We start from the raw sequence: 54549 nt of genomic DNA on the forward strand, positions 1-54549 counted from the left end.
AGCGCCTTCCCCCACTCCGTCGCTGCTGCGCAGCGCCACCTCTCCCCCCTCCGGAGGGAGAGGTGGGGCGCCTGGTTTGGCGAACCCAAGCTGAAAAACGTTCACCCCGACGCCACATCATGCTAACCACCCACCATGGCACAGAAGAAAGCATACGAGGTCGATTCCTGGCTCGCGAAGCCCGATCCGCGCATTTCTATCGTCCTGCTCTATGGCCCTGACCGCGGCCTCGTCGCCGAGCGCGCCAAGGCCTTTGCCGTCGCGACCGGCCTGCCGCTCGACGATCCCTTCTCGGTGGTCCGGCTGGACGGCTCGGAGGTCGACCGCGACGAGGGCCGGCTGCTCGACGAGGCCCGCACCGTGCCGATGTTTTCCGACCGGCGCCTTTTGTGGGTGCGCAATGCAAGTGGCCAGAAGGCGTTGGCCGACGACGTCAAGGCTCTGACAGCGGAACCCGCGCGGGATGCGATCATTCTCATCGAGGCCGGGGACCTGAAGAAGGGCGTCGGGCTGCGCGCCGTGGTCGAGGCGGCCGACACTGCCATGGCGCTGCCTTGCTACGCCGATGAAGCCCGCGACATCGACACCGTCATCGATGACGAGCTGCGCAAGGCCGGCATGTCGATGACGCTGGAGGCACGGCAGGCGCTGCGCCGCAATCTCGGCGGCGATCGGCTGGCCTCGCGCGGCGAGATCGAAAAGCTGGTTCTCTACGCGCACGGCCAGAAGGAGATCGGCCTGGAGGAGGTCAAGGCGATGTCGGGCGACGTGTCCGGCGCCTCTTTCGATGACGCCGTAGACGCGCTTCTCGAAGGCAAGATCGGCGATTTCGACGCCGCCTTTACCCGCCACTGCCAGTCCGGCGGTCCGCCTTTCCTGGTGCTGTCTTCGGCGATGCGCCAATTGCAGCAGATCCAGGTCATGCGCGGCCAGATGGAGTCGGGCGGCCGCAACGCCGCCTCCGCGGTTGCCGGCGCCCGTCCGCCGGTTTTTTTCTCGCGGCGTAAACTGGTGGAGAGGGCGCTGGAGCGCTGGAGCGTCGAGGCGCTGGGACGAGCGCTGACGCGCTTGCAGACTGCCGTGCTGCAGACGCGGCGGCGACCGGATCTTTCAGTCGCCCTGGCGCGACAAGCGCTGCTTGGGATCGCGGTCGAGAGCAGCCGGCTGGCGCAAAGGTGAAGCGCGTGATCTCCCCCCACGAGGGGGGAGATCGGCAGCTCCGACGCCGTCGCCAAACATCAGCGCCGCAGAAAGAAAGGGCCGGCAACCGCCAGCCCTTTTATCGTTCTCAATCTTAAACCGTAACTTAATTTGCCGGCTAAATACGAAGCGCCTCAACCGACTAGCGTTCCTGCCTCAGCCGCCGGCACAGTTCGTCGAGTTGCTCCAGCGACCGGTAGGCGACGCGCAGCGTGCCGCCCTTGCCCTTGTGGTCGACCGACACGAGCATGCCCAGCGTATCGGTCATCATCTTTTCCAGCGCCAGCGTGTCGGCGTCTTTTTCTTCCGGGCTTGCGGCTGGCCGGGTTTCCTTCGCACCGCCGTTGGCCGGCATTTGCGCCAGCGCTTCGGCCTGGCGCACGGAAAGCCCTTCTTCGACGATGCGTTTGGCAAGGCCGGCCGGGTCCTCCGCCGTCACCAGCGTGCGGGCATGGCCGGCCGACAGCGCCCCGTCGACCAGCATGTCGCGGATCACGTCGGGCAGCTTCAACAGCCTCAAAGTGTTGGCGACATGACTGCGGCTCTTGCCGATCACCTGGCCGAGATCGGCCTGCGTGTAGCCGTGCTCGTCGATGAGCTGCTGATATCCAAGCGCTTCCTCCACGGCGTTGAGGTCGGTGCGCTGGACGTTTTCGATGATCGCCAGCTCGAGCGCGGTGCGGTCGTTGACCTCGCGGACGATGACCGGAATCTCGGTCAACCCGGCGCGCTGTGCCGCACGCCAGCGCCGCTCGCCGGCAATGATGTCGTAGCGGCCGGCCTGTCCCGGCGAAGGCCGCGCGACCACCGGCTGGACCACGCCGTGCTCGCGGATCGACTGCGCCAGATCGGTCAGCTCGGCGTCGCCGAAATGCCGGCGCGGATTTTTCGGATTGGGGCTGAGGAACTCGATCGGCACCTTGCCGTCGGCGCTCATCCCAGGTTTTTCCGGTGCGGCCGGACGGTCGATCTCACCGATCAGCGCTGCCAATCCGCGGCCCAGTCTCTTTCTTGAAAGGTCTTCGCTCATAACGATTCCAGTTAGCTGACTTCAGGTCGTTTCGGTATCGAATCGGATTTCCGGTCTATGCAGCCCGGCCTGATCAAGCGGCGCGCAATTTTCGCTCGCGGCGGATCACTTCCGATGCCAGCTGCAAATAGGCCTGGCTGCCCGAACATTTGAGGTCGTAGAGGATCGCCGGCTTGCCGTAGGACGGCGCTTCGGACACCCGAACATTGCGCGGAATGATGGTCTCGTAGACCTTGTCGCCCATATGCTCGCGCACGTCCTGCACCACCTGGTTGGCGAGATTGTTGCGGCCGTCATACATGGTCAGCACGATGCCCTGGATGGTGAGATCCGGGTTGATCGAGCGGCGCACCTGCTCGACGGTTTCCAGCAACTGGCTAAGGCCTTCCAGTGCGAAGAACTCGCATTGCAGCGGTACCAGCACCGAATCGGCGGCCGCCATCGAATTCAGCGTCAGGAGGTTGAGCGACGGCGGGCAGTCGATCAGCACATAGCCGAAACCAGCCGAACGCGCCGACGCGGCGCGCAAGGCGTTGCGCAACCGCAGCACCCGGTCCGGTGCCGAGGCGATTTCCATCTCGATGCCAAGCAGGTCGAGGGTCGAGGGCACGATCGACAGACCGGGCACGGCCGTCGGAATGGCCGCGGCTTCGAGCTCGAGCTCGCCGGTCAACACGTCGTAGGAAGAGACAGTCCTGTCCTTGCGGTCGATGCCGAGACCAGTACTGGCATTGCCTTGCGGATCGAGATCGACGATCAGCACCTTCTCGCCGATGGCCGCCAGAGCGGTGGCCAGGTTGATGGCGGTGGTCGTCTTGCCGACGCCGCCCTTCTGGTTGGCTACGGTGATGATGCGGGGGCCATTCTTCATCATAGGTCTATGCCAGAAATTCATTTTGGGTCGCCAAACGCAAATCAGACGGGTCGCAGGTCAGACAGTTCGAGGATGACGCCGCTGGCGTCGGTCACACTTGGATGTTCTACCAGATCGAAAGACCATCGGTGAACGCTTTCTTGCACTTCGGCGCGGTAATCCCGGCCTTTATGGAACAGACCGCGCGCACCCGACATCAGCCAGGGCGCCGCCAGATCCAGCAAGGTCGAAAGCGGCGCCAGTGCCCGTGCCGTGACGATTTGCGGTGTCGAAACAAGCGCATGGCTGTCTTCGATGCGACGCGCCACGACCCGCGCCGGCAAGCCGAATTGACCAATGACGGCCTGCAGAAACGACGCTTTCTTGCGGTTGCTTTCAACCAGATCGATGGCGGCGCCGGCGCGTTCGGCAAGCAGGAAGGCCATGACCAGGCCCGGAAATCCGCCACCCGAGCCGATATCGACCCAAATCGTAGCGGTCGGCTCGATGCGCGCGAGCTGCGCGCTGTCCAAGATATGCCGCTGCCAGACATCCCCCGCTGTCGATTGCGCAACGAGATTGATGCTGCGATTCCATTTCTGGAACATCTCTTCGAACGCCACCAAGCGATCGAATGTTTCACGTGAAACCGGGCCGGCCGCGTTCTGCAGGTTCCTCCAAGAGACAGAGCTCACGCAACGTCCCTCTGCTCACCGGCACTACGCGCACTTTCGGCATGGCGGACATGCGCGACGATGATCGCCAGCGCTGCCGGTGTCATGCCCTCCATGCGCTGCGCATCGGCGATGGAGCGCGGCCGCCGCGCCTGCATCTTCTGCTTCAATTCGTTGGACAGGCCGGGCACGCCTGAGAAATCGACCGTCTCCGGAATTAGGCGGCTCTCTTCATGCCGGATCTGCGCCACATCAGTCTTCTGGCGATCGAGATAGACCGAATATTTCGCTTCCGTTTCGAGGCGCTCTGCCGTCTTGGAGTCGATCCCGGCGAATTTCGGCTCGATGCCCGCCAGCCAGACCACGTCGACGTTTGGGTAGGCCAGCAGCTCATAGCCGGTCCGGCGCACGCCGTCCTTATTGATCTCCAGTCCGTGCCGCGCTGCTTCATTGGGGGTCATGGCGAGTGATTTCACCAACTCGCGTGCTTCGTCGAGGCGCTGCATCGCGCCATCGTAGCGCTGCATGCGCTGCACCGACGCAATCCCCAGCCTGGCCGCCACTGGCGTCAGCCGCTCATCCGCATTGTCGGCTCGCAGCGACAGCCGGAACTCGGCCCGCGAGGTGAACATCCGGTAAGGTTCGCTGATGCCGCGGCTGGTCAAATCGTCGACCATCACGCCGATATAGGCTTCGGTGCGGCTGAGCACGATCTGTTCGCTTCCCGCCGCCCGCCGCGCCGCATTGAGACCGGCAAGCAGGCCCTGCCCGGCCGCTTCTTCGTAGCCGGTCGTGCCGTTGATCTGTCCCGCAAGGAACAGCCCGCCGAGACGCTTCGCCTCCAGCGTCGGGTGCAGCTCGCGCGGATCGACATGATCATATTCGATGGCGTAGCCGGGCTGCAGCATGACAGCGCGCCCAAGCCCGGGAATGGTTTTCAGAATGTCGAGCTGAACCTCCTCAGGCAAGGAGGTCGAAATGCCGTTAGGATAGACGGTATCGTCGTCGAGCCCTTCCGGCTCGAGAAAGATCTGGTGCCCGTCCCTGTCGCCGAACTTGACGATCTTGTCCTCGATCGACGGACAATAGCGCGGTCCCACCCCTTCAATCGAACCCGAATACATTGCCGACCGGCCGAGATTGAGACGAATCAACTCATGCGTGGCCGCGGTCGTGCGCGTAATGCCGCAATCGATCTGTGGCGTCTCGATGCGGTCGGTCATCAGCGAGAACGGCACGGGATCCTTATCCGCCGCCTGTTTCTCCAGCGATGCCCAATCGATGGTTCGGCCATCGAGCCGCGGCGGCGTACCGGTTTTCAGTCGGCCGAGCTTGAAGCCGACGCGGCCCATCGTCGCCGATAGCCCATTGCTTGCCTGCTCGTTCATACGGCCGGCGACGATCTTCTTCTCGCCGATATGGATGAGCCCGCGCAAGAAAGTTCCGGTCGTCAGAACCACGGCACCGCAGGCGAGCCGGCGACCATCGGCCAGGAGAACAGCCGCGATCTGCCCGTCGTCGATCTCGAAGTCCAGGACCTCGCCCTCGATGACGTCGAGATCGTTCTGCTGCCGAATCGCTTGCTGCATGGCGAGGCGATAGAGCTTTCTGTCGGCCTGCGTGCGCGGGCCGCGCACCGCCGGGCCTTTGCGTCGGTTGAGCAGGCGGAACTGAATGCCGGCCGCGTCGGCCACACTGCCCATCAAGCCATCCATGGCGTCGATCTCGCGAACCAGATGGCCTTTGCCGAGCCCGCCGATCGCCGGGTTGCACGACATCACGCCGATTGTGTCGAAGCGCAGCGTCACCAACGCGGTCCGGGCACCGGCGCGCGCGGCAGCGCTGGCCGCCTCACACCCGGCATGGCCGCCGCCCACCACAACCACATCATAGTGATCGGTCATTTCGAAATTTCCCGGACTCAAAAGGATGAGCGACACATGTGCCCGCAAGGCGGCGCTGTCAAGAAAACTCCGCCGCTCGTTTCACGTGAAACAACGCCGGCACGCCCTGCCGCCATGTTTCACGTGAGTCAATGCGCCGAACCGCACGGAGGCAACCATCCTGGCTAGCGCCGCCCCTCACCTGCCTGCCGGCATCCTCTCCCCGTATAGTGACGGGGAGAGGGCGCTTTCATTGCCGGCTTCGCCAATGACCAGCATCGTAAAAGGTGCGTAGAGCCTGCGACCGGCTTCTTTCTCCCCGTCGCTATACGGGGAGAAATGCCCGGCAGGGCAATGAGGGGCGGCGCCAACGTCCGCGACTGTTTCACGTGAGTCACAGGAGCCCTTCCCGGTGCACCGCGGCTGTTTCACGTGAGTCATTTCCCAATACAGAACTGCGCGAAAATCACGTCCAGCAGATCCTCGACGTCGACGGCGCCAACGATCCGGCCGAGCCTGTCGGCGGCCAGCCGCAACTCCTCGGCGCGCAATTCCTGTCCAACAGCCTGATCGCCTGCAGCACGATGGAGATGGCGGTTCGTCTCGCCAAGCAGTTCGACATGCCGAAGTCGCGACGGCAGGACATCGCCGACGCTCCCTGCGGCACGCGCCGCCCGCTGCCCAATATCCGCCAGCAGCTGCTCCACACCGCTGCCGTCCCTGACGGAAATCACGAGGTCGTAGCGTTCTGCCGCGGCCTGCGCCGCTCGCCCGTCCAACAAATCGAGCTTGGTGCCGACACGCAAAGCCGGGGCTGCGACCGGCAGTGAACCAATGTCCCTGGGGTCCGCAGCGTCCTGGAGCAGCAGCAAGAGATCGGCGCCATGCGCCTTGGCCTTCGCCTTTTCGATGCCGATCGCCTCGACCTTGCCGGGCTCGTCACGCAGCCCGGCGGTATCCGTCAGCCGAACGCGCACGCCCTCGAGTTCAAGTACCACTTCAAGCAGATCACGGGTCGTTCCCGGTTCATCCGTTACTATAGCGGCATCGCGCCGAGCCAAGGCATTGAACAGACTCGACTTGCCTGCATTCGGAGCACCCAGAATGACGACCTCGAACCCGTCGCGGATGATTTCGGCTGCACGAAATCCAGCAATGTGCCGATCGATCTCGCCGATCATCGCCCTGACATCAAACCAGACCGCATCCGAAACGGAGCCGGGCACGTCGTCCTCGTCGGCAAAATCGATCTCGGCTTCGATCATGGCGCGGGCATGTATCAGCCGTCTTCGCCAGCCCAGGTAGAGTTCGCTCTGGGCGCCGTCGGCATTCTGAATGGCAAAGCGCCGCTGCGCTTCGGTCTCGGCATTGACGAGATCGGCCAGCGCCTCGGTTTCCACCAGGTCAAGCTTGCCGTTGAGAAAGGCGCGACGCGTGAATTCACCGGGTTCTGCATGCCTGACGCCGTCAAAACCCGCGACCGTCTCCAGCATCCTGGCCACCACGGCGCGCCCGCCATGGACGTGGAGTTCCCCCACATCCTCGCCGGTAAAACTGGCTGGGCCGGGGAAGAAAACAACCAAACCGTTGTCGAGCACGGTTCCATCCGGCGCGCGCAGCCTGCGCAGAACCGCGGTGCGGTCCTTAACCATCCCACCCGCAATCGTTTCGATGACGAATCGAGTCTGTGGGCCGGAGATGCGCAGGACGGCCACGCCCGCGGGAAGCCTGCCGCTCGAAAGAGCAACGATCGAATCGCCTGAAATCATTTGCCCGACCTACCGAACCGCCCTAGCCTTCCTCGTTCAACAGTGTGAAACCGAGTTTGCCTATTGTGACGCTGCCCGCGCAAAACCTGCTTGCCGAAGAAGCCAGCCCGTACCTGCAGCAGCACAGCGGCAATCCCGTCCACTGGCGGGCCTGGTCACCAGCCTCACTCGACGAGGCCAAGACCCTGGACCGGCCGATCCTGCTTTCCGTCGGATATGCCGCCTGCCACTGGTGCCATGTCATGGCGCACGAAAGCTTCGAGAACGACGACGTCGCCGCCGTCATGAACCGTCTGTTCGTCAATATCAAGGTCGACCGCGAGGAGCGTCCCGACATCGACCAGATCTATATGGCGGCACTGTCCTCCATGGGCGAGCAAGGGGGCTGGCCGTTGACCATGTTCCTGACGCCGGACGGCAAGCCATTCTGGGGCGGCACCTATTTCCCGCGCGAGCCACGCTACGGCCGCGCCGGCTTCATCCAGGTGATGGAAGCGGTGGACAAGGCCTGGCGGGAGAAGCGAGCGAGCCTCAACCAGAGCGCGGACGGCCTGGCCACCCATGTCGAGACCCGGCTTGCTGGTTCGCACGCAAGAGCGGTACTCGACCCCGGCACGCTGGCCGACCTTGCCAAGGGCATTGATGGCATGATCGATAGGGACCTCGGCGGCCTGCGCGGCGCGCCGAAATTCCCGAACGCGCCGTTCATGCAGACACTCTGGCTGTCCTGGCTGCGCGACGGCAACGCCACGCACCGCGATGCCGTGCTGCTTGGCCTCGAACGGATGCTGAGCGGCGGCATTTATGATCACGTTGGCGGTGGCCTCAGCCGCTACTCGACCGACGCCGAATGGCTGGTGCCGCATTTCGAGAAAATGCTCTACGACAACGCCCAGCTCATCCGCTTTTGCAACTGGGCCTATGCTGCAAGCGGCAATGATTTGTTCCGGAGGCGAATCGAAGACACTGTCGACTGGTTGCTACGCGAAATGCGTGTCGCCGGCGGCGTCTTTGCCGCCAGCCTCGATGCCGACAGCGACGGCGAGGAGGGGCTCTTCTACACCTGGAGCAGAGAAGAGGTCGACGCCGCTCTTGGCGACGAATCGTCTTTATTTTTCAAGTACTTCACGCTGTCCAGCCCGCATGGCTGGGAGGGCAAGCCGGTTCTCCATCAAACCCGCGCTCAGCAAGCCCAAAGTGTGGTCGATCACGAGCGGCTTGTCCCCCTGAAGGCAAGACTTCTGGCCGTCAGGGAGGAGCGGGCCAGGCCAGGCCTCGATGCAAAGGCCCTCACCGACTGGAACGGCCTGATGATCGCAGCCCTTGCCGAAGCTGGCCGGTCGCTTCGCCGGAAGGACTGGATCGACGCGGCTGCAAAGGCCTTTGCCCATATCAGCGCCGCCTGCCGCGATCACCGCTTGCCGCATTCGATGCTCGGCGCCAGGAAATTGTTTCCTGCCTTGTCGAGCGATTACGCCGCAATGACCAATGCGGCGATCTCGCTGTTCGAAGCGACCGGCGACTGGAATTATGTCGATCGGGCCGGCCAGTTCATCGGGCAACTCGACCGTTGGCACGCCGATCCCGAAAAGGCCGGCTATTATCTGACTGCCTCCGACGCCACCGACGTGCCTATCCGCATCAGGGGCGACGTCGACGAGGCCATTCCTTCGGCCAACGGCCAGATTGTCGAAGCACTCGTGCGGCTCGCGTCTGTCACCGGCGATCTTGAACTCCAGGAAAAGGCTTGGAAAGTCGCCGAACATGCCGCCGGTCGGGCGGCGCACCAGGCTTACGGCCAAGCCGGCATCGTCAATGCCTGCGCGATGGCGATCGAGCCGCTGAAGCTTGTGCTGGTGGACGATCCTGAAGATCCGCAGCTTGTTCCGATCGCGAATCGAAATCCGGATCCGCGAAGGGTGGATATTTCAGTGGCAATCGGTTCGGAAGCGAATCGATCCGTGTTGCCCGGCGGAATCCTGCCGCCGACCGACAGTCCGGGCGCCTGGCTCTGCACTGGGCAGGTGTGTTTGCCGGTGGTGACGGATTCTGAAGAGTTCGAGCAGCTCCTGCGCCGGTAATAGGCAAGCTCCAGATACTGGCAGACCGTCTCAGGTCTACGTCGCCAGACACTTCCAAGCGTTGGTGCTGCCCCTCACCTGCCTGCCGGCATCCTCTCCCCGTATAGTGACGGGGAGAGGAGGGCGGACGCAGCCTCCCCGCCTTTTTCTGCAACGTTGGAATTGGCGAAATCATCGGTGCGGGCTTCTTTCTCCCCGTCACTATACGGGGAGAAATGCCCGGCAGGGCAATGAGGGGCAGCGCCAACGTCCGCGATCAGCCGACAGTCTTAACGAAGCCCCTTACGTATTCATCGAATCGAAGAAGTCCGCGTTGGTCTTGGTCTGCTTCAGCTTGTCGATGAGGAACTCGATCGCGTCGGTGGTTCCCATCGGCGCCAGGATGCGGCGCAGCACGAAGATCTTCTGCAGGTCCGCGCGCGGCACCAGCAGGTCCTCCTTGCGGGTGCCCGACTTCAAAATGTCCATGGCCGGATAGATGCGCTTGTCGGCGACCTTGCGGTCGAGCTGGATTTCGCAGTTGCCGGTGCCCTTGAACTCTTCGAAGATGACTTCGTCCATGCGGCTGCCGGTATCGATCAGCGCGGTGGCGATGATGGTCAGCGAACCGCCTTCCTCGATGTTGCGGGCGGCACCGAAGAAGCGCTTCGGCCGCTGCAGCGCATTGGCGTCGACGCCGCCGGTCAACACCTTGCCGGAGGACGGCACCACGGTGTTGTAGGCGCGACCGAGGCGGGTGATCGAATCGAGCAGGATGACGACGTCGCGGCCATGCTCGACCAGCCGCTTGGCCTTCTCGATGACCATCTCGGCGACCTGGACGTGGCGAACCGCCGGCTCGTCGAAGGTGGAGGAGATCACCTCGCCCTTCACCGAGCGCTGCATGTCGGTCACCTCCTCCGGCCGCTCGTCGATCAGAAGCACGATCAGATAGCATTCCGGATGGTTGGCGGTGATCGAGTGGGCGATGTTCTGCATCAGAACCGTCTTGCCGGTACGCGGCTGCGCGTTGATCAACGCGCGCTGTCCCTTGCCGATCGGCGCCACCAGGTCGATCACGCGCGGCGAGATATCCTTGGAGGTCGGATTGTCGATTTCCATCTTCAGCCGCTTGGTCGGATAGAGCGGCGTCAAATTGTCGAAGTGGATCTTGTGACGGATCTTTTCGGGATCGTCGAAATTGATTGTGTTGACCTTGAGCAGCGCGAAATAGCGCTCGCCCTCTTTCGGGCTGCGGATCGGCCCTTCGACCGTATCGCCGGTCTTCAGTGAAAAGCGCCTGATCTGCGACGGCGAGATGTAGATGTCGTCGGGACCTGGCAGATAGTTGGCATTGGCCGAGCGCAGAAAGCCGAAACCGTCCTGCAAGACTTCGACCACGCCGTCGCCGATGATCTCGATGTCCTGGGCGGCCAGTTTCTTCAGGATTGCGAACATCAACTCCTGCTTGCGCATGACGCTGGCATTCTCCACCTCGAGCGATTCGGCATAGGCGATCAGCTCTGGCGGTTTCTTGTTCTTGAACTCGGCGAGTTTCATTTCTTGCATAGACGGACCTTGAACAGATGGAGTCTGGGTAAGCTTTGGGAAAAATATCGGCGAATGCGACAAATGCCGGGCGCGGCCGATAGCAATGACGGGCGGCGCATGACGGGAAGGAAGACCCGTCTTTTATCGTCGGTCGGGTGAAAGAGCAAGCTGCGTTTTGTGAGACCACAAAAGCCTTAGAACGGCTTGACGACAACCAGGATGACGATGGCGATCATCAGCAATGTGGGGATCTCGTTGACGATTCGCCAGTGCTTCGCTGGCTTTTCGTTGCGGTCCTCGGCGAATTTGCGCACCGCACCGGCGAGATAGCCATGAACGGCGGACAACAAGAGCACAGCGCCGATCTTGGCGTGCAGCCAGCCGCCCTGGAACGCAAAGCCTTTCCAGGCGAGCCAGAGCCCGAACACCCAGGTCAAGATCATCGCCGGATTGATGATGCCGCGCAGCAAGCGCCGCTCCATCACCTTGAAGGTCTCCGACTGGACAGAGCCCTTCTCGGCGTCCGCGTGGTAGACCAGCAGCCGCGGCAGATAGAGCATGCCGGCCATCCACGAGATGACGGCAAGGATATGGATCGCCTTAGCCCAAGGATAGAAACTGTCGGGTGCTGCGAAATACAAAAGCGCCGCTAGAACGAGCAGCATGGCAATGCCCGATATCATGCGCACCATCGCCTGGCCGGCGCTGTTCGTAACGCTAGCGCGGCTTTTGTTTGACTGGGCCATCAGCGGGTCGCGCTCCTCACCAGTTTCACCATCGCCTCGACATGCTCGATCGGCGTCTCAGGCGTTATGCCGTGGCCGAGATTGAAGATCAGCGGTCCGTCGCCCAACGCCTTCAGTATCGCCTCGACACCATCGGACAGGGCCTTGCCGCCAGCCACCAGCCTCAACGGATCGAGATTGCCCTGAACCGCACCCGAGCGCTGCAAATCCTTCGCCGCCTCCAGGGGCACCGTCCAGTCGATCCCCAGCCCCGTCACTCCGGTCTTCTCACGATAGGTCCGGTAGCGGGCGCCGGCTCCCTTGGGAAACCCGATGATTGGAATATCAGGATGAACGACCCGAACCTGCCGCACGATTTCAGCCACCGGCTGGACGCAGAATAGGTCGAAAGACGCATCGTCGAGCACGCCGGACCAGGAATCGAATATCTGCACCACATCCGCACCCGCCTCGATCTGGCGGATCAGATAGGCGGCGGAATGATCGGCAAGCACCTTCAGCAACTGCCTGAACGCCACCGGCTCCCGGTAGGCAAACAGCCGTGCCGGCGCCTGGTCGGGCGTTCCATGACCGGCGATCATGTAGGTCGCCACCGTCCATGGCGCGCCGCAAAAGCCGATCAGTGTGGTCTCGTCGGGCAGTTTCGCCCGCAGCCGGCGAACCGTCTCGTAGACCGGTTCGAGATTCACGTGAAACGTTTTGCTTTCAAGAGCCGTGATCTCGGTGGGTGTGATCGGCGTCAGCAGCGGTCCTCGCCCCTCTTCGAAGCGCACGTCGCGGCCAAGCGCATGCGGCACGACAAGGATATCGGAGAACAGGATCGACGCATCGAAACCGAAGCGCTCGATCGGCTGCAGCGTCACTTCGACGGCGAGGTCGGGATCGTAGCAGAGGTCTAGGAACGAACCGGCGCGCCTTCGCGTCTCTCGATATTCCGGAAGGTAGCGCCCGGCCTGACGCATCATCCAGAGCGGAGGCGGAAAGACGGCTTCGCCCTTCAGGACGTCCAGCATGATCCGGTTTTTGTGCATCGAGCGCTCGCTTCTCCAAGCCTCTTTCTAATCAAATATTCTTATATCTAAGATTCTTCTGATTCTAAGAGTCTGTTGGTTGTGGTGGTTGTCACCTGTCCCGCTTTGCCCCGAAAAAGACCAGCAAGCATATTGTCGCGCGCTTCTCAGGCCGGACTGTAGGGTTCTGGGGACAGTCTGGAATCCTCCACTGGAGTCAAAGCGTTAGGCTACGGCGGGAAAACCGGCCCTGTGGACAGCCGAAGGCCAAGAGAACCGGTCCCCAGACTTGTCCCCAGTCGCCCGCCGAAGCCTACAGAGCATCGAATTGTGGACAAACAGCCATCTGATACAGTCGCCTCCGACGGCTCGGTCTTTCCGTCCGACCTTATCCACATCCGCCCACAGCCCCAGGTGATCCCTGTGAACAAACCCCAAAGCTTCTTCCATTTGCACCTGATTTCCGACGCGACCGGTGAAACGCTGCTTGCCGCCGGCCGGGCGGCCTCCGCGCAATACAAGGATGCACGCGCCATCGAGCATATCTATCCGCTCATCCGCACCGAGAAGCAGGTGGCGAAAGTGTTCGACGACATAGAGGAGGAGCCGGGCATCATCCTCTATACGGTGGTCGACCAGAAGCTCGCACGCGGCATCGACGAGCGCTGCGCCGCGATGGGTCTGCCCTGTGTCTCCGTGCTGGAGCCGGTGCTTACCGTTTTCCAGTCCTATCTCGGCACGCCGGCCGGCCGGCGCGTCGGCGCCCAGCATGTTCTCGACGCCGAATATTTCCGCCGCATCGATGCGCTGAACTTCACCATGGACCATGATGACGGCCAGCTGCCGGCCAATATGGACGATGCCGACGTTGTCCTGGTCGGCATTTCGCGCACTTCGAAGACACCGACCAGCATCTATCTCGCCAACAGAGGCATCAAGACCGCCAACATTCCGATCGTGCTCGGCGTGCCGGTACCGGAAAGCCTGCTCAGCGCCAGGACGCCGCTGATCGTCGGGCTGATCGCCACCGCCGAACGCATCTCGCATGTCCGCCAGAACCGCATCTTGGGCAACAGCAGCTCCTACGTGCCCACCGATTATGTCGACCGGGCCGCCATCAACGAGGAGCTCGCCTACGCCCGCCAGATCTGCACGCGGCATGGCTGGCCGATGATCGACGTCAGCCGCCGCTCGATCGAGGAAACGGCAGCGGCCATCGTTGCCCTGCGGGGGAAGACGCGGTAATTGGAACCGTGTGGCGCATCGCTATTACCCACCGCTGCAAAGGCCGAAAGGTCACGGCATGGATCCTAGGGTCTGCGTCGCGTCGCTTCGCTCCTTGCTCCGCCCTAGGATGACGAAGGGATGATTGTCTCGGCCAGTCTCAGAGGTCGGCGATCTGCCGCCGGACGTTACTCGACAGCGCAGATGCCGAACTCCGACATTCGCGATTGGCCGAGAAGCCACCACGCCTTCGTCATCCTAGGGCGAAGCAGCCGCGAAGCGGCGTCGCGGAGACCCTAGGATCCATGCCGTGACGATGGCTCTGGAGTGCTACGGTTCTCTGCCAGGTCAGGAACTTAATGACGATCAGGTGCGGGAAAGAATCATGACCGAAAAAATCATCCTTGCCTCCGGGAGTCCGTTCCGCAAGGCGATGCTCGTCGATGCCGGCGTCGACGTGGAAGCAGTGCCGGCCAATGTCGACGAGCGCGCGCTCGAGGCGCCTTTGCAAGACAGCGGCGCCTCCCCCGAGGACGTCGCGCTGGTGCTGGCCGAAGCCAAGGCAACCGAAGTGAGCGAACGCCGAGCCGGCGCGCTGGTGCTCGGTTGCGACCAGACGCTGTCGCTCGGCGACGAGGTGTTCCACAAGCCGGCCGATATGGAAGGCGCCCGCCGCCATCTGCTGGCGTTGTCGGGCAAGACCCATCAGTTGAACAGCGCCGCCGTGCTGGTCCGTGACGGCGAGGTGCTGTGGCGGCATGTCGGTATCGCCAGCATGACCATGCGCGAGCTCGACCCAGCCTTCATCGGCCGGCATCTGGCCCGTGTCGGCGTCAAGGCGCTGGCCAGCGTCGGCGCCTACCAGGTCGAGGGCGAAGGCATCCAGTTGTTCGACAAGATCGAAGGCGACCATTTCACCATTGTCGGCCTGCCGCTGCTGCCGCTGCTCGTGGAACTTCGCGCGCTGGGGGCGATCGATGGCTGAGGCGACGAAAAAGGCCTTCGTCACAGGCCATCCAATCAAGCATTCGCGCTCGCCCAGGATTCATGGCTACTGGCTGGCCAAGCACGGCATAGACGGCAGCTATCAGGCGATCGATGTCGCGCCCCGGGACTTTGCCGCATTCCTGAAGACATTGCAGGCGAATGGCTACCGCGGCGGCAACGTCACCATTCCGCACAAGGAAGCCGCTTTCGCGCTGGTCGAGCGCCGCGACCAGGCAGCGCAGGAGATCGGCGCCGTAAACACGCTGTGGCTCGAGGACGGCACGCTGTGGGGTGGCAACACCGACGGCCACGGCTTTGCCGCCAATCTCGACGATCACGCGCCGGGCTGGGAAAGCAAGGGTCCGGCGGTGGTCCTTGGCGCCGGCGGCGCGTCCCGCGCCGTGGTCCATGCGCTGAAACAACGCGGCGTCGCCGACATCCGCATCGTTAACCGCACGCTTGCCCGGGCGCAGGAATTGCGCGACCGCTTCGGCGCCGGCGTTTCCGCGCATGATATGGCCGCGACCGGCGAATTGCTGGCGGACGCCGCCCTGCTGGTCAACACCACGGCCATCGGCATGCATGGCAATGAAGGTCTCGCCGCCGATCCTGCCTTGCTCCCGGCCCATGCCATCGTCACCGACATCGTCTATGTGCCGCTCGAAACGCCGCTGCTTGCGGCGGCGCGCGAGCGGGGGCTGAAGACCGTCGACGGGCTCGGCATGCTGCTCAACCAGGCCGTGCCCGGCTTCGAACACTGGTTCGGCATCAGGCCACAGGTCACGGCAGAGCTGCGTGCGCTGATCGAAGCCGACCTGGCGCCGAAGCCATGATCGTGCTCGGCCTCACCGGCTCGATCGGCATGGGCAAGTCGACGACGGCGAAAATGTTCGCCGAAGCTGGCGTGCCCGTCCACGATTCCGACGAGACGGTGCATCGGCTTTATGCAGGCAAGGCGGCGCCACTGGTCGAGGAAGCGTTTCCGGGCACCACCACGGATGGTGTGGTCGACCGCGCGAAACTCGGCGCGCGTGTGTTCGGTGACGCGGCGGCCTTGAAAAAACTCGAGGCGATCATCCATCCGCTGGTCCGCGCCGATGCCGAGGCCTTCTTGGCCAAGCATCGTAACGCTGGCGAATCGATCACGGTCCTCGATATCCCACTGCTGTTCGAAACCGGCGGCCGCGGTCGGGTCGACAAGGTCGTCGTCGTCACCGCGCCCGCCGAGATCCAGCGCCAGCGCGTGCTGGCGCGCCCCGGGATGACGGAGGAAAAACTGGCGTCGATCCTGGCCAAGCAGGTGCCGGACGCGGAAAAGCGCCGTCAGGCCGATTTTGTCATCGACACCGGCCAGGGGCTGGACGCCGCCCGCGCGCAGGTCGAGGCGATCATCAGGCAGATGACAGGGGTGGGCAAGCTAGGCCACTGATGCTGTCGGCAGGGCTCTCCTGCCGATGAGAGGCAGCGCAAACTTGTAGTCATTGCCCTGGCCAGCTTCGTTTTCCATTGCCATTTTGTTCTGGTGTATGATTCTGCTCCTCAGGAGCGGACTGATTCGATGCGTGAGATCATTTTCGATACGGAAACCACGGGCCTTGATTCGCGCGACGACCGCGTGATCGAGCTTGGCGGCGTCGAGCTGGTCAACCGCTTCCCGACCGGCAAGACCTTCCACCACTATATCAACCCACAGGGCCGGGCGATCCACGCCGAGGCGCAAGCGGTGCACGGCATCAGCGCGGCGGACCTCGCGGGCAAGCCGACCTTTGCCGATATTGCACAGGAATGGCTGGCCTTCATCGACGGCGCGAAGCTGGTAGCGCACAACGCCACCTTCGACATCGGCTTCCTCAATGTCGAGTTCGGCCGGCTGGGTCACCCCGTCGTCGATCCCGGCCTTGTCGTCGATACGCTGGCGCTGGCGCGCCGCAAGCACCCGATGGGGCCTAATTCGCTCGACGCGCTCTGCCGGCGCTACGGCATCGACAACACAAGGCGCACCAAGCACGGCGCCTTGCTCGATTCCGAACTGCTGGCCGAGGTCTATATCGAGCTGATCGGCGGCAAGCAGGCGGCGCTCATCCTCGACAGCGCCACCGCGCCGGCCGGCGGTGGCGAGAACGTCCGCCAGATCGAAATTGTGGTCAGCCAGCGCCCGGCGCCCTTGCCGCTACGTCTGACCGAGGCCGAGCGCGCCGCGCATGCCGGCATGGTCGCCACGCTCGGTGAAAAGGCGCTCTGGCGAAACGTTGCTTCAACCGAAGCAAGTGTCGTGACGCCGCAGTAAGGCGAAGTATCAGTAGGGCCAATCCCCCCGGCCGAGCGCCGCAATCGCGGCGATGATGCGCGCAAACGCTTGCGCCGCGGCCGGCACCGTGGTGCGGGCGCGCAGGAAACTGTGGACCAGCCGTTTCTCCTCGTGCCACCACGCCTTGCCGCCGGCAGCCAGGATGCGATCGCGGTAGGCCTCGCCATCCGAGGACAGCGGGTCGCACTCCGCCGTGATGATCACCGTCGGGGGCAGGCCGGAGAAGTCGTCATCACGCAATGGCGAGAAGCTCGGATCGCCGGGCGATTGCCGCTTGGCCGAGCGGACGTCGCGATAGAAGCCGATGTCGGCCACGGACAGCAGCGGTGCGTCGGCATGCTCGACATAGGAGCCCGAGTTCTCGTCGCCGCCGAGTTCGGGATAGATCAGCACCTGTCCGATCGCCTCGCGCCGGCGCGTCGCCCGCGCTACCGCCGCCGCCAGATTGCCGCCGGCGCTCTCGCCGCACAGAACAAGCGGCCTGTCCGTCGTGGCCGCCCATTCGAAGGCGGCCAGCGCGTCGTCGAAAGCCGCTGGATGCAAATGTTCGGGCGCCAGCCGGTAGTCCACCGACAACACGTCGAAGCCGGTGCCGGCGCAGATCTCGGCACAGATGTCGTCATGACTGTCGAGCCCGCCGAGGATGAAGCCGCCGCCGTGATGATAGAGCACCGTGGCCGGTGCGTCCTGACCGGCGATCTGGTAGCGCCGGACCGGGATGTCGCGTCCAGCGGCGGCGATCAGCCCGTCGCTGGCCTTGACGCCTGACGGACGGCCTTGATGGAAGGCCCGGCACATTCTGTCATAGACCGCGCGCTGCTTGTCGATCGGCAGGCCGGTGACCTCCGGCGGATACCAGGCGTTCACCGCGTCGATATAGGCCCACAGGGCCGGGTCGAGCCGTGTTTCGTATTTGCCGCGGCTCCCGGCAGTCATAGATCGGCGTAAAGCTCGGCCGCGTTGTCGAACGTGAAGCGCAGCGGTACCGAGCCTTCGACCTGCCAGGCGGTGGCGGTCTCGCCGGCCAGCAGCCGGCATGCGCCGTCGGTGTCGGTGACGGCGCCGCCATAAAGCCGGTTGGCGAGGTTGAGGATGGCGGTCTGGTGCATGGCAGCACTGCCGCTGCCGCAGGCATCCTTGACCAGCAGCACGCGAAAACCTTTTGCCAGCGCGTCCTTCACCGTGGCGTCGATACAAGCCTCGGTCCACACGCCGGCAACGACCAGCCATTCGATGCCGGAGGCCCTGAGCTGATCGGCGGCCGGCCCGGTGCGGAAGGCACTGGCCTCGGCCTTGATCAGAAAGGTCTCGCCATTGGTCGGCGCCACCTCATGGCAGATATCGGTCAGCGGATCGCTCTTGTCGGAAAAGGCCGACTTGCCGTCGGGGCCGAGCGGATGAAACGGCCGCTCCTGGCGGTCGAGGTCGACGATATAGGCCCAGTGATAGAGCGGCACATGGTTCTGCCGCGCCACCGCCTGCAGCCGCTGCACGTTGGCGAGGATTTTTTCAAACCCCTCGACGAGATAGCGCTCATCCTGCCGATGCTCTTCCTGCAGGTCGATGAAAACAGCGGCCACCGTGCCGCGCTTGATGGCAATGGGGCTTTTCATGCGGATGGGCCTGGGGTGCGGGCCAACGCGGCTCCGTTCAGTGGGCTGGCGCAGGCCCTGGCGATTGGCCGGTGCCTCCCCACCTTCGTCATCCACGGGCGGAGCAGGAGCGAAGCTCCGTCGCGGAGACCCGAGGATCCATGCCGGGAGGTTAGCCGAAGGGTGCAGCGGAGCAGAACTTGCACCGTTGCGGCGCGTTGAAGTCGCGGCATGGATCCTAGGGTCTGCGCCGCGTCGCTACGCTCCTTGCTCCGCCCTAGGATGACGAAGCGATGGGAGGCCGCGACAGTCGCCAAGGAGCGCGGATCCAGCATCAAACCTGTTTCTCCAGAAATTCATCCTCATAGGGGAAGCGCGACAGAAGTTCGGTGCCGGTTTCGGTAATCAGGATCTCGTCCTCCAGCTTGACGCCCTCGCGGCCGCCCTTCTCGCCGATATAGCTTTCGACGCTCACCACCATGCCTGGCACGATATGGCCGTCGCGGCCATAGGTCTCGTAGTCAATGGCATGGGCGATGAACGGCGTCTCGCCATGCATGCCGACCCCGTGCATCACCGAGGTGTAGCGCTGGTCGACGAAGCGGTCCGGGATCTTCCAGGCTTTTTCGGCGATTTCGCGGAACGCCATGCCGGGTTTGACGATCGAGATGTTGTGCTGAACCTGGTCATGCGCCATGCGGTAGAGCGACTTCTGGTAAGGAGTCGGCTTGCCCGGCCCGCAGCGGAAGGTGCGCGAGAAATCCGAATAATAGCCGTAGCAGCCGATCGTATCGGTATCGAGCGCCAGAAGTTCGCCGGGCCGGATCTTGCGGCCGCTGGCCTCGTTGAACCACGGATTGGTGCGCTGGCCCGACGTCAACAGCCGCGTCTCGATGAACTCGCCGCCCTGGCGGATGACCTCGCCATACATGATGGCGAACAAATCGTTTTCGGAGACGCCGGGCTTGATCGCCTCGCGCACCGCATAGACCGCCGCCTCGGCACCGGCCATCGACACCTGCAGGCATTTGACTTCCTCCAGTGTCTTGACCGCGCGCACGGCCAGGATTTCGCCCTGGCAATCCCTCACCTCGCAGCCGCGCTTTTCCAGCGCCAGCGCCTGCAGATGGCCGCAGCGGTCGAGCCCGAGCTTCATCGAGCCGCCGCCATGCTGCTTCAGAAGCTCGGCGATCTCGTCGGCGAAAGGACCGGCGGTTTCGTCGTCGCGGCCCGAGACCGACGACCAGACGAGCTTGGACGGACGCGCCTCGTCGATCATGTCGAGCACCATCGAGACATGGTAGCTCTGCGGGTATTCGAACAGCACGATCGGCCCTTCGGTGGGGATGAAGAAGTAGCGGGTCGAGTTGCGCAGGAAATAGCCGAACATGTTGCGCGACCCGGTGGCGTAGCGCTGGTTGTAGGGGTCGAACAGCACGACGCCGCCATAACCGGCCTCGCGCATCCAGCCGCGCAGCTTGGCCAGCCGGCCCTTGCGCAAAGCATCCGCATCGATGAAGGACGGCTCCGTGTCCGACAGCCACATGCCGCCCGCCGGATCGGCCGCCGCGGGATGGCGCATGCGGTCCTTGAAGTCCACGTCTTCTGTGCTGTCGGGATCGAATACGACGATGCTCATGGGGGTACGGCCCTGGGTGGGTTGCAAGGTGAGACCATGGCGCAGGAGGCGTGGGAGGATTGTGCGGAAAACCGCGTGTGTTGTGCGGGATGCCGCTGGGTCAGATAAGAGATGCAGGCGCTGTCCCGCCGACGTCTCATCGCGTCAGCGACCTAATGCCTTCTCGCCAGTTTCGGCGGATGGCCATGCTCTTCCCGAAAAGCTCGGGCAAAGCTCGACATCGAGGCAAAGCCGCAGGCCAGCGCTACGTCGCGCACGGCGAGCGTTGAGTGCGCCAGCAGGTCGGCGGCGCGCTTCAGCCGCAGCCGCCGGTAGTAGCCATTGGGCGAGATGGCGAGTTCGGAGCGGAAGGAGCGTTCGAGCTTGTCGGAGGAGACGCCGAGCCGTGCGGTGAGCTCCGCCATGCCGAGCCGCTCCTCGACCGCGTCCTCCATGATGGCGATGGCCGACAGCACCAGCTCGTTCTGGACGCCGGTTCGCAGGCGCAGCGGCATCAGCTTGCGATCGACGCTGGAACGCAACTGGCTGTGCACGAACCATTCGGCGACGCCGGCGGCGAGCTCGGCGCCGTAGTCGTTGGCGATGATCTCGAGCATCATGTCGAGGCTGCCGACGCCGCCGGCGGACGTAAAGCGCTTGCGGTCGATGACGTAGAGATCGCGCCGGAGCTCGATGTTGGGGAACGCCTCGGTGAACGCCGCCTGGCTGGTCCAGTGCAAGGTGCAGGCATGGCCATCGAGCAGGCCGGCACGAGCGAGAAAGAATGCCGCATCCGCCACCGCGCCGATATGGGCACCATTGCGCAGGCTCCTGCGAATCCAGCTTGCCGCGTCCTCGGCGACGAGATGATCGGCATCGCCGCCCGAGCAGACGACGATGCGATCGACCTTCGGCGCATTCTCGGCATAGAACCCGGGCTGGATGACGACGCCGTTCGAAGCCTCGACCGGGCCTTTTGTGCCACCGACGATGATCCAGCGATAGCACTGCCGTTTTGCCAAGATATTGGCGGCGCGCAGCGGCTCGATAACCGAGCTGAACGCCATCATCGGAAAGCCGGGAAACACCAGCACCGCGAAGGTCAGGGGAGTTTCGGGAGGTGTTTCGCGCGTGGCCATGGGGCGCTACACTTCGGACAGTTGGGGCTTTGGGTCAACTGAGTGCGATGGCCGGCCTCCCGATTGCGCTATTCCCTCAGCGCCTGCTCCAAATCCGCGATCAGATCGTCGCCATCCTCGATCCCCGCCGACAGCCGCACCAGCGAATCCGAAATGCCGATCTCGGCGCGCTTCTCGGCCGGGATCGATCCATGCGTCATCAGCGCGGGGTGCTCGATCAGACTCTCCACGCCGCCGAGGCTCTCGGCCAGGGTGAACAGTTGCGTGCGCTCGAGGAAGCGTTTTGTGCCGGCGAGGTCGCGGTCGAGCACCGCCGATATCATGCCGCCGAAAGCATGCATCTGCTGGACGGCGACGGCATGTTGCGGATGGCTGGCGAGGCCGGGATAGATGACCCTGCGCACATCCTTGCGGGCTTCCAGCCACTGCGCGATTTTCAGACCGTTGTCGGAATGCCGCTCCATCCTCAGCGCCAGCGTCTTCAGGCCGCGCAGCGCCAGAAAACTATCGAACGGACCCGATATGGCGCCGATGGCGTTTTGCAGGAATTTCAGCTGGGCGGCGAGATCCTTGTTGTCGCCGACTACGGCGACGCCGCCAACCATGTCGGAATGGCCGTTGAGATATTTCGTCGTCGAATGGACCACGATGTCGATGCCGAGTTCCAGCGGCCGCTGGATATAGGGGCTGCAAAAGGTGTTGTCGGCAACCGTGAGAATCCCCTTGCGCCTGGCAAGGGCCGCGACGCCTTCGAGGTCGACGATGCGCAGCAGCGGGTTGGTCGGCGTTTCCACCCACAGCAGTTTCGTCTCCGGGCGGATCGCCGCCTCGACGGCGGCAAGATCGGTGAAATCGACGAAGCTGACCTTGAGATCGGCCGAGCGCTTGCGCACCCGCTCCATCAGGCGGAAGGAGCCGCCATAGATGTCGTCGGTGGCGACGATATGGGCGCCGGAATCGAGCAGCTCCAGCACAGTGGCGATCGACGCCAGCCCGGAAGCAAAGGCGAAGGCCGCCGAGCCTGTTTCGAGATCGGCCACGGCACGCTCGAAGGCGAAGCGCGTCGGGTTCTGGCTGCGGGCATATTCGAACCCCTTGTGCACCCCCGGCGACTGCTGGCCATAGGTCGAGGTGGCGTAGATCGGCACCATCACCGCGCCGGTCAACGGATCATGGTTCTGGCCGCCATGAATGGTGCGCGTCGAAAAAGCCAGTCGGTTCTTGCCGGATGAAGTCATCGTGCGCGCCTCAGATGGTTGATCAGGTCGATGCGGGTTATCAGGCCGATGAACTCGTCGCCGTCGAAGATGATGGCGACCTCGTTGCGGTCGAACACCGGCAGCAGCGCGTCCAGCGTCTGGCTCGCCTGCAAAGTGTGCAGATTGGAGGTCATGGCCGTGCGCACAGGGCCGTTGAAGCGCTCCCAGCGTCCGTCATACGGGCCGTCCACCTTGGCCAGTATATCGCTCTCGTCGACGATGCCGACGAGCTTGCCATTGTCGAGCACCGGCAGCTGCGAGACGTCGGAGCGGCGCATGCGGCCATAGGCGTTGAGCAGGCTTTCGTCCGGACCGACATAGACCGTGTCGCCGGTGCGATGCGAGCGCATCACCAGGTCGCGCAAATCGCCATGCTGCTCGTGCTCGGCCAAGCCCTGTTCGGCCAGCCAGAAATCGTCGAACACCTTCGACAGGTACTTGTTGCCGCTGTCGCAGACGAAGGTGACGACGCGCTTGGGCAGCGTCTGTTCGCGGCAATAGCGCAAGGCGGCCGACAGCAGCGTGCCCGACGAAGAACCGGCGAGAATGCCTTCCTTCGACAGCAGGTCGCGCACCGCCAGCATGCTCTGCTTGTCTGATATGGAATACGCCTTCTTGACCAGCGACAGATCGGCATTGGGCGGCACGAAGTCCTCGCCTATGCCTTCCACGGTCCAGCTGCCGGCCTCAATCATCTTGCCGGTCTTGATCAGCGGCGCCAGCACCGAGCCGACCGGATCGGCGAGCACCATTTCCGTCTTCGGCGATGCCTTGGCGAAATAACGGCCAAGCCCGGTCAGCGTCCCGCCGGAGCCGACGCCGACAACCACCGCGTCCACATCGCCGCCGAGCTGCGAAAAGATTTCCGGGCCGGTCGTCGTCTCATGTGCCTGCGGATTGGCCGGATTGGCGAACTGGTTGGCATAGAAGGCGCCGGGCACTTCGGCGGCGATCTTCTCGGCCATGTCTTGGTAATATTCGGGATGGCCCTTGCCGACATCGGAGCGCGTCATGCGCACTTCGGCGCCGAGCGCGCGCAGATGCTGGATCTTTTCGCGCGACATCTTGTCGGGAACGACCAGCACGATGCGATAGCCCTTCGGGATGCCGACTTGGGCAAGGCCGAGCCCGGTATTGCCCGCGGTCGCCTCGACGATTGTGCCGCCTTGCCTGAGCTTGCCCTCTTTCTCGGCGGCGGCGATCATCGACAGCGCGATGCGGTCCTTGATAGAGCCGCCGGGATTCTGGCTCTCGAGCTTGATGAACAGCCGGCACTTGCCGGTGTCGAATGTGGTCAATTCCACCACCGGCGTCTGGCCGATCAGGTCGAGAACCGACTTGTAGGGCGGACGCAGACGGGACGTTGCGCTTTCCGCAGGGGCGCTGTCCGACGCGGCGACCTTGTGCTTGCTCATATCCGTGCTCCATGATCAAGCGGCCGCCTTGGGGGCGGGCGGCAGCGTATCCTCTTTTCCAGCCCTTTGCAGTTGGAAAGAAGATAGATCGTGCCAATCAACCGGCCAGATGGAGAATGTCATTCCGGGTTGGGCGTCCCCGCGCAAGGCTCTGCAGGGCGCCGTAGAGCGACGACCTACCCCAGCAGCCGTCTGCTCAGCCTGGCGCATTGCACCCGGATGTCGGGAATGGCGTCGATCTCGAAGAAGGTGCCGCGCGTCAGTGGGCCGACGGCCAGGATCTTGGTCGACACGGTGCCGTCGCTGGCGATGATCTCGCAATTGGCGGTGACATCGAGGCCGATGCGCAGCGGGTCCGGCCGTGCCAGCCCGCGGTCGACCAGCGAGCGCACGACGCTGTTCGAAGACGTCGAGATGTCCCTGACGATGCCCGAGCAATCGTAGATGCGGGCAACGTCGAACGTCTCGAGGCGCTGGGTGTGGCGCGACTGGACCGCGACGATGAATCCGTCATTGGCCGTCACGTCGACGACGCGGCCGGCGACAAGGCGAATGCGGCCGGATTGCACCGCGCCGGTCACCTTGGCGTAGACTTCCGGCGCCATGCGATGGCGATGGATATCCCACCAGGCCTTGGTGTGCTCGACGAAGCGGCGCTTGGCCGAAGATGGCCAGTTCTGCCAGATATTCTGATTGAACGGGCGCAGGCCGTCGACCACGTCGCGCCAGTCGACGCCGGCTTTCTGGTTCTCGCGAATCAGGTCGCGGAACCAGCCGACGAAATAGGAAAGCTGGGTACCGAGCGGGATGTCGGCAATGTCGAGCTTGATCGGATTGCCCTTGCGGTGCGGCGACGGCAGCAGCCCGCGCCGGGAAATGACGACGATCTCGCCCTTGTGGCCACGCTGTTCCAGCGCCAGGAAAGCGTCGACCATGCTCAAGCCCGTACCCAGCACCATGACACGACTGTCCGGGCCGAGCGCGGTGTCTGCCTCCGAGCCCATCCTGATCGCATGGCCGTGCGCCGGCTGCTCGTCATGGCCGGTGGCCAGCACGGCAAGATGCGAGACGACGCTGGTCCCGTTGGCGAGCACCACCTCGACCCCGGAAGCGGTGGGCGAGATCGACCGGCTTTCCTCGCGGATCAGGCGCAATCGGCCCGTCGCGCGCTCGCCCGCTTCCAGATCGTCGAGCAATTCCTTGAGATAGCGAGCATAGAGGCTGCGCGGCGCGTAGACCGGCGCCTGTTCCGGGGTTGCAAGGCCGCGTTCCAGCAGCCAGCGCCAGAAATTGCCGGGATCATCGGCATAGGCGCTCATGCCGGCGGCGCTGACGTTCAGCACATGTGCCGATAGCAGCGTCGAATAGGCGATGCCCTGGCCGAAATGGGGGCGCTTCTCGATCAGCGTGACCCGCAGATCGGGATTGGGCGATTTCAATAGATGCGCGGCCAGCACGACGCCGCTGGCGCCGCCGCCGACAATGATGATCGAATTGGCGCGCCCGGTCATGCGCGTTCTAGTCCGGTGCGAAGCGCTGGCGTCAGGCCTGGATTTTCACCGCCGCGACCGCAAGGTCGTCGATATCTCTCGCGACCGTAAGCTCGTCGCTGGCGATATCGCGCATTTCGGCGAGGCTGCGCTGGTCGAGCACCTCGGCGATCGCTTGCCGGACCTCGAGCATCAGATGTCGGACTTGGCATGTCGCCTCGTTGCAGTCTTCACAGCGCTGATACTGGGTGCGGCTGGCACAGGGAATAGGTGCCAGCGGCCCGTCGAGGACGCGCACGACATGGCCGACCTTGATCTCGTCGGCAGGCCGCGCCAATCGGTAGCCGCCATCCTTGCCCTTGCGGCTCTGGACGAAGCCGGCATTGCGCAGTTCGCCCAGGATTGCGTCGAGGAATTTCTTCGGGATGTTGTTGCCCGTCGCGATGTCATTGACGAAAGCGAGCTGTCCGGCCGGTATCCGCGCGAGGTGTATGAGCGCCTTGAGGCCGTACTTGCCCTTCTTTGTGAGCATGAGCCGAACGTTTCTCTGTCATGCGGTGGGCCGAAGCCACCTGTTGCGAAACGCCTGGCGTGCCTCCTCGCCGCGTCCAAGCATCCATGACACATAAATTCTAGTGACATGATGTACAAGCCGAGAGCTGTTGATTTTGCTTCATTTTCAAGCTGCTACGGCCATATTTGCCGGCGTTTGTGCCTTTGAGAGCACAGAAATGCGCTTCGCCGGCAGCAAGACGGCAAATGGTTCCAGGGCAGCAGCGGTGGTTTGCGTCGACCCGCACGACGTTGAAAGCCAGCCGAGAGCGATCATGGATTGGTCGCGCATCGTCGCCTCCATTCCTCAATGTAAGAATACTATACTTACCCCTCGACACGCGGAATGTGTTTTCAAATCCTTGGCTGTTTGAGGCATGAATTCGCCCGGCGAGCGTCAGCGCGGGAAATCTCGTTCGTAACCCGCGATGCCGGCGGTATCGCGGCAGAGACACGGGTCCATTCCGTTTTCTTCGAGCGTTGGTGAGGTGCAGAACCTTGCAGGACGTTGACGGGACCACCCTATGTCCTGTCGGCATCGGAAGACCTTGGAGGCAGCCGAACTCCAACATCACGGCTCGAATCAGGCCGTGAGATCGCTCGCAACCGCCCTATCCGCTTCAGCAACGCGCTATCCGCAGCTTTTTTCTAACAAGCCGGCTTTGGTTGGAAGGATTTAACTCTACAGGAATGATAGAATTAGCTGACTATGATGAGGCATTCCGATTTTCTCTTTTCAGGAGCCCTTCATGTCCACCATTTCGCGACGCATTCTTCTCCTGTCGTCGGCAGCACTTGCCGGTGCCGCCTTCCTCGGCCCGGTTTTTGCCGACGACCTCAAGATCACTATCGGCTACCAGACGGTGGTCGAACCCTCGAAAGTGCCGCAGGCCGACGGCACCTACGAAAAGGCAACGAAGGCGGCGATAGACTGGCGCAAATTCGACTCCGGTGCCGACGTCATTGCCGCGGTCGCTTCCGGATCGGTCGATATAGGCTATGTCGGATCGAGCCCGCTGGCGGCGGCGGCAAGCCGCGACCTTCCCATCCAGACCATTTTCATTGTCGGCTTGATCGGGCAATCCGAAGCGCTGGTCGCGCGCAACGGTGCCGGCATCGACAAGATCGCCGATCTCGCCGGCAAGAAGGTGGCGGTGCCCTTCGTCTCGACCACGCATTACAGCCTGCTCGCCGCCTTGAAGCACGAGGGCGTCGATCCGAAATCGGTCGAGATCCTCAATCTCAGGCCACCGGAAATCGCAGCCGCCTTCGCGCGGGGCGACATCGATGCGGCTTACGTCTGGGATCCGGCGCTTGGTCAGATCAAGACGACGGGCAAGACCGTGCTGGACTCCTCGCAGGTCGCCGCCTGGGGCGCGCCGACCTTCGACGCCTGGATCGTGCGCACCGACTTTGCCGACAAGAACCCGGAAGCGGTGCGCAATTTCGTCAAGGTGACGGGTGCCGCCTATGCCGCCTTCCTGGCCAAGCCGGACGCCTGGTCGGTGTCTTCGCCGCAGGCGGAAAAGATCGCCAAGCTCACCGGCGCCAAGCTGGAAGAAGTGCCGCAACTGCTCAAGGGCTATGTCTTCCCGACGCTGGAAGAGCAGGCCTCCGATAAATTCCTCGGCGGCGGCACCGTCAGGGCGATCGAGGCGGCGTCCGCTTTCCTCAAGGAGCAAGGCAAGATCGACGCCGTGCTGCCTGATTATACGAAATACGTGACATCGAAATACGCCACCGAAGCGCTGGCCTCGAACTGAAGCAAGGATTTGTTTCACGCAATTCCGGACGCGAACCGCTGCACACTTCCTGGAATTGCTCCGAACGCGCGCGCGCTCTCCTTCCCGGGCGCCGCGTGCTGTCTGCCCCGGAACTGCTGACGAGGCGCGGTTTCGGGGCAGTTCAACGAACCTCCCGTGAGGACCCATGCCGCATCTCGTGCTCGACAAGATCTCGATTCACTATCACGGCCAGCCGGCGCCCGCGGTCGAGCGCGTGTCGATCAATGTCGCCAAGGGCGATTTCGTCGTGCTTGTCGGCCGTTCCGGCTGCGGCAAGACCTCGCTGCTCAATGTCGCCGCCGGCCTTGTCAGGCCGGTGCGCGGCAGCGCCGCGATCAACGGCCGGCCAATCACCGCGCCAGGCTCGGACCGCGCTGTGGTATTCCAGAACGATGCCTTGTTTCCGTGGCTGACGGCCCGCGAGAACGTTGCCTTCGCATTGCGGTTGCGCGGCGTCAGACCGGGCGAACGGGCCCGGCGCGCCGACGAGCTTCTGGCGCTGGTCAAGCTCGACGGCGTCGGCGACAAACACATTTGGGAGCTTTCCGGCGGCATGCGCCAGCGCGTCGGCCTCGCCCGGGCGCTCGCCGCCGAACCGGAATTCCTGCTGCTCGACGAACCGCTTGGCGCGCTCGATGCGCTGACGCGTGAACGCATGCAGACGACGCTGCTCGATTTGTGGACGGCCAGCGATGTCGGCGTGCTGATGGTTACGCACGGCATTGAGGAAGCGCTGGTGCTCGCCACCAGCGTCGTCGTGCTGGCTCCGGGTCCAGGCCGCGTTGTGCGGACTTTCGAGCCCGCCTTCTCCAGGCGCTACGCGTCGGGCGAAGCCATTCGCAGCATCAAGGCCGACCCGGCCTTTGCAGCGGCGCGCGGCGAATTGACCGACGCCATCTTCGAGGGAGAGACGGCATGACTCTCACCTCCTACACGGAACGGCCAGGCCACAAGATCGACGAGGCTGAAGGCCTGTCGGTGCCTTGGTCCAGGCCCCGGCCGAAGCGGGCCGGTGTTTCGGCGCGCATGGTGAGCGCCGTGACGATACTGGTTGTGCTGGCGGCGTGGGCGCTGTCGGCGCGCCTGCAGCTTGTATCGCCGGTTTTCTTGCCCTCGCCCGTCGCCGTGTGGAACAAGTTCGTTGTGGTCGCCCGCGACGGCTTCGTCGATGCGACGCTGCTAGAGCATGTCGTGGCAAGCCTCGGCCGCGTGTTCGCCGCGCTCGTCGCGGCCATCCTTATTGGCGTGCCGGTTGGGCTCGCCATCGGCATCAGCACGGTCGGACGCGGCATCTTCGATCCGCTACTGGAATTCCTGCGGCCGATCCCGCCGCTCGCCTACCTGCCGCTGGTCATCATCTGGTTCGGCATCGGCGAGCCGTCGAAGATACTGGTGATTGCCATTGCCATGCTGGCGCCGGTGGCGCTGTCGACCGCGTCGGGCGTTCGCGGCGTCTCGCAGGAGCGTATCAATGCGGCGCGCTCTCTCGGTGCGACACGCGCGCAAGTGGTCCGCCACGTGATCCTGCCCAGCGCGCTGCCCGCGATCCTGACCGGCCTGCGCATAGCGCTCGGCGCCGGCTGGTCGACGCTGGTCGCCGCCGAACTGGTGGCGGCGACGCGCGGGCTTGGCTTCATGATCCAGTCGGCCGCCCAGTTCCTCGTCACCGACGTGGTAGTGATGGGCATATTGGTGATCGCGGCCATCGCCTTCTTGCTCGAATTCACCATCCGCCGGATCGAACGCGTGCTCGTTCCCTGGGCGGGACGCGAATGAAATCGAAAGGAGAGACACGATGATGGACCACTCCACCGCGACATTGTTTGCCTTTCTCGGTCACCGGCTTCGCCCGTTCCAGAAAACGGACGGCCGGCCGTTTGAAGACGAGCCCAGATCGCCCACGCCGGTACGGCTCGACGCCGAGCGCGACCGCCTGCCGCCGCGCGACGAAAGTTTCTACTGGGCCTGGCAGTATTGGTCGCAGTGAAGGGCCACGGGGGGCGCCCCCGACAATCATGAAATGAACGCGGGCGATCCGTCTCGCCTCCTCCGTGTTACCGGCGGGTAGGCCGAGGAAGCGCTATCCCGCAATTATGAAAAACAATTCCGTTTTTTCGCGTCAACTCGCCAAATCATTTCTCCACTAAATTTATAGACCTACCTAGCCTTACCTCTCTTCCAACCGGCGAGGATAGTTTCCCGGCGCCGACCTGCATCGAAGGAGAGGGATCATGTTGAATCTGACGAGACGCGTTTTCGGCATCGGCTTGCTGGCAGCAAGCGCTGCCATGTCGTTCGGCGCCGCTGCGCAGGAACTGAAGCAGTTCAGCGTTGGCTATCAGAAGACCGGCCTGCCGGTGATCGCCCGGCAGCAACAGGTGATCGAAAAGGCGCTCGTCGACAAGGGCGTCACCGTCAAGTGGGTGGAATTCACCGCCGGGCCGCCGCTGGTCGAGGCGCTCAATGTCGGCGCCATCGATGTCGGCTGGACTGGCGACGCACCGCCGATCTTCGGCCAATCGGCCGGCGCCAACATCGTCTATGCCGCGGCGCTGCCCTCCAATGGCGAGGGCGAGGCGATCTTCGTCAAGCCGGCGTCGCCGATCCAGTCGGTCGCCGATCTCAAGGGCAAACGCATCGGCGTCGGCAAAGGCACCAGCGCACACAATCTGCTCGTCGCGGCGCTGGAAAAGGCAGGCGTCTCCTTCGATCAGGTCACGCCGGTCTATCTCAGTCCGGCCGATGCCGCCGCCGCCTTCGCCAGCGACCAGATCGATGCCTGGGCCGTCTGGGATCCGTTCTTCGCCATCGCCGAAACGCGTTACCAGCCGCGCGTGCTGGCCCGCTCCAGCGAGGTTCTCAAGGTCAACACCTACTTCCTCGCCAACAAGGATTTCGCCAAGGCGCATCCCGAGATCGTCACAACCACCATATCGGCCCTCGGCGCGGCGGCAAAATGGGCGGACCAGAACCGCGACAAGGTGGCCGAGGCGCTGCATGAGGTTACCGCCGTGCCGCTCGACGCGCAGACGATCGCCGCCAATCGAACCAAGTTCGGCATCTTTCCGGTCACGGACGAGATCGTCGCCGGCCAGCAGGCGACTGCCGACCGTTTCTACAAGCTCGGGCTGATCCCGAACGCGGTCCGCATCTCCGACGCCGTGTGGAGCGCGCCGGGGAATTGATCTTTTGCCGCGCGGCGCCGGGTAAGAACGCCCGGCGCCGTCGCTGTTTGCACTCTCCAAGAGGTCCGTCATGACCACGCCAGCCGACACCGCGCCGCTCGATTTCTTCTGGTTCATCCCGACGCATGGCGATGGTTCCTATCTCGGTTCCGAGGAACAGCAGCGGCCGCCCGAGTTCGGCTACTTCAAGGAGATCGCGCAGGCGGTCGACCGGCTCGGTTTCCCCGGCGTACTGTTGCCGACCGGGCAGAACTGCGAGGATTCCTGGATCACCGCGACAGGTCTTGCGACGCTCACCGAAAAGCTCAAATTCCTCGTCGCGCTCCGGCCTGGCGCGCCGCTGCCGACTTTCGCCGCACGCCAGACGGCGGCACTCGACCGGCTGAGCAATGGCCGGCTGCTGCTCAATGTCGTGGTCGGCGGCAATCCGACCGAGCTTGCCGGCGACGGCGTCTTCCTGCCGCATGACGAGCGTTATGCCCAGGCGCACGAATTCCTCACCATCTGGCGTGGCCTGGTCTCCGGCGAACGCGTCAATTTCGATGGCAAATATTATCGCGTCGAGAACGGCCGCCTCGACCTCCTGCCGGTGCAGAAGCGGCCGCCGCTCTATTTCGGCGGATCCTCGGATGCCGGGCAGGACCTCGCCGCCGAACTCGTCGACATGTATCTCACCTGGGGCGAGCCGCCGGCACAGGTGGCCGAGAAGCTCGCCTCGGCCCGCCGGAAGGCGGCACTTCGCGGCCGCAAGCTGCGCTTCGGCATCAGGCTGCATTTTATCGTCCGCGAGACCGAGGACGAAGCCTGGCGCGCCGCCGACCGGCTGATCAGCCACGTCACCGATGCCCAGATCGAGAACGCACAAGCGCGGTTTCTGAACCAGATGGACTCGGTCGGCCAGCGCCGCATGGCGGAACTGCATGGCGGCCGTCGCGACAAGCTGGTCGTGTCGCCCAATCTTTGGGCCGGCGTCGGGCTGGTACGCGGCGGCGCCGGCACGGCGCTGGTCGGCACGCCGGAGCAGATCGCCGAGCGCATCCGCGAGTATCAGGCGATCGGCATCGACACCATTATCGGCTCGGGCTACCCTCATCTTGAAGAAGCCTATCGCGTCGCCGAGCTTCTGTTTCCGCGTCTCGGGCTCGGCACAAGGCGGCTCAAGGCGCGCGAAGATATCGCCAACGAGTTCTCCGTCGGCTTCCATGGCGCGGCCCGCCTGCAGGCTTCGTCATGAGCTTTTCCGCGCGCCTCCACAGGAACGGCATCGGATGGCTGCTGCCGGTTCTGGTCATCGCCGGCTGGGAGATCGCCAGCCGTGCGGGCTTGATGCCGCCCAACGTCCTGCCGGCGCCCAGCGCCGTGGCCGAGGCGTTCTGGCGGCTGACCCTGTCGGGCGAACTCATCCGCAACATCGGCGTCTCGACGGCGCGCGCGCTTGCCGGCTTCGCCATTGGCGGCTCGATCGGCTTTGCGCTTGGCCTCGCCAACGGGCTGTCGCGGCTCAGCCACGGCCTGACCGACACCACGCTGCAGATGATCCGCAACATTCCGCATCTGGCCCTGATTCCGCTCGTCATCCTGTGGTTCGGCATCGACGAGGAAGCAAAACTTTTCCTGGTGGCGCTCGGCGTGTTCTTTCCGATCTATGTCAACACGCTGCTCGGCATCCAGAGCGTCGACCCGCAGCTTGTCGAGATGGGCCGTGTCTACGGCATGGACCGGCGCGCGCTGTTCTTCCGCGTGATCCTGCCCGGCGCGCTGCCGGCGATTTTCGTTGGACTGCGCTATGCGCTGGGCATCATGTGGCTGACGCTGATCGTCGCCGAAACCATCTCCGCCAGTTCCGGCCTCGGCTACATGGCCATGCAGGCGCGCGAGTTCCTGCTCATCGACGTCGTCGTGCTGTCGATCCTGATCTACGCGCTGCTTGGCAAGCTCGCCGACAGCCTCGCCCGCCTGCTTGAGCGGTTGTCGCTCGGCTGGCATCCCGCTTTCCAGAACGCCTGAGGGTTTTCGATGCCCAGCCTCGCCGCCGTCCGTTCCTTCGTAGCCACGCCGCAACCGCAGCCGGGCGAGATCGCTGAACGACCGCGCGCCTTCGCCTTCGACGGTGCCGGCAAGCGCTTTGGCGACAAGATCGTCCTCGACGGCATCGATCTGGATGTGCCGATCGGCCAGTTCGTCGCCGTCATCGGCAAAAGCGGCTGCGGCAAAAGCACGTTGCTGCGGCTGCTGGCCGGGCTCGACCGGCCGACCGCCGGGTCGCTGATATTTGGCGTGCCGGAAGAAGGCCACAGCCGCACGCGCTTCATGTTCCAGGAGCCGCGGCTTCTGCCCTGGGCCAGCGTGGTGAAAAACGTCGAGGTCGGGCTGACCGGCATCGCCTCGGGTACTGAAGCAAGGCGACGCGCGCTCGACATCCTTGGCGAGGTCGGTCTCGCCGATCGCGCCGACGAATGGCCCTCGGTGTTGTCCGGCGGCCAGAAGCAGCGCGTCGCGCTTGCCCGCGCTCTGATCGGTCACCCGCAAATCCTGGCGCTCGACGAGCCGTTAGGCGCGCTCGACGCTCTGACCCGTATCGAGATGCAGCAATTGCTGGAACGCATCTGGCTCGCCCAGAAGTTCACCGCCGTGTTGGTCACGCATGACGTTGCCGAGGCCGTTGCGCTCGCCGACCGGGTCGTCGTGATCAGCGGCGGCAAGATCGCGCTCGACCTCGATGTACCGGTGGCCCGGCCGCGCCGGCGCGGCTCGGTCGAACTTGCGCATCTCGAAGGCAGGATTCTGGACCGGCTGTTCAGGTAGAGCCTGTCTTGCGGCGGCGGCGCAATTGAGGACCGCCTTCCCTCACGCCGTCGCTGCTTCGCAGCGCCACCGCTCCCCCTCCGGAGTCCTCCGGAGGGAGAGGAAAGGCGCCAAGGCCGGCGAACGCACGTCCTTCCTCTACCCGTCGATGGGACATGCCTTTCCTCTCCCCCGTCGAGCGGGGGAGAGGTGGCCCGAAGGGCCGGAGTGGGGGTCGACCCTCATCGAAGTCCGCCCTATCGGTTCGCCCACACCAGTCCCGCCAGCCCGACCAGCATGGTGACGATGCCGACGTAGAGCCATTGCGACTGGCCGGTCATGAAGCTGCCGCCGACCACGCCGATGCCTTGCAGTGTCCACAGCGCGCCGATGGCAACCACAATCAAGCCCAGCAGATTTTTGGCAAATCGCATTGACGGACCTCGCTTTCCAAGTCGATCGATTGCGACGCCGTGGCCGCGATGAAAGAGCCGAAGGAAGAGGCCTGATCGTACCGGATTCTACTTGGATGTTGAACCCGGATCTTGTCAAACAGTTCGCCGATATCGAAGAGAAGATCATCGGCAATTGGTGCCGAGCCGGCGGAAAAATCACTGACAGACTGTTACCCGGCGACTCCAAACGTGTGCCATCGCCATGGAACCGCCAGATGCTTGCCGCATTTCGCGCCTTATTTGCTCCTTAACGGCTGGGGACTGTCAAAAACGGAGCCATTCCCCAAATATGAAGATTATAAACCAGACCGCGCTTGTCGCGGTGACGATCGCTGCTGGCCTGATGGTCGGCGCATCCGCCACTTCGGCAACCGCCGCCGCTGGCCAGTGCGGCCGCGCTTCCTGGTACGCGCTGCATTCGAAAACCGCATCGGGCGAGCGCATGAACCCCTCGGCCTTGACCGCCGCCCACCGCACCTTGCCTTTCGGCACCAAGTTGCGCGTCACCAATCAGAACAATGGCCGCAGCGTCGTCGTGCGCATCAACGATCGTGGCCCGTTCATCAGGGGACGCGTTCTCGACCTGTCGAAGGGCGCCGCCGGCCAGCTCGGCTTTATCGGCTCCGGCCACACCGCGGTCTGCATGGCCCGTGTTTGAACGGATATGTGGTCCGGTTTTCCGCCGGGCCACATCGGTGACCCCAGGCGTCTTCGCACCGCACACTGAGCCGGCTCGCCTCATTCAGGGCCGATTCTCAACGGCTTGGACGAAGAATGAGCATAGATCATGTCACCTGACGTATTGCATCGCAGCAATTAGTTGCTAACTTCCCCGCGAGGCATGGGGCTCGGCGCTGCTCGTCGTCCCTTCGGTCCCAGGCAGCAGCGGGGTTCTCGATGTTCTACCAGCTCTATGAAATGAACCACGCCGCCTTGCAGCCCGCGCGTCTCTATGCCGATGCGGTGCGGCTGTTCTATTCCAATCCGCTCAACCCATTCTCGCACACGCCCTGGGGCCGCTCGATCGCCGCCACCGCCGAACTGTTCGAGCGCACCACGCGCCGCTACGGCAAGCCGGCCTTCGGCCTCGACAAGACGGTGGTCGACTGGAAGAATGTCGAGGTCACCGAGAAAACCGTCTGGTCGAAGCCGTTCTGCAATCTCGTGCGCTTCCAGCGCGCCGTCCCTGCCGGGCGTAAGCCCGACCCGAAGCTTCTGATCGTGGCGCCGATGTCGGGCCACTATGCGACGCTGCTGCGCGGCACGGTCGAGGCGATGCTGCCCCACGCCGATGTGCACATCACCGACTGGGTCGATGCCCGCATGGTGCCGATGTCGGACGGCAGCTTCGATCTCGACGACTATATCGACTATGTCATCGACATGCTGCACGTGCTCGGCCCCGACACGCATGTGATGGCGGTGTGCCAGCCTTCGGTGCCGGTGCTGGCGGCCGTGGCGCTGATGGAAACGCGCGGCGATCCCTTCGTGCCCTCGACCATGACCTTGATGGGTGGGCCTATCGACACCCGCCGCAACCCGACCGCGGTCAACCTTCTGGCCGAAGAAAAGGGCATCGACTGGTTCCGCGACAATGTCGTCATGCGCGCGCCCTGGCCGGAGCCGGGCTTCGGCCGCGAGGTCTACCCAGGCTTCTTGCAGCTGTCCGGCTTCATGAGCATGAACCTCGACCGCCACATCATCGCCCACAAGGACTTCTTCATGCACCTGGTGAAGCATGATGGCGACAATGCCGAGAGGCACCGCGACTTCTATGATGAATATCTGGCGGTGATGGACCTGACGGCCGAGTTCTACTTGCAGACCGTCGACACCGTCTTCGTGCGCCAAGCCTTGCCCAAGGGCGAGATGACGCATCGCGGCACCCGGATCGATCCTTCCGTTATCCGCAACGTCGCTTTGTTCACGGTCGAGGGCGAGAACGACGACATATCAGGCCTCGGCCAGACCAAGGCAGCGCATGATCTCTGCGTCAACATCCCCGCCGACAGGAAGGCTCACTACATGCAGCCGGCGGTCGGTCATTACGGCGTGTTCAACGGTTCGCGCTTCCGCTCGGAAATCGTACCGCGCATCGTCGACTTCATCACCAGCTACGGCCGCCAGAACCGCGTCGCGGCGAAGCCGAAGCTGGTCCGCACCGCCAAGCGGTAAGCGACCGCCGAATGCAATCCGCGCCACCTGGCCGAAATCGGCCGGTGGATTTTCTTATGCGGTACAAGTGCCGCGGCAATGCCCGGCGGGTAACCATGCTGCAAATCAGATCATCGTAATAATTGACACGGACCGTCAATCGCCCTTAACGTTTCGTTAACAACAAGGGTGAGCGGGGACAATGAATTCCTCAACAATGGCGAGAAGGCTGCGTTTGTGCGCGGCGGCAGCCGGACTGGCAATGACGGGAGGCTGGATGGCACCGGCTTTGGCGGCCGGAGCAATGACGACCGGGAGCTTCACCTCGCAGCCGATCGGCCACTATGATTTCTGCAAGCTCCGTCCCGCTGAATGCTCGATCCGTGCGGGCAATCTCGCGCCGGCCAGGATGACCGCCGGGCTGATGCGCAAGCTCACCAACGTCACCGCCAGGGTCAACGCCGCCGTCAAGCCGATGAGCGACATGGACATTTACGGCAGGGACGAAGTCTGGGCCTATCCCGACAGGGGCGTTGGCGACTGCGAGGACTATGTGCTGGAAAAGCGCCGCCGGCTGTCCCACATGGGTATGTCGCTCGCCGATCTTCTCATCACGGTGGTGCGCAAGCCCGATGGCGAGGGGCATTCCGTGCTGACGGTGCGCACCGACAAGGGCGACTACGTGCTCGACAATCTGACCAACAAGGTCAGGTCCTGGGACCAGACCGGCTACCGCTTCCTCAAGCGCCAGGCCGTCGACAACACCGGCCGCTGGGTCTCGATCCGCGGCGGCCAGCAGGTTCTGGTGGGGTCTGTGGAGTAGCGGCTGGGGCGGGCGTCTAGGAGCGCGGCCGCTTTCGCGGTCACGCGACCCGCTGTCAGTATTCTCAGCAAACCAGCAGAGGTCGGCGCCGCCCCTCATTGCCCTGCCCGTCCTCCGCAGCAGCTGCGCTGCAGCTGCGGAGGGTGGACCGGGCATTTCTCCCCGTATAGCGACGGGGAGAAAGACGCTGTCGTCGATGATTTCGCTAATGTCCAACGGTGAAGAAAAAAGCGTGTGCGTTGGAGCCGCCCTTCTCCCCGTCCTATATGGGGAGAAGGTGCCGGCAGGCGGATGAGGGGCGGCGCCGACGTTGCCAGTACCGTCGGACCGTGCTGCGCATTCCTATTTTCCGATCTTCCGTGAACCATTTCCGTCCCGCCCGCGACACAGGGCTGTAGACGGAACCCAATCACGGAGAACTCAAATGACTGCTTTTATCCGAAACATCCTTCTCGCCGCCGTCGCGGTGTCCTCGCTTGCCGGGACCGCTTCGGCCGACCAGACCATCCCAAGCTGCGCCAAGACGTCGACCAACGACCTGTGGAGCGGCCGCTGTTGCAGCAATGGCGACTCGAACTGCCTGGGCGGCGGAAACAATGGCCGCGACCATGGCAACAAGGGCGGCCGGGGCGATAATGGCCGTGGAAATAATGGCGGCGCCGCCGGCAAGAAATGAGCGCATCACAGCACGCCCGCTGGCTGCTCGCCGGCGGGCGCGCAAAACCAATTAGACCCGCCGGCCCAGCGCCGCGCGGATCGAGGCTGTGATGCGGCGCAATTCGGCCTCATCGAGCTTCTCGATGTTCTCGGCCAAGAGATTGGCAAGCTCGGTGGCGGCGGGACTGAGGCCCGACGTGTCGAGCCTGACGCGGGGGTGCGAGGCCTCGGCCAGCCGTGCCAGTTCCTCGGCGTCGTCCCAGATGATGTTGAAATAGCCGATAATCTTCTGGATCAGCGTCCAGGTCGGGGCGCCGCGCCGGCCATGCTCGAGCGCCGATAGATAAGCGGCGCTGACGCCGACCGCCGCCGCCATGTCCTTTTGGCTGACGCCGCGCTCGCTCCTGAGCGCCCGCAGCTTCTCGCCGAACGGTGTCATGCCGCTGCCCTCATGAGCGTACCCGCCGCAGCCTGATATAGAGCGCGCCCGAACCGCCGTGGTTGCGGGCGGCATGGTCGTGGCTGGAGACGAGCGGACGGAACGCTGGCGTCGACAGCCATGCCGGCACCGCGCGCCGCAAGACGCCGTCGCCGCCCGAAGAAGAACCCTTGCCGGTGATGACCAGCACATAGCGGATGCCCCCTGCATGCGCCCGGTGCAGGAACGAGAACAGCAGCGAATAGGCTTCGTCCTGCGTCAGGCCGTGCAGGTCGACGCGCCCCTCGATCGGCAGCCGGCCCTTCGACAGCTTGTCCAGCGTCGGCTCGTCGAGGCGGTGCGTGACATGCTGAGCCTTCGGCTTTGCGGCACCTGCAGGGCTGACGGCGACTTGCGCCGGCTGCGATGGCGCCGGCTTGGTTTCAGTGGGAATTTCGGGAATATCGACGGCAAGCCTGCCTTTGAGCGGCTTGGCGGTGCGCGCCACCAAGTTCCACAGCACCCGGTCATCCTCGCTCAGTCTGTCCGGACGCCGGGTCATTGGACCGCCCCTGCAACGAGCGAGCGCGGAACCAGCGCATAGAAATCTGCGGCGTTGCGCACCACGCCTGCGATCTCGCCGGCAGCATCGCCGGAGCCGGCGAAGAGATCTCCCCGCGCGGGCCCGTTGATGGCCGAGCCGGTGTCCTGTGCGATCATCAGCCGCTGGAACGGTCTTGCCTCGAATGCGGTGAGCGTCGGCGCGTCGATGTAGAAGGGCGTGCCGAATGTGTGCAGCAGCCGGTCGACGGCGATGGAGCGGCCCGGCGTCAGCGGCACCTTGGCGGCGGCGATTGGCCCGAGGGAAGCGTCATCCACCGCCGCCTCGCGGAAGAAGATATAGGAGCGGTTCTGCCACAGGATCTCGTCGATGCGATCCGGATGCGCCTTGAACCAGGCGCGGATCGACTGCATCGTCACCTCGGCCAGCGGGATTTCGCCGAGATCGCTCAAGACCTTGCCTGGCCCGGTAAAACGCTGGCCGGATTTGGCGGCATAGGTGATGCGGCAAAGCCGGCCGTCGGTCATGGCGAGCCTTGCGGCACCTTGCACATGGATGAAAAAGGCGTCGACCTTGTCGGCGAGCCAGGCGATTTCCAGACCCTGGCCGGCCGAACCCTCGCCGGCAAGCGCGCCGCGCTCGATCTCGCCGCGGTCGAAATACTCGACCGGCCCGTTCGAAGTTTGCCGCGCGAAGGCGAGATAAGGATCCATCCCCGCCGGCCGGTTGCTGTCGTCGATGTCGACAAGGTCGGCCGGGCGCGACAGCAGCGGCACGATGAAACGGTCGGTCCGCACCGGCGACGCCTCGGCTTGCGGTTCGTAGAACCCGGTAACGAGCCCGGGACTGCCCGTCTCGATCCGCATCGGCACGAAATGGCGTTCGAAGAAGGCACGCGCCTCTGGCTGGCTTTTGGGCAAAATAGCGCGGGCCTCGTCATAGGCGCCGGCGAAGGCATCGAAGCCGATACCGAGCGCGCCCGTGCGATAGGGCTTGGTCAGGACATGAAAGGCGGAGCGGCGAAAGGCTGCGAAGGCCGCCAGATGGTCGTCATCGCCCCAGCCGGGGAGATCGTCGAAGGATGTTCCGACCAGGAGCGGCGACAGCGACACCGGAGCCAGCCTTTGACCGGGCTCAGTCTTCTTCTTCGGTGGCGACGAGCTTCCAGTTCGGATCGCGCGAGCGCGTGTCGCGGGCGAAGGTCCAGACATCCTTGACCTCTGCCACGGTTTCGGGATCGCCGTCGATGACCGCGCCGGCCTTGTCGCGCGTCGCCGAAATCAGCTCGCTGATGATGCGCAGCGTGACATGCGCCTCGCCGCCCTTCATCTCGGCCGAGACGATGTCGGCCTTGTTGATGCCGACGAAGGAGGACTGGATCTTTTCCGACTTGGCCTCGCGTTCGCCGATCGCCGCGACAAAGCCGTCATACACCTCGCGCGACAACAGGTTCTTCAGCGTTTTGCGGTCGCCGTCGGCATAGGCCATGACGATCATCACGTAGGCCATCTTGGCGCCGTCGACGAACCCCTTCGGATCGAAGGAAGGGTCGTTGTCCTTGATCGTGCGCAGGCCCTTGTTGAGGTCGCTGTCGGGCTTGGCGAAGGCATCGATCGCCGCGTAGGTGTCGACCGCCGGTTCGCCCGGCTGCCGCTTGCGCGGCAGCGAAACCACATTCTCGGGTTTCTGGGCGGCGTCCTTGTCGCCGGTGCGGGCTGCCGTATAGGGATCGAAGGGCGGCCGCTCGCTTCCGGTCCGACGGCCCAGCACATTGCGCAGCTGGAAAAAGATCACCACCGCCGCGATCAGGAAGAAAATCGTGCCGAAGTCGAAGAATCCCATATCTTCCGCCAATCAAACCCTGTCCCTGGCCGGACCGCAGGGCCAACAAGGCCGCGGTCGCATAGCGTTCCACATCCAAAGCATATAGAACGCAAGGCGCAATCATTCAAATCAAAGGCAGGCATACCTATCTAACGGCTTCAGAGCCAGCGGCGATTGGTCGCCGAACGGCAAAACATTGAAACGATCGGTCAAGACTTGCGCATTTCGCTGCTTCCTCTTTTTGTTCTCGCACTGCCACTGCTGGAAATTGCCGGTTTCGTCGTCGTCGGCCGTGAGATAGGCGCCCTGGCGACGATCGGCCTTGTGCTGGCCTCGAGCCTCGCCGGCGCGCTGCTGCTGCGGCACCAGGGTTTCTCCGTCATGGCCCGCATCCGCGCCGAGATGGACGCCGGCCGCGACCCGAGCCGCCAGCTCGCCCATGGCGCCATGATCGTGGTCGCCGCGATCCTTCTGATCATCCCCGGCTTCATTACCGATATCATCGGCCTGCTGCTCTTCCTGCCGCCGGTGCGCGACCTCGCCTGGCGCGCGCTGAAGGGCCGCATCGTCGTGGCAACCAATTTCAGCACCGCCGGCTTCCGCGGCCGCCGGCGCGACAGGGTCATCGACCTCGAAGACGGAGACTATTCGCGCGAGGACGATTTGAAACGCGGGCCAGACCACGATTCGCCGTGGCGGCGCCTGAAGGATGATTGACTGGCGGTGGAATCGCGCTCTTCGTCCCGGGGTCTCCGTGACGCCGCTGCTTCGCCCGGGATGACGACGCGAGAAGCAAGGCGGCAAACCTTGTCTTGTCCTGCCGGCCATGGTAGCGAACGCCCGATTTCAATGCGGTCAGCAATGCTGCCCAGGCAAAAGGATACAGGCTCATGGCCAGCAAAGATGACGCGCCGGCCGGCGCGGCCAACGGAAACGGCAACACGGCGCAGCCGTCGCTAAACGTTCTGGCGCAGTATGTGAAGGACCTGTCCTTCGAAAGCCCCGGCGCGCCGAATTCGCTGCGCGGCCGCGACAAGGCGCCAGGCATCGCCATCAACGTCAACGTCAACGCCAATCCGCTCTCCGACAAGCAGTTCGACGTCAACCTGACGCTGAACGCCAAGGCCTCCTTCGACCAGGAAGTGCTGTTCAACGTCGAGCTGGTCTATGGCGGCGTCTTCGCCATATCGGGCTTCCCGCAGGAGCACATGCTGCCGGTCCTGTTCATCGAATGCCCGCGCCTGCTGTTCCCCTTCGCCCGGCAGATCATCGCCGAGGCGACGCGCAATGGCGGCTTCCCGCCGCTGATGCTCGACCCGATCGATTTCGCGCAGATGTTCCAGCAGAAGCTGGCCGAGGACCAGGCCGCCTCCAAGGTCCAGGTTAGCTGACGCTCAGCCGACAGGATTTTCCGAAAAACCCGCCCTGGTGGCGGGTTTTTTGTTGCGCGCCACCGCGCCTCTTCGCTCCTGCTCCGCCCGTGGACGACGAAGCGATGGGTGTTTCCCGCCAATCGCCGATAATGGCACCGGGCATCGGGTGACTGCGGAAGGATGGCACCCACGGGAGGATGGCCTTTGTGATGGCTTGTGGAAAGGACAGCGCCAGAAACAAGAACCGCCTGGGCGCAAAATTCGCGGCGGGGATCACTGCTGCTCGGCGAACATCAGCCTTGTCCTGGCATCGGCAACCGCCGGCGACAGGCTGCGCTGGATCAGCGCCTCGACATGGTCGTTGCGCTGGCGGGCGCTGTCGGCGCCCATCACCACGACGATCAGCCGATGGCCGTCGGCATTGTAGGAGGTGACGATGTTGAAGCCGGAGGCCCTGATGTAGCCGGTCTTGATGCCGTCGACGCCGCGCACCCGGCCGAGCATGTCGTTGTGGCCACGCACCAGCCGGCCGCGGAACATGAAGTCGCTTGCGGAAAAATAGTGGAAATGCTGCGGGAAGCGCTGATGCAGCGCCATGCCGAGCACCGCCATGTCGCGCGCCGTCGTGTGCTGGTCGTCGTCGGGCAGGCCCGAGGCGTTGCGGAAAATGGTGCTGGTCATGCCGAGCTGGCGCGCCTTGGCGGTCATCATGGCGGCGAACTGCTCCTCCGAGCCGCCGAGATATTCGCCGACCGCCACCGCCACGTCATTGGCCGATTTGATGACGATGGCGCGGATCGCCGAATCGACGTCGATGCTCTCGCCGCGCCGGAAGCGCATCTTGGTCGGCGGCTGCGAGGCGGCGTTGTCAGACACCGGGATCTGCGTTTCCTTGGTGATGCGGCCGGAGTCCAATGCCTCGAACAGCAGATAGAGCGTCATCATCTTGGTCAGCGAGGCCGGATAACGCTGCGCCGTCGAGTTGACCTCGAACAGCTGCTTGCCGGTCCCGGCATCGACCACGATCGCGGCATATTTCTGCGGCGGCGCGGGCACGGCCAGCACGGCGTCGGGCGGCGTCGTCGCGCAGCCGGCAAGCAGCGCCAGCAGGCCGAGCACGCCGACAATTCTCTGAATGAGCGGAACGGGACGCAGGTTGGACAAGGGCGGGACTGTTCTTGGTAAGGCTGTTGCCGAGATGAGGCGAAGCTAACGTAACGCGATCGATGCGTCCATTTGGTTAATGGCACTCTCGAGCAATTCCCCCGGTTTTGAAGTGCCTGCAATGGAGCTGGCGTTCCGAATGTCGGCGCTGCCCCTCACCCTACCCTCTCCCCGTGAAGGACGGGATCGCCAACGCTGCGGCCAGCCCCTTCTCCCCGTTCCTCACGGGGAGAAGATGCCGGCAGGCAGATGAGGGGCAGCGCCAACGTCGGACATTCCGCGTCACGGGCAGTAATGCAGGCCTTTCACCCCGCCCCGAAATCGCCTGTTTCCTGTCTTCCCTTGCCAAGGCCGCATTCCCCGTGGGAAGGGGATGTGGCATCTGGCGGCTTGGGGGTTTGGCATGGCGGGCATCGGGGCGGGCGGCGCGGCGCCTTCGCTTATCAGGGCATCACTCAGCCGCACCGGCAAATGGGCCGGCAGCATCGCCTTCATCGGCGGCGCGGTTTCGGACATCCTCAATCCGCTGGCGCCTTTCGCCGCCTATATCGCGCTGGTCGCTTCGGTCGCGGCGGTCATCATCGCCATCGCTATTGTGCTCAGGCTGGTGCTGGCCGCCAAGGCGCTGCCGGCGCTGGTGTTCGCCACCAGCGCGGCGGCCGTCGCCGGCGGTGTCTATGCGATGCAGAAACAAACCAATTCGCAGAACGGGCTGATCGCCGGCCTAGTGCCGGCGGTGGCGTCGCTGCAGCAATCGATGGGCATCGTTTCCGAAAAGGTGGCGAAGATCGAGCAGACGGTCACGCAGACGCAGAAGACGGTCGAAGAAGTCAAGAAATCGACCGACACGGTGGCGCAAAAGACCGACCAGATCGCGTCCGCCCAGCAGCAGCAGACGCAGCAAGGCGCCGAGACGCAAAAGACAGTCGAGGCGGTCAAGCAGACGACCGATACGCTTGCCGCCGGCCAGCAACAGCAGCAGGCCCAGGCGGAGAAGCTGCAGGCGGCCACCGAGCAGATCGCCGCCTCGATCGACACCATCGCCAAGGGTTTTGCCGCCCTGGCCGCGCAAGGCGGGACGATCGCCGAGCCGAAGCGGCCGGACGAGTTCTATCACAATGCCCGCGTCTACGAGCTTTCCGGCGACATGCTCAACGCCAGGCGCTCCTATCTCGCCTTTGCCGGTTTCGATGTCGACGCCATCGACCCCTATACGCGCTTCGCGACGCTGCTGCGGGTGCAGGACGGCAAGGCCGGCGCCCGCGAGGTGTTCGGGGCATTGGCCGACAAGGGCAAGGCGCTGTCGATCAGGCTGGTGCACATACTGCAATTCGACGACGCCCAGCGCCTCGACAAGCTCAACGCCTTCATCGCGGCCAATCCGGATTTCGCGCCGGCCTATTTCCTTTTGGCGCAGGAATTTTCCGAAGACCGCCTCGGCGCCCAGACGCTGGCTGACAAGCGCGACGAGGCCAGGGCGCTGACCAAATTCATATCCTACGAAAAGGATGGCGGGCTGCTCGGATATTTCGTCGACCAGACACAGCTTGCCGACTGGCTGGACCGCGGCCGCAGCCGGATGGCGGCCCTTGGCGACGTGCTCGATCCCGCCCGCTTTGCGCCGACGCTGACGCCGATGCGCTCCAACCAGGGCTGGTCGATGACCATTTCGCTGCCGGAGCCGGCGACCGCCATTTCCTGGCGCCTTGGCGACGCCCCCTTCACCGACACCGCCTTCACCGACACCGGCCTGCTGGCGCTCAACGACCAGCGCACCGGCAAACCGATGCCCAATCCGAGCTTCGAATTGCCCGACAGCACGGCGGCAACCACGATCGGGATAAAGTATCTCGACATCAGGGGCCGCGAGACCGGCCCGTTCGACATCCGCTTCGACCCGGACGCCGCCCTTGAGCAAGGCAACAAGCAGATCCTCGACCAGTTCTGGACGTCGTGGATCGCCTTCGACGCCGGCGGCAATCACGGGCTGGTCTATTTCTCGCAGATGCTGTCCTACCGCTGCGCCATCAAGGCGGTGCATTACAGCCTGAACGATGCCGCGCTCGACAAGGAGATCAAGATGCCGCCTTGCGACAAGAAGGACCCCTACGCCATTCCCTACGACTACCAGCCCTATTTCAAGGTCGCCGACAGCGTGAAGTCGATGGCGGTGCAGGTCACCTATACCGATGATACCAAGTCGCCGGTGCGGGAATACAAGCGGCAGTAGGCGCCATTCCCCTTATGGGGAGGGTCGATTCGCGCAGCGGGTGGGGGGTCTTCCGGGGCTGCTCCACCCCGTCGAACGATCTCCGCTTCGCTCCGACCGCTCGCCGACCCTCCTCACAAGGGGGAAGGGTGAAACCAGCTTTGATGCAAAATGCCGTCCGTCACGCTTGCGCAACCGGCGCCGAACGGGTTCTGTTTGCGCCTTCAGAATCGGTGAGAGCGCGATGGATATGATCACGATCAAGGCCCGAGGTATTTCGGTTTCGCTCGACCTCACAGTCGGCCACATCGCCGACATGACCGTCGACAGCGGCGGACGCCAGTTGAGGCCGCTGCATCGCGCGCCCTGGGTCGATGCGGGCGAGACGCTGCCGAACGACCTTCCGCAAGGCACTGTCCGCCTGTCCGGCGATTTTCTCTGCGCGCCGTTTTCGCGCAGCGATGTCGAGGAGGCGCCACTGCACGGCTGGCCGGCAAACAGCGCCTGGGATGTCACCGAGAGCAGCGCGACGGACGATGGCTGGCGCGCGATTTTCCGGCTGCGGCACAAGGTTATGGGCGCCAGCGTCGAAAAGATTTTTACCCTGCGCGACGACCATCCCTTCCTCTATCAGGAGCATGTGTTTTCCGGCGGCCACGGCGCGATTTCGGTTGCCCACCACCCGATGACGGTGATGAAGGGCGGCGGCAAGCTGGCCTTTTCGCCAAAACGGTTTGCCGCGACGCCCGCCGATCCGCTGGAGCCGGACCCCGCCCGCGGCCGCTTCATGCTGGCCTATCCGGCGCGGTCGGCCGATCTCGGGCATTTCCCGGCCGCCGGCGGCGGCACGCTCGACCTGACCGAATACCGTATGGAGGACAGCCGGGAGGATTTCGTCACGCTGGTCGAGGCCGATCATGGCGGGCCGGGCTGGACGGCACTGGCGCGTCAGGCCGAGGACGACCTGTTGCTGGTGCTGAAGAACCCGGCCGAATTGCCGATCACCATGCTGTGGCTCAGCAATGGCGGGCGCGACTACGCCCCCTGGAGCAGCCGTCACCGCGGCGTGCTCGGCATAGAGGACGGCCGCACGGCCGTCGGCCATGCCGCCTCGATCGGCGACAACTGGCTGAAGCGCGAGGGCGTGGCGACGGCGTTTGCGCTCGGCGAAGGCCGCGGCGTGTCGTTCCGCCATGTCATCGGCGCACTGCCTCTGTCCGGCGGCGAGCCGCCGCATGAGGTCACCACGGTGAACGGCCGCATGCGGCTGGCAGTGGCGAGTTCGGCCCGGGAGGTTCCGTTCGACAGCGATTTCCTGCGGATTGGCGGGCCGGCGGCTGTCTGAACGCGATTGTTTCTGACGAACCTTGGCGGCGCCCACATCGGCAATCAGCCGCTCCCGATTGCGCAAATCGCGATTTGAAATTTCCACAATCTGCCGACAAGATGCGGCGGATACTACTCGCCATCCAGGCAAGCGAGGCTCTCATGTCCGAAATCGCCCATCTCGCCGCCACAATTTTCAAGCGCGCCGGCAAGGCGAACCGCTTCATCGTCGCCATTGCCGGTCCGCCGGGCTCCGGCAAGTCGACGCTGTCGGCGAGCCTGCATGACCTGCTGCCGGAAGGTGCCGCGGAAGTCGTGCCGATGGACGGCTTCCATTACGACGACATCGTGCTCGATGCGCGCGGCCTGCGGGCGCGAAAGGGCGCGCCGGAAACGTTCGATTTCGCCGGCTTCGAAGCTCTGTTGAAGCGCATCCGGGCCGGCGAACCCGACATCGCCATCCCGGTCTTCGACCGCAGCCTGGAACTGTCGCGCGCCGCCGCCGCGATCGTCGGCGCCGACACCAAGTTCATCCTGGTCGAGGGCAATTACCTGCTGCTCGACGAGGAGCCGTGGTCGCGGCTGGCGCCGCTATTCGACTTCTCGATTTTCGTCGACGTGCCGCGCAACGAACTCGAGCGTCGGCTGCTCGAACGCTGGCACGATCATGGCCGCTCCGACGAGGACGCGAAGGCCTGGATCGTGTCCAACGACATGCCCAATATCGAACGGGTGCTGGCGCGGCGCCGGACCGCCGACCTGGTCATTGGTTAACCTGTTTGATTTTCGATATTTCTTGACGGGAACCTTAAGACTTTCGCGCCGTTATGGCCGTGAACATGATGTCTGGCGTAAGGGGATTTCCCGATGGCAACCAAGGCACGAAAACCCGCAGCCGCCAAGACCCGGACGGCGAAAGCAACGCAAGCGAGAACCGGGGCCGGCCCGGCGGTCGCCCAGCGATCGAAAGACGGCAAGCCCGCTTTCGGCAAGGCCGCGCCGAAGAAAGTGGTGCCGACGGCCGCGAAGGCGGCCAGCCCGCGCAAGGCGGCCGCCACCAAATCCGGCGCAGTACGGACAGCGGCGAGCGTCGCTGCCGGAGCGGTCGTCGCAACCGCGCGCAGCGCGGCCTCGCTCGCGGCTTCGGTGATCGGCAAGGGCGGCTCGAAGGCCAAGGCGAAGTAGCAGGCTTGCATCGCTTGCGGACAACCGCGGCCAGGCCCGCCGCAGGGGATGGCAAGGTCCGCTTCACCCCTTCGCCGGAATGGTGAGACCCTTCTGTACGGCCGGTCGCGCCAGGCCGCGCTCCAGCCATGCCACAACGTTCGCGAAGTCATCGAAGCCTACGAGTTCGCGCGCTTCGTAGAAGCCGATCAGGTTGCGCACCCAGCCGAGCAGCGAAATGTCGGCGATGGTGTAATCATTGCCCATGATCCACTTGCGGCCCTTCAGCCTGCCGTCGAGCACGCCGACCAGCCGCCGCGATTCATCGCGATAGCGCTCCAGCGGGCGCTTGTCGGCTATCTCGCGGCCGGCGAATTTGTGGAAGAAGCCGAGCTGGCCGAACATGGGCCCTATCGAAGCCATCTGGAAGAACACCCACTGGATCGTCTCGTAGCGCCGCGTCGCGTCCGCCGGGATCAGCAGGCCGGTCTTTTCGGCGAGGTAGAGCAGGATGGCGCCGGATTCGAACAAGCCGATCGGTTTGCCGTCGGGGCCGTTCGGATCGATGATCGCCGGGATCTTGCCGTTGGGATTGAGCGACAGGAATTCCGGTGTCCAGCTCTCGTCCTTGCCGATGTTGACCAGATGCGGCTCGTAGCGAAGGCCGAGCTCTTCCAGGGCGATGGAAACCTTCACCCCATTCGGCGTTGTTGCCGAATAGAGCTGGATCTGGTCAGGATGTTTCGCCGGCCAGCGCGTTGCGATGGGGAAGGCGGACAGGTCGGCCATGAAAACTCCTGGATTGGGCGGCGCCGAATGGCGCGATTTGGCGGGGCAGCCCACAACTAGGTGCGCGATGCCGCATGATCAATATGGCGGCGACGGTTTCGCATGCACGGACGGTCACTGAACAGACGTGTGATCCGGCCGGGCGAATCACGCCCCGCCGAGACGGTAGCCGCCGCTGAAATCAGATGGCCTTGAACGCCAGCACGGCATTGGTGCCGCCAAACGCGAAACTGTTGCTTATCGCGGCGCGCACCTTGCGCTCGCGCGCGACATTGGGCGTCACGTCGAGATCGCAATCGGGGTCGGGCTCGCGGAAATTGGCGGTCGGTGGCACGACGCCGTCGCGGATCGCCATGACGCACGCGATCATCTCCAGCCCGCCCGACGCGCCGAGGCAATGAGCGTGCATCGATTTGGTCGACGAGATGGAAAGCGCGCGCGCATGCTCGCCGAAGACGCGCTTGATCGCGGCGGTCTCGATCTGGTCGTTGGCCCTGGTGCCGGTGCCGTGAGCGTTGATGTAATCGACATCCTCGAGGTTGAGGCCGGCATCGACGAGGCAGAAGCGCATCGCCGCTTCCGGCCCCTCGATGGTCGGCGCGACGATGTCGGAGGCATCGGCCGACAGGCCGGCTCCGGCGATTTCGGCCAGAATGGTGGCGCCGCGCGCCATCGCATGCTCGTAGCTTTCAAGCACCGCCATGCCGGCGCCTTCGCCCAGCACCAGCCCCTGGCGATCGGCCGAAAATGGCCGGCAGGTTTCGGGCGACAGCACGCGCAGCGCTTCCCAACCCTTGAGCACGCCCCACACCAACGGCGCTTCGGCGCCGCCGGCGACCATGACGTCGGCGCGGCCGAGCCTGATCTGGTCGACCGCCGAGGCGATGGCATGGTTGGCCGATGAGCAGGCCGAAGTGACGCCGAACACCGGGCCGCGCAGGCCGAGACTCATGCTGATCTGGCCGGCGGCGGCACCCGGCATGACCTTGGGCACGGTGAAAATGCCGGCGCGATTCTTGCCCTCGATCAGGATGGCGCGATAATTCTCCTCGACCGTCTCGAAGCCGCAAACGCCGATGCCGATGACGGCGCCCATTCGATAAGTGTTGTCGGCATGCGCGGCCAAGCCAGACTGCTGCATGGCTTCCCGCGCGGCGATCACCGCCAGCAGGCTGAAACGGTCCATCGACACGAACTGCTTGCGATCGATCCCATGATCGGGCAGCGCCTTGATTTCGCAGCCGATCTTAACCTTCAGGTCGTGCAGGGATGGATTGTCCATAGGCCCGATCGCCGAGCGGCCGGCCCGCATCTCGGCCCAGATCGCCTGCGCATTGGTGCCGAGACCGCACAGCCCGCCGATGCCGGTGATGACGACACGCTTGTGCATCCCGGTCAGGCTTTTTTCGCGATCAGCTCGCGAACGGCCTCGACCATGTCGCCAACATTCTTCAGATTGCTCCAGGCATCGACCGTGTTCATCTCGATCTCGATGCCATACTGCTCCTCGAGGTCGAAGATGATCTCGGTCAGTTCCAGCGAATGGATGCCCAGCGCGGTCAATTCGGTGCTGGTGGTGATTTCCTCACCGCCCGGCTCGGCATGGGCTTTGATCTTCTCGATGATGTCCGTTGCCAGTTGGTCAGCCATTCGGTCTCTTCCCCACTTTGTCGTTTCCCGACGCCAACTGAACAGCGCCTTTTTGTCCTCGATTGGGCCGCGATCGTCGCCTTATACCCCCGCCAAGCATCGCATGAGCGCACCAAGGTGGCTCCCTCTATAGAAACGGAAACGTCATCAAGCAACAAGCTATATATCGACAAAACCGCCGCAGTGCTTAACCTGTGGGCGTGGACACGATCGAACATGCGACGTTTTTGGCCCCGCTGGCACAGCGTGCCGCGGGTCTGGCACAGTTGGGCTGCGCCAGCGTCGGCGGCCGCACACGGCTGCGGCGCCTCTATCAGGATGGCTCCGCCAAGATAAGGCTGCCGGCCGTCGCGGCCGATCCGCTGGAGGCAGTCCTGATCAACACCGCCGGCGGGCTGACCGGCGGCGACCGCCTCGGCTGGGAGGTGGATGTCGGCGCAGATGCCTGCGCCACGATAACCAGCCAGGCCTGCGAGAAAATCTATCGCGCCGCATCCGGCCGCGCCGAAGTGCGGGTGAAACTGACGGTCGGCGAAAACGGCCGGGTCGCCTGGCTGCCGCAGGAAACGATCGTCTTCGACCGCGCGGCCTTTGCCCGCAGGCTCGACGTCGACCTTGCCACCGGGGCCGAGGCGCTGGTGCTGGAGGCGGCCGTGTTTGGCCGCCTGGCCATGGGCGAACGGGCCGCGCACGGCAATTTCCATGATCGCTGGCGCGTCCGGCAGGATGGTTTGCTCATCCACGCCGAGGACTTCCGCATCGGACCCGAAATCGCCGCTGCCCTCGCCCGTCCGGCGATATCAGGCGGCGCGATCGCGATGGCGACGGTGCTGCTGGTTTCGCCCAGGGCCGAGGCTTTGCTCGATCAGGTCCTGGAGATCGTCGGTGGCCAGGGCGGCGCCAGCGTCTGGAGCGTGAAGAGAACTGGCAAGCTTCTTGCGAGGCTATACGCTGGGGACGGCTACCGACTGCGCCAGCGGCTGGTTCCGCTCGTCGGATTGCTCAACGGACAAGCGGGGCTGCCCAAATTATGGTCACTGTGATTCTGTCCGCATCATTTCTGGGAACCGCATGAACCTGACGCCGAGGGAAAAGGACAAGCTGCTGATCGCCATGGCAGCGATCGTGGCGCGCAAGCGGCTGGAGCGTGGCGTCAAGCTCAATCACCCGGAAGCGATCGCGCTGATCACCGATTTCGTCGTCGAGGGCGCCCGCGACGGCCGCCCCGTCGCCGAATTGATGGAAGCCGGTGCCCATGTCGTGTCTCGCGCGCAAGTGATGGAAGGCATCGCCGAAATGATCCACGACGTGCAGGTGGAAGCGACCTTCCCCGACGGCACCAAGCTGGTGACCGTGCACGAACCCATACGGTGAGGCGAGGAGACCGGGATGCTTGAATTGCGACCAAACTGCGAATGCTGCGACAAGGATCTGCCGCCGGAGGCGACGAATGCGCTGATCTGCACCTTCGAGTGCACCTTCTGCGCCGATTGCGCCGAGACCGTCCTGGATGGCGTCTGCCCCAATTGCGGCGGTAATTTTTCGGCCCGGCCGATCCGGCCGGCGGCGATGCTGAAGAAATATCCCGCTTCGACCAAACGCGTTCTCAAGGCCGAAGGCTGCGGTCCCCGCAAGGCCGCCTGAATCCCGACACTGCAAACGGAAGGCAATCCGATGATGTCAGCCAAACGTCCATCCCTCTCGGCGATCCTGCTGCTGGCCGCCTCCGTGCCGGCCTATGCACATGTCGGCATCGGCACGGCCTCCTCCTTCACCGCCGGCTTCATGCACCCGCTTTCCGGGCTCGACCACATGACCGCGATGATCGCGGTCGGGCTGTGGGCGGCACTCAAGGGCGGCAAGGCGATTCTTGCATGGCCAGCGGCCTTTGTCGGCGTCATGCTGGTCGGCGGCGCGCTTGGCATGCTGCACATGCCGCTGCCGTTCGTCGAACCGGGCATACTGGCGTCCGTGGTGGCGCTCGGGCTGCTGGTGGCGCTGGCGGTCGACCTGCCCGTCTCGGCCGGCGTCGCCATCATCGGCCTGTTCGCGCTCTTCCACGGCCATGCCCATGGCACCGAAGTGCCGGAAAATGCCGGCGGGCTCGAATACATGGCCGGCTTTGCGCTTGCCACGGTGCTGCTGCATGCGACTGGCATCGCCGCAGGCCTTAGCCTCGGCACAAGGTTGCGCGGTCTTGCCCGCCTTGCCGGCGCTGCCTGCGCCGCGCTCGGCGTCGGCCTCGCCTTCGGCGTCGTGTGACTTCAATGATTCCCGGTGAAATTATCACGGCAAGCGGCGACATCGAGCTCAACAAGGGCCTGCCGACGGTCACTCTGAAAGTTGCCAATAGCGGCGACCGGCCGATCCAGGTCGGAAGCCACTATCATTTCTTCGAGACCAATGAGGGGTTGAGGTTCGACCGCGAACAGGCGCGCGGCATGCGCCTCGACATCGCCGCCGGCACGGCCATGCGCTTCGAGCCCGGGCAGGAACGCGACGTGACGCTGGTGCCGCTCGGCGGCAAGCGCGAGGTCTACGGATTTCAACAGAAGGTGATGGGCAAGCTGTGAATTCGTCCGGCGCGCTCAACTCAACTGGGAGGCTTGGCCGCCGCGTAGATGACGATCTTTCCGGGATCGTCGAACTCGACGGCGAGAACGTCCTCGGCAAGCACGCGCCGCGACTCGATGGCATTGAACAGCAGCGCGTTGGCCTCGATCTCCTTGCGGAGCTCGGTGACGTCGTCCTGATGCTGCCGAACCTTGTTTTCGATGACCGCCGGCGGGCCGCCTTCGCTGCGCGCGGCGTCGGTGAGGAAAACGATGTCGACCTTGTCGAGCTTGGACGTCTTGCGCACCATGCCGATGTTTTCACGCGTGCGATCGATCGCCGAGCTGACTTTTCCGACTTCAGCGGTCGCCTTGGCCTCTTCCTGGTTGACCTGCGAGCCAACGATCCGGTCGACGGTCTCCGGGCTCTCAAGACCCTGCGCGTTCAGCGCGGCGTGTGGCAGGCTCGCGGCGAGAAACGCAGCCGCCGCGGTCGCATGCAGCCATCGGGCGTCGGGCAAGGTGGTGATGGCCATCGTTCCCTTTCGAGGTTTGTTTCAGCACTCAGGAAACGAAACGACTCCAGCCTTGCCACGGTTCCCTTGCCAGCGCGGCCGGCGGGCGGGATGCCGGCCAGCCGCGCTGCATCGTCAGCTCGCCTTCTTGGTGATCAGGGTCAGGGCGCCATTGGGTTCCATGCTGGCCGCGACAACCTGTGCCGACGTCATTCCCTTGGCCTCCAGCGCGGACTTCACCTTGGGCGTGGCGTCGATCGAGCTGCGCAATTTCTGCAAGCCGGCGTCGCCACGCTGGGCGATCACCTGGTTGACCTGGGTCTGGGTGTCCTTGGGCAGCTCCGTGATGTCGACGATATTGACGCTCTGGATCGCCGGCGCGGCCGGCTGAGCCTGTGGCGCGGCCGGAGCAGGCGTGGCCGGCGCCGGAGCGGGCTGTTGCTGGGCACCGGCGGCGCCCGCCAGCATCAGGGTGGCGGCGGCTGCGAGAAATATCGTTTTGCGCATGGATTTTCCTTTCCATCGATTGGCGAACGGTCGTTTTGGGATTGCCCTTCCACCTCAAACGTCAAATGGGATCAGAAGGTGTCGCCGAGCGGGTCATTGCGTGACCATTGGATGGCGACAATGTGCAGCCGGGCTTCGGCCAACCGCATTTCGGGAGCAATCGCTGATGGCTAGAATCACCCGCGCCGCCTATGCGCAGATGTACGGTCCGACCACCGGCGACAGAGTGCGGCTCGCCGATACCGAATTGTTCATCGAGGTCGAGAAAGACCTCACCATTCACGGCGAAGAAGT

The 54549-nt window shown here is 64.1% G+C and carries 60 protein-coding genes (1 of these 60 only partly in view); 32 read left to right on the top strand and 28 right to left on the bottom strand.

Going from position 1 to position 54549, the window contains the following annotated elements; genetic code table 11:
• Positions 1 to 135: 135 nt before the first annotated feature.
• Positions 136 to 1179 (top strand): DNA polymerase III subunit delta, encoded by a 1044-nt coding sequence (gene holA, locus NKJ26_RS06995; protein ID WP_352694714.1) that lies wholly within the window; start codon positions 136 to 138, stop codon positions 1177 to 1179.
• Positions 1180 to 1342: 163 nt separating this feature from the next.
• Here holA and NKJ26_RS07000 read toward each other — a convergent pair whose 3' ends face one another.
• From NKJ26_RS07000 to mnmE, 5 genes are all read right to left on the bottom strand, one after another.
• Positions 1343 to 2230, bottom strand: a complete 888-nt coding sequence (locus NKJ26_RS07000; protein WP_352694715.1) for a ParB/RepB/Spo0J family partition protein — start codon at positions 2228 to 2230, stop codon at positions 1343 to 1345.
• Between the two features lie 73 nt (positions 2231 to 2303).
• The gene (locus NKJ26_RS07005; RefSeq protein WP_080680503.1) at positions 2304 to 3104 is read right to left on the bottom strand and encodes a ParA family protein; all 801 of its coding nucleotides are present in this window, start codon (positions 3102 to 3104) and stop codon (positions 2304 to 2306) included.
• A 41-nt stretch (positions 3105 to 3145) separates the two neighbouring features.
• Entirely contained in the window at positions 3146 to 3778 is a 633-nt protein-coding gene (gene rsmG, locus NKJ26_RS07010; RefSeq protein WP_352694716.1) for a 16S rRNA (guanine(527)-N(7))-methyltransferase RsmG, read from the bottom strand.
• Positions 3775 to 5661, bottom strand: a complete 1887-nt coding sequence (gene mnmG, locus NKJ26_RS07015) for a tRNA uridine-5-carboxymethylaminomethyl(34) synthesis enzyme MnmG (protein ID WP_352694717.1) — start codon at positions 5659 to 5661, stop codon at positions 3775 to 3777. Before mnmG ends, rsmG begins: the two co-directional genes overlap by 4 nt.
• Positions 5662 to 6077: 416 nt before the next feature.
• Entirely contained in the window at positions 6078 to 7409 is a 1332-nt protein-coding gene (gene mnmE, locus NKJ26_RS07020) for a tRNA uridine-5-carboxymethylaminomethyl(34) synthesis GTPase MnmE (RefSeq protein WP_352694718.1), read from the bottom strand.
• Positions 7410 to 7474: 65 nt separating this feature from the next.
• Here mnmE and NKJ26_RS07025 point away from each other — a divergent pair, with 65 nt between their 5' ends.
• Complete coding sequence (locus NKJ26_RS07025) at positions 7475 to 9490, top strand: thioredoxin domain-containing protein (RefSeq protein ID WP_352694896.1); 2016 nt, start codon at positions 7475 to 7477, stop codon at positions 9488 to 9490.
• A gap of 282 nt (positions 9491 to 9772) precedes the next feature.
• Here the strand turns inward: NKJ26_RS07025 and rho are convergent, their stop codons facing one another.
• From rho to hemE, 3 genes are all read right to left on the bottom strand, one after another.
• Entirely contained in the window at positions 9773 to 11038 is a 1266-nt protein-coding gene (gene rho, locus NKJ26_RS07030) for a transcription termination factor Rho (protein ID WP_027027181.1), read from the bottom strand.
• Positions 11039 to 11214: 176 nt separating this feature from the next.
• The gene (gene hemJ / locus NKJ26_RS07035) at positions 11215 to 11766 is read right to left on the bottom strand and encodes a protoporphyrinogen oxidase HemJ (protein WP_352602644.1); all 552 of its coding nucleotides are present in this window, start codon (positions 11764 to 11766) and stop codon (positions 11215 to 11217) included.
• Complete coding sequence (gene hemE, locus NKJ26_RS07040; RefSeq protein ID WP_352602646.1) at positions 11766 to 12797, bottom strand: uroporphyrinogen decarboxylase; 1032 nt, start codon at positions 12795 to 12797, stop codon at positions 11766 to 11768. The genes hemJ and hemE overlap by 1 nt, the downstream gene beginning before the upstream one ends.
• A 402-nt stretch (positions 12798 to 13199) precedes the next feature.
• Between hemE and NKJ26_RS07045 the strand changes: the two genes are divergently transcribed.
• The 5 genes from NKJ26_RS07045 to dnaQ all read left to right on the top strand — a co-directional run bounded on the left by NKJ26_RS07045 (position 13200) and on the right by dnaQ (position 17274).
• The gene (locus tag NKJ26_RS07045; RefSeq protein ID WP_352602648.1) at positions 13200 to 14021 is read left to right on the top strand and encodes a pyruvate, water dikinase regulatory protein; all 822 of its coding nucleotides are present in this window, start codon (positions 13200 to 13202) and stop codon (positions 14019 to 14021) included.
• 364 nt (positions 14022 to 14385) lie between these two features.
• A complete protein-coding gene (locus tag NKJ26_RS07050; protein WP_352602650.1) occupies positions 14386 to 14985 on the top strand; it encodes a Maf-like protein in 600 nt (199 codons plus the stop codon).
• Entirely contained in the window at positions 14978 to 15820 is an 843-nt protein-coding gene (locus NKJ26_RS07055) for a shikimate dehydrogenase (RefSeq protein ID WP_352694719.1), read from the top strand. The genes NKJ26_RS07050 and NKJ26_RS07055 overlap by 8 nt, the downstream gene beginning before the upstream one ends.
• A complete protein-coding gene (gene coaE, locus NKJ26_RS07060) occupies positions 15817 to 16416 on the top strand; it encodes a dephospho-CoA kinase (RefSeq protein ID WP_352694720.1) in 600 nt (199 codons plus the stop codon). The genes NKJ26_RS07055 and coaE overlap by 4 nt, the downstream gene beginning before the upstream one ends.
• 129 nt (positions 16417 to 16545) lie before the next feature.
• Positions 16546 to 17274, top strand: coding sequence for a DNA polymerase III subunit epsilon (dnaQ, locus tag NKJ26_RS07065; protein WP_352694721.1), 729 nt, complete (start codon positions 16546 to 16548; stop codon positions 17272 to 17274).
• A gap of 9 nt (positions 17275 to 17283) precedes the next feature.
• Here dnaQ and NKJ26_RS07070 read toward each other — a convergent pair whose 3' ends face one another.
• The 9 genes from NKJ26_RS07070 to NKJ26_RS07110 form a co-directional block, all read right to left on the bottom strand.
• Positions 17284 to 18231, bottom strand: coding sequence for an alpha/beta hydrolase (locus tag NKJ26_RS07070; protein ID WP_352694722.1), 948 nt, complete (start codon positions 18229 to 18231; stop codon positions 17284 to 17286).
• On the bottom strand, positions 18228 to 18908 hold the full coding sequence (locus NKJ26_RS07075) for an isochorismatase family protein (protein WP_352694723.1): 681 nt from the start codon (positions 18906 to 18908) through the stop codon (positions 18228 to 18230). Before NKJ26_RS07075 ends, NKJ26_RS07070 begins: the two co-directional genes overlap by 4 nt.
• Positions 18909 to 19221: 313 nt before the next feature.
• The gene (locus NKJ26_RS07080; RefSeq protein ID WP_352694725.1) at positions 19222 to 20526 is read right to left on the bottom strand and encodes a M24 family metallopeptidase; all 1305 of its coding nucleotides are present in this window, start codon (positions 20524 to 20526) and stop codon (positions 19222 to 19224) included.
• A gap of 152 nt (positions 20527 to 20678) precedes the next feature.
• Positions 20679 to 21644 (bottom strand): GlxA family transcriptional regulator, encoded by a 966-nt coding sequence (locus NKJ26_RS07085; protein ID WP_352602664.1) that lies wholly within the window; start codon positions 21642 to 21644, stop codon positions 20679 to 20681.
• Between the two features lie 68 nt (positions 21645 to 21712).
• Positions 21713 to 22882, bottom strand: a complete 1170-nt coding sequence (locus NKJ26_RS07090) for a trans-sulfuration enzyme family protein (protein ID WP_352694726.1) — start codon at positions 22880 to 22882, stop codon at positions 21713 to 21715.
• Positions 22879 to 24318: a pyridoxal-phosphate dependent enzyme gene (locus NKJ26_RS07095; RefSeq protein ID WP_352602667.1), complete on the bottom strand. Its 1440-nt coding sequence runs from the start codon at positions 24316 to 24318 to the stop codon at positions 22879 to 22881. The genes NKJ26_RS07090 and NKJ26_RS07095 overlap by 4 nt, the downstream gene beginning before the upstream one ends.
• Positions 24319 to 24494: 176 nt before the next feature.
• Positions 24495 to 25829: an FAD/NAD(P)-binding protein gene (locus NKJ26_RS07100; protein ID WP_352694727.1), complete on the bottom strand. Its 1335-nt coding sequence runs from the start codon at positions 25827 to 25829 to the stop codon at positions 24495 to 24497.
• A 31-nt stretch (positions 25830 to 25860) separates the two neighbouring features.
• Complete coding sequence (locus NKJ26_RS07105; RefSeq protein WP_352602670.1) at positions 25861 to 26340, bottom strand: RrF2 family transcriptional regulator; 480 nt, start codon at positions 26338 to 26340, stop codon at positions 25861 to 25863.
• 147 nt (positions 26341 to 26487) lie between these two features.
• A complete protein-coding gene (locus tag NKJ26_RS07110) occupies positions 26488 to 26652 on the bottom strand; it encodes a hypothetical protein (protein ID WP_352694728.1) in 165 nt (54 codons plus the stop codon).
• Positions 26653 to 27109: 457 nt separating this feature from the next.
• Between NKJ26_RS07110 and tauA the strand changes: the two genes are divergently transcribed.
• The 8 genes from tauA (at position 27110) to NKJ26_RS07150 (ending at position 34134) form a co-directional block, all read left to right on the top strand.
• Entirely contained in the window at positions 27110 to 28123 is a 1014-nt protein-coding gene (gene tauA, locus NKJ26_RS07115; RefSeq protein ID WP_352694729.1) for a taurine ABC transporter substrate-binding protein, read from the top strand.
• A gap of 166 nt (positions 28124 to 28289) precedes the next feature.
• Positions 28290 to 29063: a taurine ABC transporter ATP-binding protein gene (locus NKJ26_RS07120; protein WP_352694730.1), complete on the top strand. Its 774-nt coding sequence runs from the start codon at positions 28290 to 28292 to the stop codon at positions 29061 to 29063.
• Positions 29060 to 29920, top strand: a complete 861-nt coding sequence (locus NKJ26_RS07125; protein WP_352694731.1) for an ABC transporter permease subunit — start codon at positions 29060 to 29062, stop codon at positions 29918 to 29920. Before NKJ26_RS07120 ends, NKJ26_RS07125 begins: the two co-directional genes overlap by 4 nt.
• A 19-nt stretch (positions 29921 to 29939) precedes the next feature.
• Positions 29940 to 30131, top strand: coding sequence for a hypothetical protein (locus NKJ26_RS07130; RefSeq protein ID WP_352694732.1), 192 nt, complete (start codon positions 29940 to 29942; stop codon positions 30129 to 30131).
• Positions 30132 to 30432: 301 nt separating this feature from the next.
• Positions 30433 to 31329 carry a sulfonate ABC transporter substrate-binding protein gene (locus NKJ26_RS07135; RefSeq protein WP_352694897.1) on the top strand — a complete coding sequence of 299 codons (897 nt, stop codon included), beginning with the start codon at positions 30433 to 30435 and terminating at the stop codon, positions 31327 to 31329.
• 70 nt (positions 31330 to 31399) lie between these two features.
• On the top strand, positions 31400 to 32563 hold the full coding sequence (gene ssuD / locus NKJ26_RS07140; protein WP_352694733.1) for an FMNH2-dependent alkanesulfonate monooxygenase: 1164 nt from the start codon (positions 31400 to 31402) through the stop codon (positions 32561 to 32563).
• Complete coding sequence (locus tag NKJ26_RS07145) at positions 32560 to 33336, top strand: ABC transporter permease subunit (RefSeq protein WP_352694734.1); 777 nt, start codon at positions 32560 to 32562, stop codon at positions 33334 to 33336. The genes ssuD and NKJ26_RS07145 overlap by 4 nt, the downstream gene beginning before the upstream one ends.
• A gap of 9 nt (positions 33337 to 33345) precedes the next feature.
• Positions 33346 to 34134, top strand: a complete 789-nt coding sequence (locus tag NKJ26_RS07150; protein WP_352694735.1) for an ATP-binding cassette domain-containing protein — start codon at positions 33346 to 33348, stop codon at positions 34132 to 34134.
• A gap of 236 nt (positions 34135 to 34370) precedes the next feature.
• Here the strand turns inward: NKJ26_RS07150 and NKJ26_RS07155 are convergent, their stop codons facing one another.
• Positions 34371 to 34547, bottom strand: coding sequence for a hypothetical protein (locus tag NKJ26_RS07155; protein WP_352602686.1), 177 nt, complete (start codon positions 34545 to 34547; stop codon positions 34371 to 34373).
• On the opposite strand from NKJ26_RS07155, the gene NKJ26_RS07160 reads away from it, so the two are divergent.
• The 5 genes from NKJ26_RS07160 (at position 34547) to NKJ26_RS07180 (ending at position 38221) form a co-directional block, all read left to right on the top strand.
• Positions 34547 to 34819, top strand: coding sequence for a hypothetical protein (locus NKJ26_RS07160; RefSeq protein WP_352694736.1), 273 nt, complete (start codon positions 34547 to 34549; stop codon positions 34817 to 34819). The genes NKJ26_RS07155 and NKJ26_RS07160 overlap by 1 nt on opposite strands.
• 38 nt (positions 34820 to 34857) lie before the next feature.
• Positions 34858 to 35226, top strand: a complete 369-nt coding sequence (locus NKJ26_RS07165; RefSeq protein WP_352602688.1) for a septal ring lytic transglycosylase RlpA family protein — start codon at positions 34858 to 34860, stop codon at positions 35224 to 35226.
• Positions 35227 to 35465: 239 nt separating this feature from the next.
• A complete protein-coding gene (locus NKJ26_RS07170; RefSeq protein WP_352602690.1) occupies positions 35466 to 36743 on the top strand; it encodes a polyhydroxyalkanoate depolymerase in 1278 nt (425 codons plus the stop codon).
• Between the two features lie 181 nt (positions 36744 to 36924).
• A complete protein-coding gene (locus NKJ26_RS07175) occupies positions 36925 to 37545 on the top strand; it encodes a transglutaminase-like cysteine peptidase (protein WP_352694737.1) in 621 nt (206 codons plus the stop codon).
• 424 nt (positions 37546 to 37969) lie between these two features.
• Complete coding sequence (locus NKJ26_RS07180) at positions 37970 to 38221, top strand: hypothetical protein (RefSeq protein WP_352602694.1); 252 nt, start codon at positions 37970 to 37972, stop codon at positions 38219 to 38221.
• A gap of 51 nt (positions 38222 to 38272) precedes the next feature.
• Here NKJ26_RS07180 and NKJ26_RS07185 read toward each other — a convergent pair whose 3' ends face one another.
• Genes NKJ26_RS07185 through NKJ26_RS07200 form a run of 4 tightly spaced genes read right to left on the bottom strand, consistent with a single transcriptional unit; the run spans position 38273 to position 41024 of the window.
• Complete coding sequence (locus NKJ26_RS07185; protein ID WP_027027149.1) at positions 38273 to 38641, bottom strand: helix-turn-helix domain-containing protein; 369 nt, start codon at positions 38639 to 38641, stop codon at positions 38273 to 38275.
• A gap of 10 nt (positions 38642 to 38651) precedes the next feature.
• The gene (locus NKJ26_RS07190) at positions 38652 to 39182 is read right to left on the bottom strand and encodes a Smr/MutS family protein (protein WP_352694738.1); all 531 of its coding nucleotides are present in this window, start codon (positions 39180 to 39182) and stop codon (positions 38652 to 38654) included.
• Complete coding sequence (gene mltA, locus NKJ26_RS07195) at positions 39179 to 40294, bottom strand: murein transglycosylase A (protein ID WP_352694739.1); 1116 nt, start codon at positions 40292 to 40294, stop codon at positions 39179 to 39181. Before mltA ends, NKJ26_RS07190 begins: the two co-directional genes overlap by 4 nt.
• Positions 40295 to 40316: 22 nt before the next feature.
• A complete protein-coding gene (locus NKJ26_RS07200) occupies positions 40317 to 41024 on the bottom strand; it encodes a Tim44/TimA family putative adaptor protein (protein WP_352694740.1) in 708 nt (235 codons plus the stop codon).
• 198 nt (positions 41025 to 41222) lie between these two features.
• Here NKJ26_RS07200 and NKJ26_RS07205 point away from each other — a divergent pair, with 198 nt between their 5' ends.
• Both NKJ26_RS07205 and secB read left to right on the top strand, forming a co-directional pair.
• Positions 41223 to 41723 carry an FxsA family protein gene (locus NKJ26_RS07205; RefSeq protein WP_352694741.1) on the top strand — a complete coding sequence of 167 codons (501 nt, stop codon included), beginning with the start codon at positions 41223 to 41225 and terminating at the stop codon, positions 41721 to 41723.
• Between the two features lie 173 nt (positions 41724 to 41896).
• On the top strand, positions 41897 to 42397 hold the full coding sequence (secB, locus tag NKJ26_RS07210; RefSeq protein ID WP_027027144.1) for a protein-export chaperone SecB: 501 nt from the start codon (positions 41897 to 41899) through the stop codon (positions 42395 to 42397).
• Positions 42398 to 42652: 255 nt separating this feature from the next.
• Here secB and NKJ26_RS07215 read toward each other — a convergent pair whose 3' ends face one another.
• The gene (locus tag NKJ26_RS07215) at positions 42653 to 43543 is read right to left on the bottom strand and encodes a D-alanyl-D-alanine carboxypeptidase family protein (protein WP_352694742.1); all 891 of its coding nucleotides are present in this window, start codon (positions 43541 to 43543) and stop codon (positions 42653 to 42655) included.
• 403 nt (positions 43544 to 43946) lie between these two features.
• Here NKJ26_RS07215 and NKJ26_RS07220 point away from each other — a divergent pair, with 403 nt between their 5' ends.
• The 4 genes from NKJ26_RS07220 (at position 43947) to NKJ26_RS07235 (ending at position 48263) form a co-directional block, all read left to right on the top strand.
• On the top strand, positions 43947 to 45773 hold the full coding sequence (locus NKJ26_RS07220; protein ID WP_352694743.1) for a methyl-accepting chemotaxis protein: 1827 nt from the start codon (positions 43947 to 43949) through the stop codon (positions 45771 to 45773).
• Between the two features lie 223 nt (positions 45774 to 45996).
• Positions 45997 to 47097 (top strand): hypothetical protein, encoded by a 1101-nt coding sequence (locus tag NKJ26_RS07225; protein ID WP_352602708.1) that lies wholly within the window; start codon positions 45997 to 45999, stop codon positions 47095 to 47097.
• A 143-nt stretch (positions 47098 to 47240) separates the two neighbouring features.
• Entirely contained in the window at positions 47241 to 47852 is a 612-nt protein-coding gene (locus NKJ26_RS07230) for a nucleoside triphosphate hydrolase (protein WP_352602710.1), read from the top strand.
• Positions 47853 to 47945: 93 nt separating this feature from the next.
• Positions 47946 to 48263 (top strand): hypothetical protein, encoded by a 318-nt coding sequence (locus NKJ26_RS07235; RefSeq protein WP_352602712.1) that lies wholly within the window; start codon positions 47946 to 47948, stop codon positions 48261 to 48263.
• Between the two features lie 63 nt (positions 48264 to 48326).
• Here the strand turns inward: NKJ26_RS07235 and NKJ26_RS07240 are convergent, their stop codons facing one another.
• The 3 genes from NKJ26_RS07240 to NKJ26_RS07250 all read right to left on the bottom strand — a co-directional run bounded on the left by NKJ26_RS07240 (position 48327) and on the right by NKJ26_RS07250 (position 50681).
• Positions 48327 to 49031, bottom strand: coding sequence for a glutathione S-transferase N-terminal domain-containing protein (locus NKJ26_RS07240; protein ID WP_352602714.1), 705 nt, complete (start codon positions 49029 to 49031; stop codon positions 48327 to 48329).
• 181 nt (positions 49032 to 49212) lie between these two features.
• Positions 49213 to 50421, bottom strand: a complete 1209-nt coding sequence (locus tag NKJ26_RS07245; protein WP_352694744.1) for a beta-ketoacyl-[acyl-carrier-protein] synthase family protein — start codon at positions 50419 to 50421, stop codon at positions 49213 to 49215.
• A 5-nt stretch (positions 50422 to 50426) separates the two neighbouring features.
• Positions 50427 to 50681, bottom strand: a complete 255-nt coding sequence (locus tag NKJ26_RS07250; protein ID WP_352602717.1) for an acyl carrier protein — start codon at positions 50679 to 50681, stop codon at positions 50427 to 50429.
• Positions 50682 to 50881: 200 nt separating this feature from the next.
• Between NKJ26_RS07250 and NKJ26_RS07255 the strand changes: the two genes are divergently transcribed.
• The 5 genes from NKJ26_RS07255 to NKJ26_RS07275 are packed head-to-tail and all read left to right on the top strand — an operon-like array spanning position 50882 to position 53254.
• Complete coding sequence (locus NKJ26_RS07255; RefSeq protein ID WP_352694745.1) at positions 50882 to 51724, top strand: urease accessory protein UreD; 843 nt, start codon at positions 50882 to 50884, stop codon at positions 51722 to 51724.
• Between the two features lie 28 nt (positions 51725 to 51752).
• Complete coding sequence (locus NKJ26_RS07260; RefSeq protein ID WP_015314510.1) at positions 51753 to 52055, top strand: urease subunit gamma; 303 nt, start codon at positions 51753 to 51755, stop codon at positions 52053 to 52055.
• Positions 52056 to 52070: 15 nt separating this feature from the next.
• Positions 52071 to 52325, top strand: coding sequence for a DUF1272 domain-containing protein (locus tag NKJ26_RS07265; RefSeq protein ID WP_352694746.1), 255 nt, complete (start codon positions 52071 to 52073; stop codon positions 52323 to 52325).
• 30 nt (positions 52326 to 52355) lie between these two features.
• Complete coding sequence (locus NKJ26_RS07270) at positions 52356 to 52943, top strand: HupE/UreJ family protein (protein ID WP_352694747.1); 588 nt, start codon at positions 52356 to 52358, stop codon at positions 52941 to 52943.
• Positions 52944 to 52948: 5 nt separating this feature from the next.
• Positions 52949 to 53254 carry an urease subunit beta gene (locus NKJ26_RS07275; RefSeq protein WP_352602723.1) on the top strand — a complete coding sequence of 102 codons (306 nt, stop codon included), beginning with the start codon at positions 52949 to 52951 and terminating at the stop codon, positions 53252 to 53254.
• A gap of 20 nt (positions 53255 to 53274) precedes the next feature.
• Here NKJ26_RS07275 and NKJ26_RS07280 read toward each other — a convergent pair whose 3' ends face one another.
• Together NKJ26_RS07280 and NKJ26_RS07285 are read right to left on the bottom strand one after the other, a co-directional pair.
• Entirely contained in the window at positions 53275 to 53769 is a 495-nt protein-coding gene (locus NKJ26_RS07280; protein ID WP_352694748.1) for a hypothetical protein, read from the bottom strand.
• 114 nt (positions 53770 to 53883) lie between these two features.
• Positions 53884 to 54255 carry a hypothetical protein gene (locus NKJ26_RS07285; protein ID WP_027024018.1) on the bottom strand — a complete coding sequence of 124 codons (372 nt, stop codon included), beginning with the start codon at positions 54253 to 54255 and terminating at the stop codon, positions 53884 to 53886.
• 166 nt (positions 54256 to 54421) lie between these two features.
• Between NKJ26_RS07285 and ureC the strand changes: the two genes are divergently transcribed.
• Positions 54422 to 54549, top strand: partial view of an urease subunit alpha gene (gene ureC / locus NKJ26_RS07290; RefSeq protein WP_502903090.1) — the 5' end (the start) only. It continues 1585 nt past the right edge of the window; the window shows 128 of its 1713 coding nt (coding positions 1–128); its start codon is at positions 54422 to 54424; its stop codon lies off the right edge, out of view.

This window comes from Mesorhizobium sp. M0152, assembly GCF_040322415.1.
GTDB lineage: Bacteria > Pseudomonadota > Alphaproteobacteria > Rhizobiales > Rhizobiaceae > Mesorhizobium.

Bases quoted from the DNA above. Each gene is read 5' to 3' on its own strand.
- holA (WP_352694714.1), top strand. From the start codon at position 136: ATGGCACAGAAGAAAGCATACGAGGTCGATTCCTGGCTCGCGAAGCCC.
- NKJ26_RS07000 (WP_352694715.1), bottom strand. From the start codon at position 2,230: ATGAGCGAAGACCTTTCAAGAAAGAGACTGGGCCGCGGATTGGCAGCG.
- NKJ26_RS07005 (WP_080680503.1), bottom strand. From the start codon at position 3,104: ATGATGAAGAATGGCCCCCGCATCATCACCGTAGCCAACCAGAAGGGC.
- mnmG (WP_352694717.1), bottom strand. From the start codon at position 5,661: ATGACCGATCACTATGATGTGGTTGTGGTGGGCGGCGGCCATGCCGGG.
- mnmE (WP_352694718.1), bottom strand. From the start codon at position 7,409: ATGATTTCAGGCGATTCGATCGTTGCTCTTTCGAGCGGCAGGCTTCCC.
- rho (WP_027027181.1), bottom strand. From the start codon at position 11,038: ATGCAAGAAATGAAACTCGCCGAGTTCAAGAACAAGAAACCGCCAGAG.
- hemJ (WP_352602644.1), bottom strand. From the start codon at position 11,766: ATGGCCCAGTCAAACAAAAGCCGCGCTAGCGTTACGAACAGCGCCGGC.
- hemE (WP_352602646.1), bottom strand. From the start codon at position 12,797: ATGCACAAAAACCGGATCATGCTGGACGTCCTGAAGGGCGAAGCCGTC.
- NKJ26_RS07050 (WP_352602650.1), top strand. From the start codon at position 14,386: ATGACCGAAAAAATCATCCTTGCCTCCGGGAGTCCGTTCCGCAAGGCG.
- NKJ26_RS07055 (WP_352694719.1), top strand. From the start codon at position 14,978: ATGGCTGAGGCGACGAAAAAGGCCTTCGTCACAGGCCATCCAATCAAG.
- coaE (WP_352694720.1), top strand. From the start codon at position 15,817: ATGATCGTGCTCGGCCTCACCGGCTCGATCGGCATGGGCAAGTCGACG.
- dnaQ (WP_352694721.1), top strand. From the start codon at position 16,546: ATGCGTGAGATCATTTTCGATACGGAAACCACGGGCCTTGATTCGCGC.
- NKJ26_RS07070 (WP_352694722.1), bottom strand. From the start codon at position 18,231: ATGACTGCCGGGAGCCGCGGCAAATACGAAACACGGCTCGACCCGGCC.
- NKJ26_RS07075 (WP_352694723.1), bottom strand. From the start codon at position 18,908: ATGAAAAGCCCCATTGCCATCAAGCGCGGCACGGTGGCCGCTGTTTTC.
- NKJ26_RS07080 (WP_352694725.1), bottom strand. From the start codon at position 20,526: ATGAGCATCGTCGTATTCGATCCCGACAGCACAGAAGACGTGGACTTC.
- NKJ26_RS07085 (WP_352602664.1), bottom strand. From the start codon at position 21,644: ATGGCCACGCGCGAAACACCTCCCGAAACTCCCCTGACCTTCGCGGTG.
- NKJ26_RS07090 (WP_352694726.1), bottom strand. From the start codon at position 22,882: ATGACTTCATCCGGCAAGAACCGACTGGCTTTTTCGACGCGCACCATT.
- NKJ26_RS07095 (WP_352602667.1), bottom strand. From the start codon at position 24,318: ATGAGCAAGCACAAGGTCGCCGCGTCGGACAGCGCCCCTGCGGAAAGC.
- NKJ26_RS07100 (WP_352694727.1), bottom strand. From the start codon at position 25,829: ATGACCGGGCGCGCCAATTCGATCATCATTGTCGGCGGCGGCGCCAGC.
- NKJ26_RS07105 (WP_352602670.1), bottom strand. From the start codon at position 26,340: ATGCTCACAAAGAAGGGCAAGTACGGCCTCAAGGCGCTCATACACCTC.
- NKJ26_RS07110 (WP_352694728.1), bottom strand. From the start codon at position 26,652: ATGCGCGACCAATCCATGATCGCTCTCGGCTGGCTTTCAACGTCGTGC.
- tauA (WP_352694729.1), top strand. From the start codon at position 27,110: ATGTCCACCATTTCGCGACGCATTCTTCTCCTGTCGTCGGCAGCACTT.
- NKJ26_RS07120 (WP_352694730.1), top strand. From the start codon at position 28,290: ATGCCGCATCTCGTGCTCGACAAGATCTCGATTCACTATCACGGCCAG.
- NKJ26_RS07125 (WP_352694731.1), top strand. From the start codon at position 29,060: ATGACTCTCACCTCCTACACGGAACGGCCAGGCCACAAGATCGACGAG.
- NKJ26_RS07130 (WP_352694732.1), top strand. From the start codon at position 29,940: ATGATGGACCACTCCACCGCGACATTGTTTGCCTTTCTCGGTCACCGG.
- NKJ26_RS07135 (WP_352694897.1), top strand. From the start codon at position 30,433: ATGTCGTTCGGCGCCGCTGCGCAGGAACTGAAGCAGTTCAGCGTTGGC.
- ssuD (WP_352694733.1), top strand. From the start codon at position 31,400: ATGACCACGCCAGCCGACACCGCGCCGCTCGATTTCTTCTGGTTCATC.
- NKJ26_RS07145 (WP_352694734.1), top strand. From the start codon at position 32,560: ATGAGCTTTTCCGCGCGCCTCCACAGGAACGGCATCGGATGGCTGCTG.
- NKJ26_RS07150 (WP_352694735.1), top strand. From the start codon at position 33,346: ATGCCCAGCCTCGCCGCCGTCCGTTCCTTCGTAGCCACGCCGCAACCG.
- NKJ26_RS07155 (WP_352602686.1), bottom strand. From the start codon at position 34,547: ATGCGATTTGCCAAAAATCTGCTGGGCTTGATTGTGGTTGCCATCGGC.
- NKJ26_RS07165 (WP_352602688.1), top strand. From the start codon at position 34,858: ATGAAGATTATAAACCAGACCGCGCTTGTCGCGGTGACGATCGCTGCT.
- NKJ26_RS07170 (WP_352602690.1), top strand. From the start codon at position 35,466: ATGTTCTACCAGCTCTATGAAATGAACCACGCCGCCTTGCAGCCCGCG.
- NKJ26_RS07175 (WP_352694737.1), top strand. From the start codon at position 36,925: ATGAATTCCTCAACAATGGCGAGAAGGCTGCGTTTGTGCGCGGCGGCA.
- NKJ26_RS07180 (WP_352602694.1), top strand. From the start codon at position 37,970: ATGACTGCTTTTATCCGAAACATCCTTCTCGCCGCCGTCGCGGTGTCC.
- NKJ26_RS07185 (WP_027027149.1), bottom strand. From the start codon at position 38,641: ATGACACCGTTCGGCGAGAAGCTGCGGGCGCTCAGGAGCGAGCGCGGC.
- NKJ26_RS07190 (WP_352694738.1), bottom strand. From the start codon at position 39,182: ATGACCCGGCGTCCGGACAGACTGAGCGAGGATGACCGGGTGCTGTGG.
- NKJ26_RS07200 (WP_352694740.1), bottom strand. From the start codon at position 41,024: ATGGGATTCTTCGACTTCGGCACGATTTTCTTCCTGATCGCGGCGGTG.
- secB (WP_027027144.1), top strand. From the start codon at position 41,897: ATGGCCAGCAAAGATGACGCGCCGGCCGGCGCGGCCAACGGAAACGGC.
- NKJ26_RS07220 (WP_352694743.1), top strand. From the start codon at position 43,947: ATGGCGGGCATCGGGGCGGGCGGCGCGGCGCCTTCGCTTATCAGGGCA.
- NKJ26_RS07225 (WP_352602708.1), top strand. From the start codon at position 45,997: ATGGATATGATCACGATCAAGGCCCGAGGTATTTCGGTTTCGCTCGAC.
- NKJ26_RS07230 (WP_352602710.1), top strand. From the start codon at position 47,241: ATGTCCGAAATCGCCCATCTCGCCGCCACAATTTTCAAGCGCGCCGGC.
- NKJ26_RS07235 (WP_352602712.1), top strand. From the start codon at position 47,946: ATGGCAACCAAGGCACGAAAACCCGCAGCCGCCAAGACCCGGACGGCG.
- NKJ26_RS07240 (WP_352602714.1), bottom strand. From the start codon at position 49,031: ATGGCCGACCTGTCCGCCTTCCCCATCGCAACGCGCTGGCCGGCGAAA.
- NKJ26_RS07245 (WP_352694744.1), bottom strand. From the start codon at position 50,421: ATGCACAAGCGTGTCGTCATCACCGGCATCGGCGGGCTGTGCGGTCTC.
- NKJ26_RS07250 (WP_352602717.1), bottom strand. From the start codon at position 50,681: ATGGCTGACCAACTGGCAACGGACATCATCGAGAAGATCAAAGCCCAT.
- NKJ26_RS07260 (WP_015314510.1), top strand. From the start codon at position 51,753: ATGAACCTGACGCCGAGGGAAAAGGACAAGCTGCTGATCGCCATGGCA.
- NKJ26_RS07265 (WP_352694746.1), top strand. From the start codon at position 52,071: ATGCTTGAATTGCGACCAAACTGCGAATGCTGCGACAAGGATCTGCCG.
- NKJ26_RS07270 (WP_352694747.1), top strand. From the start codon at position 52,356: ATGATGTCAGCCAAACGTCCATCCCTCTCGGCGATCCTGCTGCTGGCC.
- NKJ26_RS07275 (WP_352602723.1), top strand. From the start codon at position 52,949: ATGATTCCCGGTGAAATTATCACGGCAAGCGGCGACATCGAGCTCAAC.
- NKJ26_RS07280 (WP_352694748.1), bottom strand. From the start codon at position 53,769: ATGGCCATCACCACCTTGCCCGACGCCCGATGGCTGCATGCGACCGCG.
- NKJ26_RS07285 (WP_027024018.1), bottom strand. From the start codon at position 54,255: ATGCGCAAAACGATATTTCTCGCAGCCGCCGCCACCCTGATGCTGGCG.